The sequence below is a fragment of the Methylorubrum pseudosasae genome, from assembly GCF_029504475.1.
In the GTDB taxonomy this organism is placed as follows: Bacteria; Pseudomonadota; Alphaproteobacteria; order Rhizobiales; family Beijerinckiaceae; genus Methylobacterium; species Methylobacterium extorquens.
The window spans coordinates 1,080,527-1,137,486 of sequence record NZ_JAQGDU010000002.1 but is presented as its reverse complement, the minus strand read 5'-3'; the positions used below and the strand labels follow the sequence as shown (position 1 = coordinate 1,137,486).

47 protein-coding genes, 1 tRNA gene and 4 pseudogenes (2 of these 52 running past the window's edge) are annotated in these 56,960 nt (G+C 69.6%); 27 read left to right on the top strand and 25 right to left on the bottom strand.

Annotated features, from left to right (window positions below; genetic code table 11):
• The 3 genes and pseudogenes from putA to M2437_RS06175 all read right to left on the bottom strand — a co-directional run.
• Positions 1 to 2,067: pseudogene (putA, locus tag M2437_RS06185) on the bottom strand (bifunctional proline dehydrogenase/L-glutamate gamma-semialdehyde dehydrogenase PutA); it reaches 1,042 nt to the left of the window's first position.
• Positions 2,068 to 2,154: 87 nt separating this feature from the next.
• Positions 2,155 to 5,682, bottom strand: a complete 3,528-nt coding sequence (locus M2437_RS06180) for an AsmA family protein (RefSeq protein WP_253386834.1) — start codon at positions 5,680 to 5,682, stop codon at positions 2,155 to 2,157.
• Positions 5,683 to 5,842: 160 nt separating this feature from the next.
• Positions 5,843 to 6,082 carry a hypothetical protein gene (locus M2437_RS06175; RefSeq protein ID WP_253386833.1) on the bottom strand — a complete coding sequence of 80 codons (240 nt, stop codon included), beginning with the start codon at positions 6,080 to 6,082 and terminating at the stop codon, positions 5,843 to 5,845.
• Between the two features lie 115 nt (positions 6,083 to 6,197).
• On the opposite strand from M2437_RS06175, the gene M2437_RS06170 reads away from it, so the two are divergent.
• Positions 6,198 to 8,585, top strand: coding sequence for an ATP-dependent helicase (locus M2437_RS06170; RefSeq protein ID WP_076641390.1), 2,388 nt, complete (start codon positions 6,198 to 6,200; stop codon positions 8,583 to 8,585).
• Between the two features lie 396 nt (positions 8,586 to 8,981).
• Positions 8,982 to 9,698: a PhoH family protein gene (locus M2437_RS06165; RefSeq protein WP_003603768.1), complete on the top strand. Its 717-nt coding sequence runs from the start codon at positions 8,982 to 8,984 to the stop codon at positions 9,696 to 9,698.
• A 69-nt stretch (positions 9,699 to 9,767) separates the two neighbouring features.
• On the opposite strand, the gene aqpZ is transcribed toward M2437_RS06165, so the two are convergent.
• From aqpZ to M2437_RS06145, 4 genes and pseudogenes are all read right to left on the bottom strand, one after another.
• Entirely contained in the window at positions 9,768 to 10,508 is a 741-nt protein-coding gene (aqpZ, locus tag M2437_RS06160; RefSeq protein ID WP_253386832.1) for an aquaporin Z, read from the bottom strand.
• A gap of 371 nt (positions 10,509 to 10,879) precedes the next feature.
• On the bottom strand, positions 10,880 to 11,773 hold the full coding sequence (locus M2437_RS06155) for a 3'-5' exonuclease (protein WP_253386831.1): 894 nt from the start codon (positions 11,771 to 11,773) through the stop codon (positions 10,880 to 10,882).
• 50 nt (positions 11,774 to 11,823) lie between these two features.
• The gene (locus tag M2437_RS06150; protein ID WP_253386830.1) at positions 11,824 to 14,787 is read right to left on the bottom strand and encodes a bifunctional [glutamine synthetase] adenylyltransferase/[glutamine synthetase]-adenylyl-L-tyrosine phosphorylase; all 2,964 of its coding nucleotides are present in this window, start codon (positions 14,785 to 14,787) and stop codon (positions 11,824 to 11,826) included.
• A 106-nt stretch (positions 14,788 to 14,893) separates the two neighbouring features.
• A pseudogene (locus M2437_RS06145) lies at positions 14,894 to 15,572 on the bottom strand (DUF2161 domain-containing phosphodiesterase).
• A gap of 434 nt (positions 15,573 to 16,006) precedes the next feature.
• Here M2437_RS06145 and M2437_RS06140 point away from each other — a divergent pair.
• Positions 16,007 to 16,222, top strand: a complete 216-nt coding sequence (locus M2437_RS06140; protein ID WP_012605502.1) for a hypothetical protein — start codon at positions 16,007 to 16,009, stop codon at positions 16,220 to 16,222.
• Positions 16,223 to 16,229: 7 nt separating this feature from the next.
• Here M2437_RS06140 and M2437_RS06135 read toward each other — a convergent pair whose 3' ends face one another.
• From M2437_RS06135 to M2437_RS06105, 7 genes are all read right to left on the bottom strand, one after another.
• A complete protein-coding gene (locus M2437_RS06135; protein WP_253386828.1) occupies positions 16,230 to 17,660 on the bottom strand; it encodes a sensor histidine kinase in 1,431 nt (476 codons plus the stop codon).
• Positions 17,657 to 18,355: a response regulator transcription factor gene (locus M2437_RS06130; RefSeq protein ID WP_056202200.1), complete on the bottom strand. Its 699-nt coding sequence runs from the start codon at positions 18,353 to 18,355 to the stop codon at positions 17,657 to 17,659. Before M2437_RS06130 ends, M2437_RS06135 begins: the two co-directional genes overlap by 4 nt.
• A gap of 26 nt (positions 18,356 to 18,381) precedes the next feature.
• Positions 18,382 to 18,891, bottom strand: coding sequence for an OsmC family protein (locus tag M2437_RS06125; protein ID WP_003600767.1), 510 nt, complete (start codon positions 18,889 to 18,891; stop codon positions 18,382 to 18,384).
• 75 nt (positions 18,892 to 18,966) lie between these two features.
• Complete coding sequence (locus M2437_RS06120; RefSeq protein ID WP_253386827.1) at positions 18,967 to 19,746, bottom strand: ABC transporter ATP-binding protein; 780 nt, start codon at positions 19,744 to 19,746, stop codon at positions 18,967 to 18,969.
• A gap of 7 nt (positions 19,747 to 19,753) precedes the next feature.
• Positions 19,754 to 20,593, bottom strand: coding sequence for an ABC transporter permease (locus tag M2437_RS06115; RefSeq protein ID WP_012779024.1), 840 nt, complete (start codon positions 20,591 to 20,593; stop codon positions 19,754 to 19,756).
• Between the two features lie 60 nt (positions 20,594 to 20,653).
• Positions 20,654 to 21,286 (bottom strand): LysE family translocator, encoded by a 633-nt coding sequence (locus M2437_RS06110; protein ID WP_253386826.1) that lies wholly within the window; start codon positions 21,284 to 21,286, stop codon positions 20,654 to 20,656.
• Between the two features lie 8 nt (positions 21,287 to 21,294).
• Positions 21,295 to 22,269: an aliphatic sulfonate ABC transporter substrate-binding protein gene (locus tag M2437_RS06105; RefSeq protein ID WP_253386825.1), complete on the bottom strand. Its 975-nt coding sequence runs from the start codon at positions 22,267 to 22,269 to the stop codon at positions 21,295 to 21,297.
• Between the two features lie 159 nt (positions 22,270 to 22,428).
• On the opposite strand from M2437_RS06105, the pseudogene M2437_RS06100 reads away from it, so the two are divergent.
• Positions 22,429 to 25,216, top strand: a pseudogene (locus tag M2437_RS06100) ([protein-PII] uridylyltransferase).
• A 91-nt stretch (positions 25,217 to 25,307) separates the two neighbouring features.
• Positions 25,308 to 25,916, top strand: coding sequence for a nucleotide exchange factor GrpE (gene grpE, locus M2437_RS06095; protein WP_003600761.1), 609 nt, complete (start codon positions 25,308 to 25,310; stop codon positions 25,914 to 25,916).
• Positions 25,917 to 25,983: 67 nt separating this feature from the next.
• Here the strand turns inward: grpE and M2437_RS06090 are convergent, their stop codons facing one another.
• Together M2437_RS06090 and M2437_RS06085 are read right to left on the bottom strand one after the other, a co-directional pair.
• Positions 25,984 to 26,841: a prephenate dehydratase gene (locus tag M2437_RS06090; protein ID WP_253386823.1), complete on the bottom strand. Its 858-nt coding sequence runs from the start codon at positions 26,839 to 26,841 to the stop codon at positions 25,984 to 25,986.
• Between the two features lie 16 nt (positions 26,842 to 26,857).
• Complete coding sequence (locus tag M2437_RS06085; RefSeq protein ID WP_253386822.1) at positions 26,858 to 27,601, bottom strand: 3-deoxy-manno-octulosonate cytidylyltransferase; 744 nt, start codon at positions 27,599 to 27,601, stop codon at positions 26,858 to 26,860.
• Positions 27,602 to 27,908: 307 nt separating this feature from the next.
• Here M2437_RS06085 and M2437_RS06080 point away from each other — a divergent pair, with 307 nt between their 5' ends.
• The 14 genes from M2437_RS06080 to M2437_RS06015 all read left to right on the top strand — a co-directional run bounded on the left by M2437_RS06080 (position 27,909) and on the right by M2437_RS06015 (position 41,370).
• Positions 27,909 to 28,796, top strand: a complete 888-nt coding sequence (locus M2437_RS06080; protein WP_253386821.1) for a c-type cytochrome — start codon at positions 27,909 to 27,911, stop codon at positions 28,794 to 28,796.
• Positions 28,797 to 28,968: 172 nt separating this feature from the next.
• Positions 28,969 to 30,882, top strand: a complete 1,914-nt coding sequence (locus tag M2437_RS06075; protein WP_253386820.1) for an extracellular solute-binding protein — start codon at positions 28,969 to 28,971, stop codon at positions 30,880 to 30,882.
• The gene (locus M2437_RS06070) at positions 30,879 to 32,753 is read left to right on the top strand and encodes an extracellular solute-binding protein (RefSeq protein WP_253386819.1); all 1,875 of its coding nucleotides are present in this window, start codon (positions 30,879 to 30,881) and stop codon (positions 32,751 to 32,753) included. Before M2437_RS06075 ends, M2437_RS06070 begins: the two co-directional genes overlap by 4 nt.
• Positions 32,754 to 32,762: 9 nt before the next feature.
• The gene (locus tag M2437_RS06065) at positions 32,763 to 33,860 is read left to right on the top strand and encodes a microcin C ABC transporter permease YejB (protein ID WP_003600749.1); all 1,098 of its coding nucleotides are present in this window, start codon (positions 32,763 to 32,765) and stop codon (positions 33,858 to 33,860) included.
• 68 nt (positions 33,861 to 33,928) lie between these two features.
• Positions 33,929 to 34,432, top strand: coding sequence for a GNAT family N-acetyltransferase (locus M2437_RS06060; RefSeq protein WP_253386818.1), 504 nt, complete (start codon positions 33,929 to 33,931; stop codon positions 34,430 to 34,432).
• 113 nt (positions 34,433 to 34,545) lie between these two features.
• On the top strand, positions 34,546 to 36,093 hold the full coding sequence (locus tag M2437_RS06055; protein ID WP_253386817.1) for a class I adenylate-forming enzyme family protein: 1,548 nt from the start codon (positions 34,546 to 34,548) through the stop codon (positions 36,091 to 36,093).
• A 60-nt stretch (positions 36,094 to 36,153) separates the two neighbouring features.
• Complete coding sequence (locus M2437_RS06050) at positions 36,154 to 36,936, top strand: glycosyltransferase family 2 protein (protein ID WP_012252149.1); 783 nt, start codon at positions 36,154 to 36,156, stop codon at positions 36,934 to 36,936.
• A 35-nt stretch (positions 36,937 to 36,971) separates the two neighbouring features.
• A tRNA-Ser gene (locus tag M2437_RS06045) sits at positions 36,972 to 37,064 on the top strand.
• Positions 37,065 to 37,549: 485 nt separating this feature from the next.
• Positions 37,550 to 39,010: a helix-turn-helix transcriptional regulator gene (locus M2437_RS06040; protein WP_253386816.1), complete on the top strand. Its 1,461-nt coding sequence runs from the start codon at positions 37,550 to 37,552 to the stop codon at positions 39,008 to 39,010.
• Between the two features lie 95 nt (positions 39,011 to 39,105).
• Positions 39,106 to 39,261, top strand: coding sequence for a CsbD family protein (locus tag M2437_RS06035; protein ID WP_253386815.1), 156 nt, complete (start codon positions 39,106 to 39,108; stop codon positions 39,259 to 39,261).
• 58 nt (positions 39,262 to 39,319) lie between these two features.
• Entirely contained in the window at positions 39,320 to 39,661 is a 342-nt protein-coding gene (locus M2437_RS06030) for a CsbD family protein (RefSeq protein WP_012605518.1), read from the top strand.
• A gap of 44 nt (positions 39,662 to 39,705) precedes the next feature.
• Positions 39,706 to 40,617, top strand: coding sequence for a PhnA-like protein (locus M2437_RS06025; RefSeq protein WP_253386814.1), 912 nt, complete (start codon positions 39,706 to 39,708; stop codon positions 40,615 to 40,617).
• A gap of 90 nt (positions 40,618 to 40,707) precedes the next feature.
• Complete coding sequence (locus M2437_RS06020) at positions 40,708 to 40,911, top strand: CsbD family protein (protein WP_012605520.1); 204 nt, start codon at positions 40,708 to 40,710, stop codon at positions 40,909 to 40,911.
• A 75-nt stretch (positions 40,912 to 40,986) separates the two neighbouring features.
• Complete coding sequence (locus M2437_RS06015) at positions 40,987 to 41,370, top strand: CsbD family protein (protein ID WP_253386813.1); 384 nt, start codon at positions 40,987 to 40,989, stop codon at positions 41,368 to 41,370.
• 220 nt (positions 41,371 to 41,590) lie between these two features.
• On the opposite strand, the gene M2437_RS06010 is transcribed toward M2437_RS06015, so the two are convergent.
• Genes M2437_RS06010 through apaG form a run of 3 tightly spaced genes read right to left on the bottom strand, consistent with a single transcriptional unit; the run spans position 41,591 to position 44,086 of the window.
• Complete coding sequence (locus M2437_RS06010; RefSeq protein WP_253386812.1) at positions 41,591 to 42,511, bottom strand: bestrophin family protein; 921 nt, start codon at positions 42,509 to 42,511, stop codon at positions 41,591 to 41,593.
• Between the two features lie 10 nt (positions 42,512 to 42,521).
• The gene (gene argE / locus M2437_RS06005; protein ID WP_253386811.1) at positions 42,522 to 43,697 is read right to left on the bottom strand and encodes an acetylornithine deacetylase; all 1,176 of its coding nucleotides are present in this window, start codon (positions 43,695 to 43,697) and stop codon (positions 42,522 to 42,524) included.
• Complete coding sequence (gene apaG, locus M2437_RS06000) at positions 43,694 to 44,086, bottom strand: Co2+/Mg2+ efflux facilitator ApaG/CorD (protein WP_003601773.1); 393 nt, start codon at positions 44,084 to 44,086, stop codon at positions 43,694 to 43,696. Before apaG ends, argE begins: the two co-directional genes overlap by 4 nt.
• Positions 44,087 to 44,253: 167 nt before the next feature.
• Between apaG and M2437_RS05995 the strand changes: the two genes are divergently transcribed.
• The gene (locus M2437_RS05995) at positions 44,254 to 44,703 is read left to right on the top strand and encodes a hypothetical protein (RefSeq protein WP_253386810.1); all 450 of its coding nucleotides are present in this window, start codon (positions 44,254 to 44,256) and stop codon (positions 44,701 to 44,703) included.
• A complete protein-coding gene (locus M2437_RS05990; RefSeq protein ID WP_253386809.1) occupies positions 44,700 to 45,818 on the top strand; it encodes a 2'-deoxycytidine 5'-triphosphate deaminase in 1,119 nt (372 codons plus the stop codon). The genes M2437_RS05995 and M2437_RS05990 overlap by 4 nt, the downstream gene beginning before the upstream one ends.
• Before the next feature lie 46 nt (positions 45,819 to 45,864).
• On the opposite strand, the gene M2437_RS05985 is transcribed toward M2437_RS05990, so the two are convergent.
• Positions 45,865 to 46,752, bottom strand: a complete 888-nt coding sequence (locus tag M2437_RS05985; protein ID WP_041358381.1) for a formate/nitrite transporter family protein — start codon at positions 46,750 to 46,752, stop codon at positions 45,865 to 45,867.
• A 111-nt stretch (positions 46,753 to 46,863) separates the two neighbouring features.
• A complete protein-coding gene (locus M2437_RS05980) occupies positions 46,864 to 47,601 on the bottom strand; it encodes a competence/damage-inducible protein A (RefSeq protein WP_253386808.1) in 738 nt (245 codons plus the stop codon).
• Between the two features lie 83 nt (positions 47,602 to 47,684).
• On the opposite strand from M2437_RS05980, the gene sfsA reads away from it, so the two are divergent.
• Positions 47,685 to 48,431 (top strand): DNA/RNA nuclease SfsA, encoded by a 747-nt coding sequence (gene sfsA / locus M2437_RS05975; protein WP_253386807.1) that lies wholly within the window; start codon positions 47,685 to 47,687, stop codon positions 48,429 to 48,431.
• On the opposite strand, the gene M2437_RS05970 is transcribed toward sfsA, so the two are convergent.
• On the bottom strand, positions 48,388 to 49,233 hold the full coding sequence (locus tag M2437_RS05970) for an FkbM family methyltransferase (protein ID WP_253389590.1): 846 nt from the start codon (positions 49,231 to 49,233) through the stop codon (positions 48,388 to 48,390). The two genes, sfsA and M2437_RS05970, sit on opposite strands and share 44 nt — an antisense overlap.
• Before the next feature lie 139 nt (positions 49,234 to 49,372).
• On the opposite strand from M2437_RS05970, the gene M2437_RS05965 reads away from it, so the two are divergent.
• Positions 49,373 to 50,149 (top strand): alpha/beta fold hydrolase, encoded by a 777-nt coding sequence (locus M2437_RS05965; protein WP_253386806.1) that lies wholly within the window; start codon positions 49,373 to 49,375, stop codon positions 50,147 to 50,149.
• 138 nt (positions 50,150 to 50,287) lie between these two features.
• Positions 50,288 to 50,752, top strand: coding sequence for a hypothetical protein (locus M2437_RS05960; RefSeq protein WP_253386805.1), 465 nt, complete (start codon positions 50,288 to 50,290; stop codon positions 50,750 to 50,752).
• 24 nt (positions 50,753 to 50,776) lie between these two features.
• Here M2437_RS05960 and M2437_RS05955 read toward each other — a convergent pair.
• From M2437_RS05955 to M2437_RS05945, 3 genes and pseudogenes are all read right to left on the bottom strand, one after another.
• Positions 50,777 to 51,557: pseudogene (locus tag M2437_RS05955) on the bottom strand (ABC transporter permease).
• Entirely contained in the window at positions 51,554 to 52,480 is a 927-nt protein-coding gene (locus tag M2437_RS05950; RefSeq protein ID WP_253386804.1) for an ABC transporter ATP-binding protein, read from the bottom strand. The pseudogene M2437_RS05955 and the gene M2437_RS05950 overlap by 4 nt, the downstream one beginning before the upstream one ends.
• A 320-nt stretch (positions 52,481 to 52,800) precedes the next feature.
• Positions 52,801 to 54,798: a 4Fe-4S binding protein gene (locus M2437_RS05945; RefSeq protein ID WP_253389589.1), complete on the bottom strand. Its 1,998-nt coding sequence runs from the start codon at positions 54,796 to 54,798 to the stop codon at positions 52,801 to 52,803.
• Between the two features lie 182 nt (positions 54,799 to 54,980).
• Between M2437_RS05945 and M2437_RS05940 the strand changes: the two genes are divergently transcribed.
• The 3 genes in view from M2437_RS05940 to M2437_RS05930 are tightly spaced (each overlapping or abutting the next) and all read left to right on the top strand, a layout consistent with a single transcriptional unit that may run on beyond the window.
• Positions 54,981 to 55,739 (top strand): biotin/lipoate--protein ligase family protein, encoded by a 759-nt coding sequence (locus tag M2437_RS05940; RefSeq protein ID WP_253386803.1) that lies wholly within the window; start codon positions 54,981 to 54,983, stop codon positions 55,737 to 55,739.
• The gene (locus M2437_RS05935; RefSeq protein WP_012605533.1) at positions 55,736 to 56,302 is read left to right on the top strand and encodes a DUF6505 family protein; all 567 of its coding nucleotides are present in this window, start codon (positions 55,736 to 55,738) and stop codon (positions 56,300 to 56,302) included. Before M2437_RS05940 ends, M2437_RS05935 begins: the two co-directional genes overlap by 4 nt.
• On the top strand, positions 56,299 to 56,960 hold the 5' portion of the coding sequence (locus M2437_RS05930) for a DUF6352 family protein (protein ID WP_253386802.1). The gene runs 349 nt beyond the window's last position; 662 of the gene's 1,011 nt are visible here — the first part of the coding sequence; the start codon lies at positions 56,299 to 56,301; its stop codon lies off the right edge, out of view. The genes M2437_RS05935 and M2437_RS05930 overlap by 4 nt, the downstream gene beginning before the upstream one ends.

Below are 56,960 nucleotides of genomic sequence, written 5' to 3'. Positions count from 1 at the left end.
GGCGACGAACACGCCCCGGCCGACGAGGCGCAGGCTGTTGGCCTCGCCCGCCGGGCCGGGCAGGTCCTGCGGTTCGCAGAACAGATCCCGGCCCTGCGCCGCGTAGTAGCGCAGGAAGTCGATCGCCTCGCGCCACTCCGCCACGGCGTCGTCGAGGGTCTTGCCGGCCTCGGCTTGCAGCAGGTGCAGCAGCCGGCCCTTCTCCCGCACGAAGGCGTCGGCCGCCCGTTCCAGGCAGGCGGCACGCTCGCGGGCGGGGGTCGCGGCCCAGGCGGGGAAGCCGCGCGCAGCCGCCTCCATGGCGAGCGCGGCCGTAGCGGGGTCCGCCCCGATGACGCTTCCGAGGGCTGCGCCGTCGATGGGGCTGTTCACCGGGCGGGCGCGGCCGGTCTGGACGGCGCCGTCGATGATCGGCGCGGCCGCGGCGGGGCCGGCGGCCCGCGCGACGGCATCAGTCCACCGTCGCAGCGCCGCGCCGTCGCCGAAGGCGAGCCCCGGAGAATTGCGGCGCTCAGGTCCGAACAGGTCGCGGGGCAGCGGGATCTTGGGGTGCCGGGCCTGCGAAGGCGCCTCCACCAGGGCCTGAGGCCGGGCCAGCAGTTCGGCCGCCGGCACCGAGGGATCGGCGGCGCGGGCCACGAACGAGGAGTTCGCCCCGTTCTCCAGCAGCCGGCGGACGAGATAGGCGAGCAGCTCGCGGTGGCCGCCAACGGGCGCGTAGACCCGCTGGCCGACGCCCGGCGCCCGCTCGGTGAGCCGCTGGTAGAGCGCCTCGCCCATGCCGTGCAGGCGCTGGAACTCGAAGCCGGCCTCCTCGTCCGCGGGACGATCGAGCAGCCCGGCCAGACCGAGCACGCTCGCCACGGTCTGCGCGTTGTGGGTGGCGAATTGCGGGTAGAGGCGCGGGCGCAGCGCCAGCAGCCGCCGGGCGGCAGCCAGATAGTTCAGGTCCGTCATCGCCTTGCGGGTGAAGACGGGGTAGTCGGCCGTCCCTTGCGTCTGGGCGAGCTTCACCTCCGTGTCCCAGTAGGCGCCCTTGACGAGACGCACCATCAGCCGCCGGTCGTGCCGCTCGGCGAGTTCTGCGACGTAATCGATCACGGGAAGGCAGCGCTTCGAATAGGCCTGGATCGCGAGGCCGAATCCGTCCCAGCCGGCCAAAGCCGGATCGGCCAGCACGGCCTCGAACACGTCGAGGGAGAGTTCGAGCCGCTCTGCCTCCTCGGCGTCGAGGGTGAAGTTGAGGTCATGCGCGCGGGCGTCGCGGGCGAGGTCGCGCACCACCGGCACCAGTTCGGCCATCACCCGCGCCCCTTGCGTCGGGGTGTAGCGCGGATGCAGCGCCGACAGCTTCACCGAGATGCCCGGCCGGGCCGGAAGCGGCGCGTTGCCGGCTTCCCGCCCGATCCGGGCGATGGCGCGGGCATAGGCTTGGCGGTAGCTCTCGGCGTCGTCCGCCGTGCGGGCGCCCTCGCCGAGCATATCGAAGGAGAAGCGGGAACGGCGGGCAGTGCCCGAGCCGGCCCGCTTGAGCGCCGCGCCGATCTCCTCGGCCAACACGAATTGCCCGCCCATCACCCGCATCGCCCGGTGGGCCGCCGCGCGCACGGCCGGGCGTCCGAGGCGGCGGACCATGCTGCCCAGCGTCGCCTCGGGCGTGTCCTGCGGGCCGACGAGGCGGGCGCCGAGACCGAGCGCCCAGGAGGCGGCATGGGCAAGGCCGCTTTCCGAACGCACCGCGTGATGGACGAAATCGCCCTCGCGCAGCTTGTCGGCGATCAGCCGGTCGGCGGTGGCCGCATCGGGCACACGCAGCAGCGCCTCGGCGAGACTCATGAGGGCGAGACCCTCGCGGGTCGTCAGCGCATATTCCCGCAGCAGCGCCTCGACGGCGCCGTGGCCGGCATCCGCGCGGATCGCGCCGATCAGGTCGGATGCGAGCCGATCGACCGCCGCCTCCGTGGCCGCCGGCAGGGGCGCCTCACGCAGCAGCGCCTCCGCCAAAGCGGCATCATCCGGGGCGTAGGCGGCCTGAAAGCGCGGAGCAGACATCGGGCCATCGGTCATATGAAAGAGTAGCACTCTCTCTGTCGTCCGACAGGCCGATTCCGTCACTCACGAAATCGGCGGTCCGTGATCGCCCTGCGCCGGCTGTTACGGCTTCGCGCTCGGCGGGCTGATGTCAAGCGGCTGCGTCGCCGGGGCGGGTGCCGGTTCAGCTTCAATCCGGGCCCGGCGGGTGGCCTCCTCCGCCTCGCGCTGACGGGCTTGCCGCGCCGCCTCCTCGGCGGCCTGCTGCGCTTTGAGCCGGGCCTGTCGGGCCGCCTCCTCGGCCGCAAGGCGGGCGCGGTCCATCTCGATGCGGGCGCGGCGGCGCTGGCGCTCGCTCTGGTCGGCGTCGAACAGCTCGATCTTCTCGAGCTCGCGCTGGAGCACGAGGGCGGCGAGGCCGGTGGTCAGAGGCGCCGCGTCGAGCCGCCGCTCGGGCGCGCTCAGCGGACCGCCGAACCCGAGCTGGATCGAGGGCGCCGCCCCGGTCCAGCCCTTCGGCCCGGCCGCCGCCGTCAGGGCGCCGCGGGCGTCGAGCGTGCGGTTGCGCAGATCGACCTGGAGCGTGCCGTTCCAGCGCGCCGGGCCGAGATCGATGCCGAACGGCGCCGTGCGCAGGGTGCCAGCGGAGAGGGTGAAGGCGGCCGAAACCGGTCCCTTGGCCCGGAGCGGACCAGCGGAGAGCTCTTCCGACACGAGCGCCTGGAGCCGACCCTCGCGCAAGGGGTCGTCTTCGGCCAGCGCCTTCCCGAGCGCCCGGTCCAGGGCGCCCGCATCGGCGCCGGGGAGCACGAGGTCGGTGAGCCGGATCTCGCCATTGCCCGAGAATTCGTTCGCCAGGGCGGTGAGGCTCACGCCCGTGGCGCCGAACCGCAGGGAGGCCGAAAGTCGGCCCGTGACCGGTCCCGCCCCGATCAGGCCAGTGAGATCGGCGCCCTCGACGCTGCCTTCGCCCGACACTGCAGCAGCACCCGCCGGCCGGGCCAGGGTGATGCTGCCACCGAGCCGCCCTCCGGCGAGACCGGCCGAGAGATCGCGCAGGCTCAGCGCGTCGCCCTCACGCACCAGCGTCAGGCTCGCATTGTCGCCAACGAGTCCCCGGCCGAGATCGAGCTGGCCGATCGTGAGGCCGAGGCTGACCTGCGGCTGCGCCGGCAGCGGGGCGAAGCGCCCGCTGGTGTCGGTGGGCAACACCGTCGCCGCAAACAGTGCCGGCAGGGACAGGCGGGCGAGCGTCGCGGTACCGGCGAGCGCGCCGTCCGGGGCGCGGTCGAGGGCGGCGGTGAGGTCGGTTCCCGCCACCTGCCCCGTGACATCGGCGTGCAGCGCGGCATTCCGGCGCGACAGGGCCAGGGTGAGCGACGCGGGCAACGGCCCGGCCGCCGGGGCGGCACCGCCGGCGAGGATCAGGAAAGGAGCAAGGTCGGGGGCCGCCAGCCGCAGCGTGCCACCGGCCGGAGGGCGGTCGAGGGCGTCGAGCAGGATCGGGTGCGGCGTCGAAACCGTGAGGCCGGCCAGATCACCCTCGATGCCGAGCGCGAGCGGCGACGTGCTCTGCTGACCGGCCTCGGCGGCGGGCCGGGCGCCGGTCAGCCGCAGGCGCCCGGGCTGACGCAGGGCGGCGATGTCGTCGCGGCCGAACCAGCGGCCGGTCTTCTGGGTCGTCAGCGTGGCGTCGAGGCGGTCGATCCGGCCGGAGCGAGTCAGGAGGGCGAGGTCGAGATCGCCTTCGCCCGCTTTTCCTTTCGCGGATGCGCGCAAGGCGTCCGCCTCGCCCGATTCACGTTCCAGGGTCAGATCGAGCGCCAGCCCGCTCTGGCGGACACTCTGCGGCACGAAACGGGCCTCGGGCAGGAAGCCGCGTTCGAGCAGGGCCAGCAGCGGCGCCGCCTTGCCGGCCGTCACCCGGCCCTCGATCCGGCCCGACCCATCAGGCGCGATCCGTCCGGCGAGCTGGGCGCTCGCGCCCGCGAGGTTGGCGATGTCGAGCGTATCGACGACGAGGCTGGCGCCGTCCGATTGCAGGCTCACCGCGATGGTGCCGTTGCCGGAATGGGCGCCGGCGGGTCCGTAGCGCACGTCGCGCGCCTTCAGCGTCAGGCCGAGATCGTGCCGGTGAAGGCCCGACATCAGCTCACCGAGCGGGGGCAACTCGGCGATGTCGATGCCGGTGGCCGAGAGCTGCGCGTCGAGCCGACCGCGCCCGTTCGCATCGGCCCGCAGGTAGCGGGCATTGCCGGTGACGCGGGCTTCACCCAGGGCGAGTCGCAGGTTGCGCAGGGAGAGGTCGGTGCCGGCCGCCGAGAGGTCCGTGCCGATCTCGAAAGCGCGCCCGTCGAGAATCGCCGTGACACTCTCCTCGGCGCCGATGCGGCCGAGATAGCGCCCCAGTGCCTCCGAGTTGCGTGTCGCGACGTCGATATGCCCGGTGAAACGCGGCGAGCCCGACAGCTCGGCCTCGCCGGTCGCCGCGACGGTCGCGGCCCCCGGCGCCCTGCCCTCGAAGCGGCGCAGCACGAGCCCGCCGGTGCGATCGAAGGTGCCGCGAAACCCGACATCGGCCCAATCATCGAGGCCGAGCGCGACGCTCTCGGCGGAGAGATCGAGATCGAGCAGCAGCGGCGGCGTCAGGGCGCCCGATGTCAGCCCCTGCGCCAGCAGCCCGCGGGCACCGCCGGAGAGCAGCAGCCCGTCGAAGTCGAGGCGGCGGGTCCGTAGCGTCAGGCCGAGCCGGGCCTCGCGCAGGTCGAGGCGGCCATTGCCCGACAAGCGGGCGGCCTTGCCGCCGGGGTCGAGTTCGAGCTCGACGGTCTTGGCCTGCACCAGGGGACCGCGCGACGCGAACTTCGCCGCCAGGGTGAGCGGCAGGACGGCGCCTGCCGGCTGTACCGGCGGCCCGACGGTAAGCCGCGCGGTGCCCTCCGCTTCCGGCACGAGGCCGCGGCGCACCCGATCCGCATCCGCTGCATCCTCGGGCTTGAGGGTGATGCGGGCGTCGAGTTCCAGGCGGGGCATGGTGTCGCCGCCGCCGGTCAGCTTCAGCGAGAGACTGCCGTCGCTGCCGGCCACGCTGGTGGCGAGGTGGAACGGGCTTCCCTTCGTCGTCCCCTCCGCCAGCCAGGGCCCGGCCAGCGCCGGCGCCCTGAGGCGCAGGTTCTCGGCCGCGAACTGCTCCTGCGGCGCCTCGCCCGTCCGCACGGTAGCGACTGTGAGGCGCCGGATGCGCAGGTCGTCGATGACGATGTCGCGGCGCAGCGTCTGCGGTTCGCGCGGCAGCAGCAGCGCCTCGTCGGAAACCGGTAGGGTGAGCCCGGCGCGCTCGACCGAAGTCTGGACGAAGCGGACCTCGCCCTTGAGCAGGGGGGCCAGCGCGATCTCCGCATCGACCGCCTGCGCGTCGAGGGCCGGCCCGTCCTCGGCGCCGAGCCGGAGGCGCGCGAGGCGAAGATGCGGAGAGGGCAGCAGGCGCAGGTCGATGGCACCCTCGCTGCGAGCACCGGCTCCGAGGGAGTCGCTCAACGTGCGGTCGATCAGCGCGCGATGAGCCGACCAGTCGATGAACGGCGGCACCGCAAGGGCCGCCACGAGAACCAGCACGACGGCGCCCGCGAGCGCGGTCAGGGAATCACGCACCGTTATCGCTTCCGCCTGGCCTGCGGACCGCAGGACTTCGTTCGCGTGTCACACGCGTTCGAACGGCCGATGCCTTTTGAACGGCGCGAAACCCGCGTTCCTGCGGCCATAGCACAGGCCGCGGCCGGCCCGCACCTCACGCTCAAGCTTTCGCCTAGTGTCAGCGGCGGATGCCGAAGGACGGCCCGGCCGGCGGCGGAACGTTGAGCGGCGCCCGCTGGATCTGGTTGCGGATGGCACTGTTCTCCAAAGTCTGGCGCTGTTCGAAGTTGCGGTTCTGGTTCTGGTACTCGAACGACTGGTTCTGCCGGCTCGTGGCGCCGCGATTGCCAGGGCTCTGCGCCCAAGCGGGCGTCAGGGCGGTGAGCAGGGTGAGGAGGGCGAGAGACGGGGCGCGCATGGCCTCGCATCCTTCATCGATGACGGGTTCGGGTTTCCCGAGTGACGCGTAAGGGGGGCCGCCGGTTCCGGATCAGGTCTCGACGGCGTTCGCCTTTTGGTCCAGGGATGCGCGCATGATGCAAGAGCCCAACGACGCGCACGGCGCGTTCCGGCCGCGCCCGTCCGACGACGAAGCGCCGTCGGCCCCGACCTCCATCGCCGCCCGCGCCATGGCTGCCCTGCGACCCGAGGGCGCGTCCTACCTCTCCGGCCTCAACCCGGAGCAGCGCCGCGCCGTGGAGGCGACGGAGGGCCCTGTGCTCGTGCTGGCGGGCGCGGGCACCGGCAAGACGCGGGTTCTGACGACGCGCATCGCCCACCTCATCGCCACCGGCAAGGCGCGGCCCTACGACATCCTGTCGGTGACCTTCACCAACAAGGCCGCCCGCGAGATGAAGCACCGCATCGGCGGGCTGATCGGGCCGGCGGGCGAGGGCATGCCCTGGCTCGGCACCTTCCACGCCATCGGCACCAAGATCCTGCGTCGCCACGCCGAACTCGTCGGGCTCAAATCCGATTTCACGATTCTCGGCACCGACGACCAGCTCCGCCTGATGAAGCAGGTCATCAGTGACCAGAACATCGACGAGAAGCGTTGGCCGGCGCGCTCGCTGGCCCACACCATCGACGGCTGGAAGAACCGGGGCTTGAGCCCCGAACAGGTGCCGCCGGGCGAGGCGCAGTCCTTCGCCTTCGGCAAGGGCGGGCAGCTCTACGCGGCGTATCAGGCCCGGCTCGCAACGCTCAACGCGGTCGATTTCGGCGATCTCCTGCTGCTCTGCCTCAAGCTGTGGCGCGAGAATCCGGACATCCTGGCCAATTACCAGGACCGCTTCCGCTACATCCTCGTGGACGAGTACCAGGACACCAACGTCGCCCAGTATCTCTGGTTGAGGCTTCTCGCCCAGGCGCGGAAAAACGTCGCCTGCGTCGGCGACGACGACCAGTCGATCTACGGCTGGCGCGGCGCCGAGGTCGACAACATCCTGCGCTTCGAACACGACTTCCCCGGCGCCACCGTGGTGCGGCTGGAACGCAATTACCGCTCGACCGGCCACATCCTCGCCGCCGCCTCCGGGCTCATCGCCAAGAACGAGGGCCGCCTCGGCAAGACCCTGCGGACCGAGGACGAGGCGGGCGAGCCCGTCACGGTCACGGGTTCGTGGGATTCCGAGGAGGAGGCGCGTCAGGTCGCCGAATCGATCGAGTCGCTCCAGCGCAGGGGGCACGCGCTCTCGGAGATCGCGGTGCTGGTACGGATCTCGGCGCAGATGCGCGAGATCGAGGACCGGTTCGTTCAGGTCGGCCTGCCCTATCGCGTCATCGGCGGCCCGCGGTTCTACGAGCGCGCCGAAATCCGCGACGCGCTGGCCTATCTGCGCGTCACGATGAACGGCGCCGACGATCTCGCGTTTGAGCGCATCTTCAACACGCCCAAGCGCGGCCTCGGCGACGCGACCCTCCAGACCCTGCACGCCTTCGCCCGCGCCGACCGGATTCCGCTGCTCGCCGCGGCGCGCAAGCTGATCGAGACCGACGAGCTGAAGCCGCGGGCCCGCTCGATGCTGCGCGGTCTGGTCGAGAGCTTTACGCGCTGGGTGCGGCTAGTGGAGACCAAGCCGCATCCGGAGGTGGCGCAGACCATCCTGGAGGAATCTGGCTACACCGAGATGTGGCAGAAGGACCGTTCGGCCGACGCCGCCGGGCGGCTCGAAAACCTCAAGGAATTCGTCCGCTCGATGGAGGAATTCCCCGACATGGCCGCCTTCCTCGAACACGTATCCCTGGTGATGGAAGCGTCGGAGGCGGAAGGGGCCGACCGCGTCTCGCTGATGACGCTGCACGCCGCCAAGGGGCTCGAATTCGACACCGTGTTCCTGCCGGGCTGGGAGGACGGCCTTTTCCCGAACCAGCGCGCCATCGACGAGAGCGGGCGGGCGGGCCTGGAGGAGGAGCGGCGTCTCGCCCATGTCGGGCTCACCCGCGCCCGCAAGCGCGCCAAGCTGTCCTTCGCCGTCAACCGGCGCATCCACGGGCTTTGGTCCTCGACCATCCCCTCGCGCTTCATCGACGAGTTGCCGCCGCAGGCCGTGGACGTGGTCGAGGCGCCCGCGCATTTCTCGGCCGGCGCCTCCCGCTTCGACCGCAACCCGACGCCGTTCGGCTCGTCCTACGGCACGCCGGGCTGGCAGCGGGCCCAGGCCAACACCTCGGGCGGGTTCGGAGGGGGACTGAACGGGGGACAGGGCCGGGGCGGCCGCGCGAGCGGCCCGCGGGAGATCGAGGGCGAGCTGGTCGCCAAATCCACGGGCGCGCCCTCCACCTTCGAGCACGGCCAACGGGTCTTCCACACCAAGTTCGGCCCCGGCACCGTAGCCGGCATCGACGGCAACAAGCTCACCGTTGACTTCGATAAGGCCGGCCGGAAAATGGTGCTCGACAGCTTCCTCCAACCCGGTTGAAGCGTCCCGCCGGCGGCGATCCGCCGGCTGCGCCGCCGCCCGAGGAGGGCGACGCCCGCGATGGCCCAGGCAGGGATCGTCCCGATCCGCAGGCAGCGCCGCGAGGCGCATAGGTCAACGCTTCTTGGGTCATCGCTTCTTCGCAAAGCCGTCACGCCGCCGTCGCCCCCGCCTGCAACCCTTGCGGCGTGGGCGAAGCGTTGCCTGAAAGCCGCTCTCCACAGCCTTCATGTTGCGCCGTGGAACCGACTCATAGGGTTTGGCTTTGCTCTTGCGTACAGTTGAACGAAGATCGGCAATGTCTTCGCCGAATCGAAGGAGAGTCGCGGAAGTCGAGACGGGTTGAAAAAGCGAGTTTGCGAGAGTCACGCACGAGTCAAGGTGGAGTATCGATCCATGAAGAGACGACGCGCACGGCTTGAACTGGTTGAGGACCGACCGATCCGGATGCATCGCACCCGCTTCGACGAGGAACGTAACCCCGCACCGATCCAACCACTGACCGATCGACAAGGTCAGTACCTCGACGCCCTCGCGTCATCTTCGCAAGTCATCGTCTTAGGACCGGCCGGCACCGGAAAGACTTTCATCGCCGGCACCCGCGCCGCCGATCTTCTCCGCCAGCGCCGGATTTCGAAGGTCGTCATCACCCGCCCCAACGTGCCGTCCGGCCGTTCGCTCGGGTTCTTCCCCGGCACCCTCGAAGAGAAGATCGCGCCCTGGGTCGCGCCGCTCACCGAAACCATGAAAGAGCGCATGGGTGCGGCCGCCTTCGACATCGCAGTGAAAGCCGGCGACATCGAAGTGGTGCCGTTCGAAGTGATGCGCGGACGCACCTTCAAGAACTGCCTCGTGATCCTCGACGAGGCGCAGAACACCACCACCGCCGAGATCAAGATGTTCCTGACCCGCATCGGCGACGATTGCCAGGTCATCATCAACGGCGATGTGTCTCAGACCGACCTGCGCGAGACCTCGGGGCTTCGCACCGTCATCCACCTCGTGAAGAGCCGGATGATGACGATCCCGATCGTGGAGTTCACCCTCGACGACATCGTCCGCTCCGGCATCTGCGCGGAATGGGTCAGGGCGTTCGAGGAAGAGAAGCTCTAGTAAACACGGTGGCCTGACGGTGAATGATGACGGGGCAGGGATTGCCTCGTCATCATTAGCGAGCCGCCGTCAGATCTCGGCGCCCCTCTCGAGCACCGTTGTCTCGACCATGTCGGCGGGTTCGTAGAGCCAGCGTCCGACAACGCCGGCCGCGATCGCTCCAGCGATCGGCGCGAGCCAGAACAGCCAGAGCTGCGCGATGTATTCCGGCCCTGCAAACAGGGCCGGCCCCGTGCTGCGCGCCGGGTTGACCGATGTGTTGGTCACGGGAATCGAGATCAGGTGGATGAGCACGAGGGCAAACCCGATGGGGATGCCGGCAAAGCCCGCCGCCGCGCCCTTCGACGTCGTGCCGACGATGATGAACAGGAAGATGAACGTCGTCAGGACTTCGGTGATCAGGCACGCGGCAAGACCGTACTTGCCGGGGCTGAGTTCGCCATAGCCGTTCGCGGCGAACCCGTTCGGCACCCAGCCGGCTTTGCCGGAGGCGATGGCGTAGAGGGCGAAGGCCGCCACCGTTGCACCGATGACCTGGGCGATGACGTAGGGCAGGACGTGCCGGCTCGCGCAGCGTCCGGCCGACCACAATCCGAGCGTCACCGCCGGATTGAAATGGCCGCCCGAGATGTGGCCGACGGCGTAGGCCATCGTCAGCACGGTGAAGCCGAAGGCGAAGGCGACGCCGAGGAAGCCGATCCCGAGTTCGGGAAAGGCCGCGGAGAGGACGGCGGCACCGCAGCCGCCGAAGGTCAACCAGAAGGTACCGAAGAATTCGGCGGTCGTCCGACGCATCGTATCGTGATCCATGGCGACACCTCTTGCTGAGAGGGTCGCGCGGCGCGCACTCATCGATCGTGTCGAAGGTTCAATCGGCGCACCGCGAGACCGAGGTCGTCTGCGTCGGCACCCGCCGGGACGCATCGGGCGAGGATTTCACGCGCCGATTGCGCCGACAATGATCGGCGTCATAGGTTGAGCGGCACGAAAAAGTCGTACCACCTCCGTGTCCGCCGCGTCCTCACGGGCGATTCTGCGCTCTCACGGCTTCGATAAGGAGGAGGGTCGCTTGCTTCGGGAGTGGCGTCCCCGCCAACGTCCACAGCGTGCCGCCTCCGCTCGGGAGAGGAGGCACGAACGGCAGCATGATGCCGCTCAACGAGCCACGCAAAGCCGTCATTTCAGGCAGCGGCGACGCCCTTGATCCGCAGCGGTCCGACGCTCTTGCCGTCAAGCAATTGGCGCAGCCGCTCGACATCGTCGAAATTGTTCGACGTCAGCTCGGTGATATCGCCCTCGACGAGCGCATCGACATGGCGGCAGCGGCGGCGATGGGTGCCCGCCGGACAGGAGCAGCGCAGATACGGCCCGTCCGTCCGTTCCTCAAATTCGAGCGAGTAGCGGTTGCCGGTGCTGCCGCGCATGGCGAAGCGCAGGGCGTTCGTGGGCCGCAGATCGACAATGCCCGAGGCGCGCAGCGCCTTCGCCGAGGTCGAGCGGGTCATGTCCCGGCGCGGCGTGGTGAGAGCACGGATCGGAGTGAGGCCGAGGCCGCGGGCGAGGTCGGCGATGTCGGCCGCACCCGTCTCGCGCAGGGCCGCGAGCGCGATCTCGGCGCAGGCAAAGGCATCCTCGCCCGCATCGTGGTGCTCGAAGCGGATGCCGAGGCGGCCCGCCACCTTGGCGAGGCCGTGGCCGGCGGGATCGGGAAAGACGCGCCGGGCGATCTGGAGGGTGCAATGGCCGGCCATATCCGGCACCGGCTCGCCCCAGGCGGCCAGCGAGGCGGCCAGCACGCCCATGTCGAAGCCGGCATTGTGCGCGAGCATCAACCCGCCCGACAGGTCGGGCAGGAACTCGGCGATGACTTCGGGAAAGGTCGGCGCATCACGCACGTCCGCCGGCAGGATGCCGTGGACGCGGATATTGCCGGGCGAGAACCGCAACTGCGGCGGGCGGATCAGCCGGGATTCGCGCCGCACCACGCGGCCCCCTTCGATCCAGGCAAGCCCGACCGCGCAGGCGCTGTCGCGCCGCTCGTTGGCGGTCTCGAAATCGATCGCGACGACCTTCATGGGATTGAGATTAAGGGGTCACGGACTCATCCCGCAAGGCGCGGACGGCTTTAACCGCCGCTCGGCCGCCCGAGCCGGCGGTCGAAAATCGTCCGCACCGTCCGCCGTTCCTCGTCGAGCCGGGCACTGAGCGCCTTGGCATCGGGCAGGTTGGCGGCGCGGGCGAGGCGGGCGAGCGCCACGTCGGAGGCCTGGGTCGGGTCGCCCTCGACCATAAGGCGCTGCCACTGATGCACGTCGTCGAGGAGCCGGTAGGCGTCGGCCAGTGGCTCCGCCTCGTCCGCTGCGATGATCCCGCCTTCGGCGGCGCGGGAAAACACCTCGGGCGCATCGAGGCCGATCAGATCGGGATGGGTGTGGGCATGGCCGAGGACCAGGGCCTGCGCCAGGAAATCGAGGTCGAGCAGGCCGCCGGGGCTGAGCTTGAGGTCGAGGGGGCCGTGATCACCCTTCTCGTTCTCGACCGTGGCGCGCATGCTTCGCACGGAGCGGTTCACCGTGTCGGCGCCACGCGGCTGCATCAGCGCGTCACGGATCGTCGCTTTCGCCTCCTCGGCGAGGCTTTCGTCACCGGCAATCACACGGGCGCGGGTCAGCGCCATGTGCTCCCAGAGTTCCGCCTCTTCGCGCTGGTAGGCGCGGAAACTGCGGAACTGCGCCGCCGCCGCACCCTGGCCCCCGCCGGGACGCAAGCGCAGGTCCACCTCGTAGAGCAGGCCGCGGCGGGTCGGGGCGGTGAGCGCCGCGACGAGACGCTGGGTCAGCCGGTTATAGGCCACCGCCGCGTCGAGGGGTTTGGGGCCGGTGCTGGTGCGGTTCTCCGGGTCGAAATCGTAGAGCACCACGAGGTCCAGGTCCGACTCTGCGGTGAGTTGGTGCGAGCCGAGGCGGCCATAGCCGAGCACGACGATGCGGCCGTTCGGAATCGGGCCGTGATCGGCGAAGAAGGTTTTCGAGACGGCGTCCAGCGCGGTCGCCACCGCGGCGTCGGCGATCGCCGAGAAGGCGCAGCCGGCTGCCTGCGGCGTGAGAATGCCGGAGAGGAGCCGCGCCCCGGTGAGGAAACGGAGCTGCCGGGCCGCGTCGCGGCTGCGGTCGAGAAACACCTCGTGGCTGTCGGGCCGGCCGAGAAGGGCGCGGTAATGCGCGGCGATGGCTCCGGCATCGACCGACGGGTCGCCGAAATCGGGATCGATCACCGCGTCGAGCACGTGCGGCGAGAAGGCGACGGTGCCCGCCAAGCGCGGGGCGCTGCCGAGCAGGTCGGCAAAGAGCAGCCGCAGGCGCTCGTGCTCGCGCAGGATGGTCAGCAGTTCCACCGCCGCCGGCATCCGGCCGAAGGCGCGGTCGAGATTGGCCAGGGCCGCGTCCGGATCGGGCGTGCCCGAGAGCGCCTTGAGCAGGGCCGGAACCAGTTCGGTCAGCACCTCGCGGGCGCGGGGGCTGCGCACCGCTGCCCGCCGCCCGAAATGCCAGCCGCGCACGGTGTCGGTGACGCGCTCGGGATCGCGGAAGCCGAGGCTGCGCAGGGTGGCCAGCGTCGCCGGATCGTCGGCCGCGCCGCTGAAGACGAGGTCGCCCACCTCGGAGGAGAGATCGGGCCCGGCCTCGAACAGCAAGGCGTAATGCGCCTGCACCCGGCGGGCATGGGCGAGCAGGGCCGCCTCGAAACCGGCGAGGTCGGTAAAGCCCGCGAACCGGGCGAAATTCTCGAGTTCGGTCCGGTCGGTCGGCAGGCGCTGGGTCTGCTCGTCGCGGACCATCTGCAGGCGGTGCTCGACCGTGCGCAGGAAGGCGTAGGCCGCGCCGAGTTCATCGCGCGCCTCCGCGGAGATCCAGCCGTCCTCGTGCAGCTTGGCCAGCATCGGCACGGTGGAGCGCCCGCGCAGCATCGGGCGCCGGCCGCCGAAGACGAGTTGCTGGGTCTGGACGAAGAACTCGATCTCGCGGATGCCGCCGCGTCCGAGCTTGATGTCGTGGCCGGCCACCGCCAGCGCCTCGTGCCCGCGCACGGCGTGGATCTGCCGCTTCATCGCGTGCACGTCGGCAATCGCCGCGAAATCGAAATACTTGCGCCAGACGAAGGGGGTGAGGTCGGCCAGGAACCGCTCGCCCGCCGGGATGTCGCCGGCAATGGCACGGGCCTTGATGAAGGCCGCCCGCTCCCAGTTCTGGCCCGTGGTCTCGTAATAGACGTAGGCCGAGGCGAGGCTCATCGCGGTCGGCGTCGAACCGGGATCGGGCCGCAGGCGGTAATCGACCCGGTGGACGTAGCCGTCGCGGGTGCGCTCCTGCAGCAGCTTCGAGACGCCCTGCGCCAGTTTGGTGAAGAACGGCGTCGGCTCCAGCCCCGGCTTCAGCGGCACGGTCTCGGGATCGAAAAACACGATCACATCGATATCGCTCGAGTAGTTCAGCTCGCGCCCGCCGAGCTTGCCTAAGCCGAGCACGACGAGGCCCGAGCCGGCCTGCGGCTCACCCGCATCCTTCGGCAGGAAGCGGCCGGCGGCGGCCGCTTGCAGCAGCATCGCATCAACGGCCGCCGACACCGAGGCGTCGGCGAAATCGGAGAGCGCGGCGGTCACCCGCTCCAGCGGCCAGAGACCGCCGATATCGGCGAGCGCGACGAGGAGCGCGTGCTCGGCCCGGTTCCGCCGCAGGGTCTTGCCGACCGCATCGAGGTCGGGCGCGGCGCCCTCCCCTGCCCGGCCGGCGGCCCGCTGCGCGGCAATGATGCGGGCATCGGCCGCTTCCGGCGCCTCTTCGAACAGGCGGACGAGACGGGCGGGATCGCGCGAGGCGAGCGACCACAGGAAGGTCGAGTGGTCGGCAAGCGCCGCGAGGAGGTCGCGGGCCGGGCCCTCGCGCAGTGCGTTGGGAAGCGCGTCGGCGATCTCGTCGAGGCGCGCCTGCGCCGCCTCGGGGTTCGAGAGCGGCGGGGCCTGCCCCAGCCGCGCGATCAGGGGCACCGTGCCGTCGTCGCGGGCAATCTGCCCGTCGTGTCGCCTGCCCATGCCGTCCCTTCTTCGATTCGAAGCGTCCGCATCGCCGTCGCGCCGCGGCCCTGCCCATCAAACGCGCAAATCGGGTTCTGCCAAGGGCATTTCGGGAGGGCGCGCGTCAGGGCGGCGTCGAAGGCCATCGCCCGATCGCCTCGTGCCCGACCGGCGTCAGCGCGTAAACGCCGTGGCCGGTGCGCTCGAACCAGCCGTTAGACGTTGCGGCGGAGGATGGCGGCAGCCGTCGGGACGGTGCTCGTCAGGTCGCGCGGGCGCAAAGGCCCGGGCGCCAGGGCGCGGGCGCAGAGGAGGGCCTGCTGGCGATAGGCGGTCATCACCGGCGCGCGCGAACCGCCGCCGGCCACGGGGTCGCCCTGTCGGCGGCGATGCTCGTTCAGAAGGCGCGAGCGCCGCTTGGGGTCGCGCCGGGGCATCGGCGCTCCAGGGCCGAGAAGGACATGGACGCCGTCGTCGGCACCGACGCCGAGAAGGCCGAAGCCGAGGCGCCGGCACAGGTTGCGGAAGCGCGCATCGGCCTCCCGCCCCTTGCCGCGCACCGACAGGCGCGCCGCCAGCCACACCTCGTCGCAGGCGCCGGCGCGGTCCACGGCCTGCAGCACGAGTTCCAGGTTGAAGCTCTGCTTCAGCTCGCACACCACCAGCACCGGCGGCTCGCCCTCGCGCACGCCCAGGAGGTCGCAGCCGCCGATCTCGCCTTTGACGGCAAAGCCGAGGGTTTCGAGGAAGCCCTTCACCGGCGCGTAGAGCGCCGTTTCCGGCAGGCGGGCGGACGCGCTCATGGCTGCGGCGACCGGCAAGCGCGGGAGGCCGTGCGGATGGGGCGGAGTGGATGGATCATCGGGCGACACGCGCGAGGCAGATACCACCCGAAGCGCGCGACCTCCACCGCGCGACGCGTCTTCCCGCTCCCCCTCAGGCCGGGTCGCGCCGCGCCGAGCCCGGCCAGCGCCGCCTCGATGGTCAGGGCGAACCGGTCGAAGCGATGGCCCTGGAAGCCGCTCTGACGATCGCGCGAACGAAGACAGCGTGTCGGAGCCGTCCCTCGGCCCCGGCGCCCTGCCTCGAGGGAATTTTTCCGCGACCCGGCCATCCTGTCATGAATGGCTCGGGAGCAGGAACACGCTTTCTTCGGTTGATCCCAGCTGGGCCGGAGCGGCATCCTCTCGCGGTACTTCCGGCGGACGACACGGCGACCGAGGACGAAAGCGAATCGATGAGCAGCACCACCCTCGTTCCCTTCGCCGAAGCCGCCGTCTTCACGCTTGGCTGCGCCCTGATCGCGAGCCGCCGGTTCGAACCGCAGCGGGTCGGAGCGGTGCTGGGGCTCGCCACCGTCACGCTCTCGGTCCTGCTGGTGGTCCTGGCGCTCCCCGGCAGCCCGCTGGCGACGCTCGCCGACCCCGACGGCGTTCGCAATTTCCTGAACTGAGTTCGCTTCAGGCCGCGCCGGCCGGCAGGCTCAGGGTGACGGAGAGCCCGGGAGCATTGTCGGCAAGGTCGAGGCGTCCGCCGTGCAGCCGGGCGACGGCGGCGACGAGGCTGAGGCCCAGGCCGAAGCCGGGGCGTGTGCGGGCGGCATCGAGGCGCACGAAGCGGTCGAGCACCCGCTCGCGCTCGGCTTCCGGAATGCCGGGGCCGCGATCCGCCACCCGGAGTTGAACGACGCCGTCGGCGCGCCCGGCGCTGACCGTGATCTCCTGTGGGCCGGACGCCGAGGAGCGGGCACCGTACTTGATGGCGTTGTCGAGGAGGTTGGCGATCGCCTGCCCGACCAACTCGCGGTTGCCATCGAGAATCAGATCCGGCTCGATCTCGACGGTCAGGCTCAGGCCCCTGTCCTCGGCCAGCGGCTCGTAGAGTTCGGCCACCTCCCGCGCCACCGCCCCGGCATCGAAGCGGCTCACGCTCTCGGGCGCGTTGCCGGCCTCCAGGCGGGCGATGGTGAGGAGCGCGTTGAACACCCGGATCAGCCCGTCGCTATCCTCGATCACACCTTCCATCGCCGTGCGCAGGGCCTCCGGCGTCTCGGCTGTGCGCAGGGCCTCGTCGGCGCGGTTGCGCAATCGGGTCAGCGGCGTCTTGAGGTCGTGGGCGATGTTGTCGGAGACTTCCCGCATGCCGCGCATCAGCTCGCCGATGCGCTCCAGCATCAGGTTGAGGTTCTGGGCGAGGCGGTCCAGCTCGTCCCCGGTGCCGCCGACCCGCAGGCGACCGTCGAGATCGCCCGCCATGATCGTGCGGGTGGTCTCGGTCATGTCGTCGACGCGCTTCAGCACGCGGCTCGCCACGAACCAGCCGCCGAGCACGCCGAGCAGCACGACGAGAGCGAGCGAGGAGCCGAAGGTGTTGCCGATCGCCGCGCGCAGGTGGTCGCGCTCCTCGGTGTCGCGGCCGACGACGAGGCGGAAGCCCCCGGCGAGATTGAAGACCCGCATAATCGCACGATGCTCGCTCGGGCCGGAATCGGAGCCGCGCCCGTAATAGCTCTCGTATTGGCCGGACCGGGCGAGGATGTCGGCCGGCAGCCGGCTCACGTTGCCGACGATGTGCTCGCCCGCGGGCGTGGTCACGAGATAGAGCGAGGCGCCGGGCTCCTTGGCGCGCCGTTCCACCACGGCGATGAGGCGGCGCAGCCCGCCTGCCGTGTATTGCTCGGACAGCCCGTTGATCTCGGCATCGATGGTCGAGAGGATCTGGTCATCGAGCACCCGCCGCGCGTTCCAGGCGACGTAGCCGAGCCCGAGCGAAGCCAGCACCGCGAACAGCACGAGATAGGCGAGCGACAGCTTGAACGCGGTCGTGCGGAAGATCTTTCCGAGGCGCGCGAGGAGGCCGTCCGGCGGCGGCGATGCGGCGGTCGGGCTCACGAGGCTTGCGGCTCGTCCGCACGGATGACGTAGCCCGCGCCGCGCACCGTGTGGATCATCGGATGCTCGAAGCCGCGGTCGATCTTCGCGCGCAGCCGCGAGACGTGGACGTCGATGACGTTGGTCTGCGGATCGAAATGGTAGTCCCAGACATGCTCCAGCAGCATCGTCCGGGTCACGACCTGCCCGGCATGGCGCATGAGGTATTCGAGCAGCCGGAACTCGCGGGGTTGGAGCACAATCTCGCGGCCCGCCCGCGTCACCCGGTGCGAGAGCCGGTCGAGTTCGAGGTCGCCGACCCGGTAGGCGGTGGCCTCGCTCTGGCCGGTCGCGGCCGTGCGACGGCGGGCCAGCACCTCGGTGCGGGCCAGAAGCTCGGAAAAGGCGTAGGGTTTCGGGAGATAGTCGTCGCCCCCGGCTCGCAGACCCTTCACCCGGTCGTCCACCTGGCCCAGCGCCGAGAGGATGAGGACCGGCGTGGCGATCTCCTGCTCGCGCAGGGAGCGCACGAGCGAAAGCCCGTCGAGCTTCGGCAACATGCGATCGACGATCAGCACGTCGTAATCGCCCTCACGGGCGAGCGCATAGCCGTCGAGGCCGTCGCCCGCATGGTCCACCGCGTGCCCGGCTTCCCGGAACGCTTTGACCAGATAGGCGGCGGCCTCGCGGTCGTCCTCGATGATGAGCAGGCGCATGACGCCTGTCAGATACGCTTCGCCGCTCAGGAGCGCGAGGCGTTCACCGACAATTCCGGCTTGTGGTTGAGGGTCTGGAACACGACGCAGTAGCGCTCGGTCAGCTTCAGGAGCTGGTCGAGCTTCTCCTGGGGAGCGTCGGTGTCCAGGTCGAACTTCAGGCGGATCGAGCGGAAGCCCACCGGCGCCTCCTTGTCGACGCCGAGCGTGCCGCGGAAGTCGAGGTCGCCCTCGGCGCTGACCGTGCCGGCCTTGAGCGGGATTTCGAGCGCGGTCGCCACTGCCTTCACCGTCACGCCCGCGCAGGCGACGAGCGCTTCGAGCAGCATGTCGCCGGAGCAGAGTTCGGCGCCCGAACCGCCGGTGGCGGGGTGCAGGCCGGCCACGGCCAGCGCGCGACCGGTCTCGACCTTGCAGGCGATGCTGGTGTCGTCCAGCGAGCCCTTCGCCTTGAGGGTGATGACGGCGGAATCCGGCGTCTCGCGGTACTTGTTCTTGAGCGGTGCCTGGAGAGCGCGCAGGGCGTCGGCGTCCATGGATTTCCTCGGGTTTTCTTGGTGGCGCGTTTTTTGGTGTCGAGGATTTAGCGGCTTTCGCGGGTCCGCGACACCTCAGAACGAGCTGCCGCCGGCGAGTTCCGGTGCACGAGAGGCGTCGCGCGGGCGAAGCGAATGATCGAGGGCGGCAAGGATGTTGCGGGTCGCCGCCTCGCTCGTCGGCGCCGCCGGGTCGCGCGGCCGGCGCATCGGCAGGGCCACCGTGTCGTCGAGGCGACCGGGGCGCGGGCGCATGACGATGGCGCGGTCGGCGAGCGCCACCGCTTCCGCGACGTCGTGGGTGACGATCAGCACCGTCGGCCGCACTTCCTCCCACAGGGCGAGGAGATGGCGGTGAAGATCCTTGCGAGTGAAGGCATCGAGCGCCGAGAACGGCTCGTCGAGAAGCAGCACCCGCGGGTTGGCCACGAACGCCCGGGCGATCGAGACGCGCTGCTGCTGCCCGCCCGACAGTTCGCGGGGCCAGCGCCCGGCCTGTTCGGCAAGGCCGACCCGCTCCAGGGCGTGGGCGATGCGCTCCCGCCGCTCGCGCCTCGGCAGGTGATCGATGCCGAAGCCGACATTCTCGGCGACCGTCAGCCAGGGCAGCAGGCGCGGTTCCTGGAACACGAGGCCGACGCCGGGATGGGGCCCGGTGATCGGTTCACCGTCGAGGGCGATGTGGCCCGCGCTCGGCCGGTCGAGCCCGGCGATGAGGCGCAGCAGCGTGGTCTTCCCGCAGCCCGAGCCGCCGATCAGAGCGACGATCTCGGCATTGGGCACCTGAAGGTCGATGCCCTCCAGCGCGCGGGTGCCGTCGGCGTAGGTCTTGGACAGGCTCTGGATGCTCAGCATGGCGGCCTCACAGGGTCTCCCGCGCCGTATCCTGCCAGCGCACCAGCGGGCTGGTCAGGGCGACGAGCCCGGCATCGGCGGCCTTACCGACCACGGCGAAGCTGATGATCGCGGCCAGGATCTGGTCGGGCTTGCTGAATTGCTGGCCGTCGAGAAGCAGGTAGCCGAGCCCCTCGGAGGCGCCCATCAGTTCGGCGGCGACCACGAACAGGAAGCCGAGGCCAAGCCCGGTGCGGAGCGCCGTCAGGGTGGCCGGCAGCACGGCCGGCAGGAGGATGCGCCGGGCGAGCGCAACCTTCGAGAGGCGGAAGATGCGGCCGACCTCCACCAGCTTGCGATCGACCGAGGCGATGGCACCGGCCACGCCGATGTAGACGGGAAAGAACACCCCGACCGCGATCAGGGCGACCTTCGGCGTCTCGAGAATGCCGAACCACAGGATGAACAGCGGCACCCAGGCGAGCGAGGGGACGGCGCGCAGGGCCTGAAGGCTCGGATCGACCAGCCAGCGCAGGGTCGGCAGCGTCGCGGTGAGCGCGCCCGCGAGGATGCCGGCGCCGGCCCCGAAGGCGAAGCCGAGGCCGACGCGGATCAGGGTCGCCTCGACATGGGTCCAGAGTTCGCCCGAGGCCGCGAGCGTCCAGAGCGCGGCCGCGACCCGGCTCGGCGGCGGGAGCAGGCGCCCGGAGGCGAGCCCGGCCGCGACGGCCGCCTCCCAGCCGAGCGCCAGGACGAGCGGCAGCAGCAGACCGAGCGCCAGGCGCGCCCCGCCCCCCAGAAGAGCAGAGCGACGCGCGGGAACCGCTTTCGGCTCCGTGTCGTCGGAGAGAACGGTGGTGACGCTCATGCGAGGGTGCCGCGCCGGATTTGCATCGTGTTCTCGAAAATACTCGTCCGGGTCGGCCGTTCAGCGCCGCGCATCGGTCGCCGCGCGCAGCGCGAGCCCCGCCAACACCGTCCCCATGAACCAGCGTTGCGCGAGGAGCCAGAGGGGCCGCCCCTTCAGGAACGCAGCGACGGACCCGGCGGACAGAACGATCACCGCGTTCACCGTGAGACTCACCGCGATCTGGAGGAGGCCGAGCGCAAGGGATTGCGTCAGCACCCCGCCCGCCGCCGGATCGATGAATTGCGGCAGCAACGACAGGTACATCACCGCGATCTTGGGGTTCAGCACGCTCGTCAGGGAGCCCATGGTGACGAGCCGCCCCGCTCCGTCGGGCGGCAGCGGGCGGGTGTCGAAGGGCGAGCGTCCGCCGGGCCGAACGGCCTGCCACGCGAGGAAGAAGAGATATGCCGCCCCGGCCAAGCGCAGGGCATCGTAGGCGAAGGGCACCGCCACGAGGAGGGCGGTGATGCCGAAGGCCGCGCAGAGCAAGTAGACGACGAAGCCCGCCGCGACACCCGTCAGCGACACCAACCCGGCCGCTCGTCCCTGCACGACGGTGCGTGAGACGAGGTAGGCCATGTTCGGGCCGGGCGTCAGCACCATCCCGAGGCAGACCAGGGCAAAGGCGGCGAGGTGCGCGGCGTCCGGCATCGGCAGGCTCAGCGGGTCGGGGCCGGGTTGAACTGCGGATCGATCAGACCGTCCACCGCCGCCGCTACGTCGGTGGACGCCGGGATGACGCCCGCCTGCTGCAGGGCAAGGCCGGCGGCGCGGATGCTCTCGGCCTGGGCCGAACCGACGGCGGGCTGGCTCAGGTCCGTGCGCTCGATCTGCTTGGCGATGACCGCCTCGGGCAGCTTGGTGGCCGAGACGAGCGCGCTCTTCAGGGCGTCCGGGTTGGCGAGCGCGTAGGCGCGGGCCTGTTCGTAGGCGGCAATGACCACCTTCACGAGATCGGGATGCGCCTTGGCGAAATCCTCGCGCACGTCGAGCACGCCCCAGGTGTTGGCGGCGGCATCGCGGTGGAACAGCACGTCGCCGCTCTCGATCTCGGCGGCGGCCATCATCGGATCGAGCCCGGCCCAGGCATCAACGTCGCCGCGGTCGAGCGCCGTGCGGCCGTCGGCGTGCTGGAGCAGGACGAGCTTGGCGTCCTTCTCGGTGAGCCCGGCACCCTGGAGGGCGCGGATCAGGAAGATGTGGGGATCGGTGCCGCGCGTGACGGCGATGCGCTTGCCCTTGAGGTCGGCGGGTTTGCCGATCCCGGTCTCCTTGCGGGTGACGAGCGCGGTCCATTCCGGCCGGGAATAGGCGTAGACGACCTTGATCGGGTTGCCGTTGATGCGCGCCAGGAGTGCGGCTGCCCCGGCCGAGGAGCCGAAATCGATGGCGCCGCCGTTCAGGAATTCGAGCGCCTTGTTGGAGCCGAGCGACTGGACCCAGCGCACCTTGATGCCGCGGGCCTTCAGCGCCTCTTCCAGAAAGCCCTTCTCCTTCAGAACCAGGCTGACCGGATTGTAGGTCGCCCAGTCGAGCCGGATCTCGGAGACGTCGGCAGCCCGCAGGTTCGAACCCGTCGCGAGGAGGCCGAACAATCCGGCGAAGGCGGAGAGGACGGTGCGGCGTCGAATCATGCGGCTGTCTCCCATGTCGGCCCGGCTTATTGCCGGATCCACCTGATGGCTAGAACAGTCACGTTCGTTTCGTCAAACGAAAAATCCGCGAAACAGAACGGCTGAGTTGCCTGCAACCGGCCGATGCCGCCGCCGGCTTTACATGCTAACGGGACGGCCATGTTCGACCCCGTTCCCGTCCTGGAAAAGATCGTCGCCTCCCTCGACCGCGACGCCCGCGAGCCGACCAAGCTGCGGGGGCTCCTTGTGCCCGAGCTGCGCAAGGTGATCGAGACCGGTCACGCGGACGCCGAACGGCTTCTCCTCAAGGAACGCGACGGCCTTGCCTGCGCGCAGCGTCTGAGCCGCCTCACCGATGCGGTGGTGCGGGCGATCTACGACGCCGTGGTCTGGCGCCTCTATCCCAACGACAACCCGTCCACAGGCGAGCACCTCGCGATCGTCGCGACCGGCGGCTACGGCCGAGGTACGATGGCGCCGGGCTCGGACATCGATCTGCTGTTCCTGCTGCCCTACAAGCAGACCGCATGGTCCGAGAGCGTCGTCGAGGCGATGCTCTACGTGCTGTGGGACCTCAAGCTGAAGGTCGGCCACGCGACGCGCTCCGTCGAGGAATGCCTGCGCGAGGGCCGCGCCGACATGACGATCCGCACCGCTTTGCTGGAATCCCGCTTCCTGTTCGGCTCGCGCTCGCTGTTCGAGGAGATGGTCACCCGCATTCGACACGGAACTGGTGATCGGGTCGGCCTCGGAATTCGTGGACGCCAAGCTGCGCGAACGCGATGCCCGCGTCGCCAAGGCAGGCGCCTCGCGCTACCTCGTCGAACCCAACGTCAAGGACGGCAAGGGCGGCTTGCGCGATCTCAACACCCTGTTCTGGATCGCGAAATACACCTACCGCGTGCGCAATCAGGCCGAGCTGGTCCATGCCGGGCTGTTCACGCCGGACGAGTACCGCCTGTTCGAGCGCTGCGAGGAATTCCTGTGGCGGGTGCGCTGCCACATCCACTTCGTGACCGGGCGGCCGGAGGAGCGGCTGTCGTTCGGGCTGCAGCCCAAGATCGCCGAGCGGCTCGGCTTCGGCTCCCGCGGCGGCCTCTCGGGCGTCGAGCGCTTCATGAAGGCGTATTTCCTCATCGCCAAGGACGTCGGCGACCTCACCGCCATCGTCTGCGCCGAGTTGGAGGCACGCCACGCCAAGCGCACGCCGGTGCTCGACCGCTGGATCGGCCGCTTCCGCGACCGCTTCCGCGCGACCTCGATCGAGGCGGAGGATTTCTGGATCGACAACGGCCGGGTCAACATCCGCGGCGAGGACGCGTTCGAGCGCGATCCGGTCAACCTGATCCGTCTGTTCTGGCTCGCCGACCGGCACAACCTCCCGATCCATCCGGACGCGGCGCGGCTGGCCAACCGCTCGCTCAAGCTCATCACCCACGCGGTGCGCATCGACCCCGAGGCCAACCGGCTGTTCCTCGACATCCTCACCTCGAAGAACGCTCCGGAGACGATCCTGCGATCGATGAACGAGGCGGGCGTGCTCGGCCGGTTCATCCCGGAATTCGGCCGCATCGTCGCGATGATGCAGTTCAACATGTACCACCACTACACGGTGGACGAGCATCTGCTGCGCTCGCTCGGCGTGCTCGCCGCGATCGATTCGGGCCGGGTGCGCGACGAGCATCCGCTCGCTTCTCGGCTCATCGATACGATCCACAACCGCCGCGCCCTCTATGTCGCGATCCTGCTCCACGACATCGCCAAGGGCCGGCCGGAGGACCACTCGATCGCGGGTGCGGCCATCGCCCGCAAGCTCGGGCCGCGCTTCGGTCTGAGCCAGGCGGAGACCGAGACGGTCTCGTGGCTGGTCGAGCACCACCTGCTGATGTCGATGACGGCGCAGAGCCGCGACCTCTCCGACCGCAGGACGATCGAGAAGTTCGCGAGCGAGGTGCAGAGCCTGGAGCGGCTGAAGCTGCTCGCGATCCTCACCGTCGCCGACATCAAGGCGGTCGGCCCCGGCGTGTGGACGGCCTGGAAGGGCACGCTGCTGCGCACCCTCTACGACGAGACCGAAGTCGTCCTGTCCGGCGGCCATTCGGAGATCGCCCGCACCGACCGGGTGCGGCTGATCCAGATGGCCCTGCGCGAGCAGCTCTCGGACTGGAACTCCGAGCTGTTCGACGGCTACGCTGCGCGCCACAACCAAGCCTACTGGCTCAAGGTGGATTCGACGCGCCACTTCAAGAACGCCCGCTTCCTGCGCACGGTGATGGAAGAGGGCCGCACCAGTGCCACGACCTACGAGACCGATCCGGTGCGCGGCGTGACCGAGTTGACAGTCTATTCCCCCGATCATCCCCGGCTACTCGCCATCATCACCGGCGCCTGCGCGACGATGGGCGGCAATATCGTCGATGCGCAAATCTTCACGACCACCGACGGCTTCGCCCTCGATTCGATCTTCATCTCCCGCGCCTTCGAGCGGGACGAGGACGAGCTGCGCCGGGCCGGCCGCATCGCCACCGCGATCGAGCGGGCGCTGAAGGGCGAGATCAAGATCGCCGAACTCGTCGCCGACAAGCACCCGAAGCAGCCGCCCAAGACCTTCCTCGTGCCGCCGGACGTGTCGATCGACAACGCCCTGTCGAGCCGCGAGACCGTGGTGGAGATCACCGGCCTCGACCGGCCGGGCCTGCTCTACGAGCTGACGACGGGGCTCAACCGCCTGAGCCTCAACATCACCTCGGCGCATGTGGCGACCTTCGGCGAGCGGGCGGTGGACGTGTTCTACGTGACCGACCTCACCGGCACCCGCGTGGTGCAGCCCGACCGACTCGCGATGATCCGCGCCGCGGTGATGGAGGTGTTCGCCAGCGACGTCGCCGCCCTCCGGGCGGAAGGGCTCGACGCCCTCGTCGATTCGCCGCCGCCGCGGGAACTCTGACCCGTCCCTGGCACGGTGCGCTTGATTTCGGGGTTTGCCCGAATGATATCAGCCCCATCCCGGAACCCTTCGAGACCTGATCGATCGCACGATGATGGCTGACGACATGGAGAAGCACGAGCGGCACGACGGCGCGGAGGCGGAGGTTCCGCCGCAATCCGGTGCCTCGCAAGCGGGCGCGGATGCGGAAGGGCTCGCGGCCGCGATCGCCGAGCGCGACGAGTTCAAGGATCGCCTGCTGCGCACGCTGGCCGAGATGGAGAACCTGCGCCGGCGCACCGAGCGCGAGGTTGCGGATGCCCGCACCTACGCGGTGACGAACTTCGCCCGCGACATGCTCAACACCGCCGACAACATCCGCCGCGCGCTCGATAGCGTGCCGGAGGAGGCCCGCGCGGGTGCCGAGGGCCCCTTCAAGGGTCTCATCGAGGGCATCGACCTGACGGAGCGGGATCTCACCAAGACGCTCGAGCGCCACGGCGTGAAGGTGGTCGATCCCAAGGGCCAGCGCTTCGACCCGAACCGCCACCAGGCGATGTTCGAGGTGCCCAACACCGAGGTTCCCAACGGCACCGTCGTCCAGGTAGTGCAGACCGGCTACGTCATCGGCGACCGGACCCTGCGCCCGGCTCTGGTCGGCGTCTCCAAGGGCGGCCCGAAGCCCGAGGCCAACAAGGACAAGTCCGCCGACGCGGCCTAACGCTTTTCCTTCCGTCGAAGAAAAAAGGCCGGCACCCCTGTGCCGGCCTTTTTCGTATGCGCCTTGGCTATTCCGCCGCCTGCCGCGTCGTCTCGCGGAACGGGTGGGCCGGATAGGTGCCGATGATGCGCAGCTCCTTCGAGAAGTAACGCAACTCTTCGAGGGCCCGGCGCAGGCCGTCATCCTCGGGGTGGCCATCGACCTCGGCGTAGAACTGGGTCGCGGTGAACTGGCCCTCGACCATGTAGCTCTCGAGCTTCGACATGTTGACGCCGTTGGTCGCGAACCCGCCGAGCGCCTTGTAGAGCGCCGCCGGGATGTTGCGGACCCGGAAGATGAAGCTCGTCACCGTCGAGTCGTTGCCCGGCTCGCACTCGGCGGGCTCCGGCGAGAACACGACGAAGCGCGTAGTGTTGTGCGCCTCGTCCTCGACATCGCGCACCAGAATGTCGAGGCCGTAGACCTCAGCCGCCATGGCCGGGGCGAGCGCGGCGCGGCTGGGGTCGTGCGCCTCGGCCACCTCGCGGGCGGCGCCGGCCGTGTCGCCGGCCACCACCGCCTTGAGGCCGAGCCGCCGGATGATCCGGCGGCACTGGCCGAGCGCGTGGATGTGGCTGTGCACGCTCGTCAGTTGCTCCGTGCCCACGCCCGGCAGGGCCATGAGCTGGAAGTGGATCGGCAGGAAGTGCTCGGCGATGATGTGCAGCCGCGAGGTCGGGATCAGGTGGTGGATGTCGGCGACCCGGCCGGCGATCGAGTTCTCGATCGGGATCATCGCGAGGTTCGCCTTGCCCTCGTTCACCGCGGCGAAGGCGTCCTCGAAGGTAGCGCAGGGCAGAGCGGTCCAGCCGGGATAGGCCTGCGAGCAGATGATGTGCGAGTTGGCCCCGGGCTCGCCCTGGTAGGCAATGGTGCGGTCGGTCATCGGTGCTTCGGCAGGCTCAGTTCAGGCGGCGGATGGCGAGCAGCGTGCGGGCGCGCTCAAGATCGGCGGGGGTATCGACACCGAGCGGCAGGTCGTCGACGATCATCGCGTCGATGCGCATGCCGGCCTCCAGCGCGCGCAGCTGCTCCAGCTTCTCGCGTTGCTCCAGTTCGCCTTGCGGCAAGGCGACGAAGCGCGCGAGCGCCTTCCGACGATAGGCATAGAGGCCGATATGGTGGAACAGCGGCCCGTCGCCCCAGGGGGCACGGGCGCGGGTGAAGGCGAGCGCGCGCAGACGGTTGGGTCCCACCGTGTGGCCGATGATCTTGACCACGTTCGGATCGTCCATCTCCTCGGGCCGGTGGATCACCGCGCAAAGGGTGGCGACGTCGACCTGCGGGTCGGCGAGCGGCATCACCGAAGCGGCGATGATCGCCGGGTCGATGGTCGGCAGGTCGCCCTGGACGTTGACGACGACGTCGTGATTGCCGTCGGGATCGACGATCTCCAGCGCTTCCGCGAGACGGTCGGAGCCGGAGGGGTGGTCGGGCCGGGTCATCACCGCCAGCCCGCCCTGCGCCTCGATCACCCCGGCGACCGCATCGGTGTCGGTGGCGACCACGACGGGACCGATGCCCGCCTCCACGGCACGGCGCCAGACATGCACGATCATCGGCACGCCTGCGATGTCGGCGAGCGGCTTCGACGGCAGCCGGGTCGCGGCGAGGCGGGCCGGAATCAGGATCAGGGGATCGGACATGGCCTCGGGCGGGTCGGACGAGCTTAAGCGGAAGGGGTTTTAGGCACGCGGGAGCGCTCTAGCAGCGGCGGCCCGGCTTGTCATGATCGGGCGTTCAGCCCTCACAGTGCGGCAGAGCTGCAACGAAAATGCCCGCTCGCTCGAAGCGTATGACGAATAACGGTGTGCGACAGCGCGCAGCGCGCATGGCCCATTGTCAAGATCGGGCCCGACCGGGTAATCACCCTTGAAATCCTCCAAAGTCCGGCGTCTGCCCGTCGGGCCCTCATCCGCCGGGTCCTGATCCCGCGCGCCGGAGCTGTCGAGCATGGATTCCTTCGAGCTGAACAAGGTTGCGGGCGCGGTCCTGGGTGCCCTCCTGTTCGCGGTTGGGTCGGGCTTCGTGGCGGAGCTGATCTATCACCCGAAGCCCGCCGGAAGCGCTGGCTATCCCCTGCCGGAGCCGGAGGCGAAGAGCGGCGGCGCGGCGGCGGAAGCCCCGAAGGCCGAGCCCATCGCCGTGCGGCTCGCCAGCGCCGATGCCGAGAAGGGCAAGGGCGGCACCAAGGCCTGCCAGGCCTGCCACAGCTTCGAGAAGGGCGGCCCGAACAAGGTCGGCCCCGATCTCTGGGAGATCGTGGAGCGCGAGAAGGCGCATGCCGCCGGCTTCGATTACTCCGCCGCGCTCAAGGAGAAGGGCGGCACCTGGACCTACGAGGATCTCGACCACTTTCTCGAAAGCCCGAAGGGCTACGTGAAGGGCACGAAGATGGCGTTTGCCGGCATCGGCTCGCCGACGGATCGTGCCAACGTCATCGCCTATCTGCGCACGCTCGCCGACAGCCCGAAGCCGCTGCCGGCCGCCGAGAAGAAGGCTGAAACGGCGCCGGCGGCCGACAAGAAGGCCGATACCGAGAAGCCGGCCGAGGAGAAGAAGCCGGCCGGGACCAAGCCGGTGGAGAGCGCGACGGGCGACAAGAGCAAGACGCCCGAGACCAACGCGCCGCAGGGCAACACCCAATCGGGTGACGGCAAGGACACCGCCCGCCCGGTCCCGGCGCCGCAGGTCCAGCCCCAGCGCAACGAAGTCGCTCCGACGCAGGCGCCCGAGGCCAAGCCCTCGGGGGACATCCCGACCAAGGCGGATCCGGGCTCCGAGTCCACGCCGGCCACCGAGCCGCCGGCCAAGCCCGACCCCGACGCACCCAAGCCGTAAGGCGAAGCGGCGTACGAGTTTCCGAGAAGGCCGGGCCCCTGAAGCCCGGCCTTTTTCATGTCCGGGCACGTAGCTGCGCCGGCTGCGCGCTCGCGGCGGGTGGCGCCAACTCCGGGCTCGTCCTAGAACCACGCCCAACTGACCTCTCACGGGATCGGGAGACCGCGCCAACGTGACGGAAAACGCCGTAATTGCCCGCCGCAGCTTCCTTGCCGGAGCACTCGTCCTCCTGGGACTGCGAGGCCCCGTCTCCGCTCAGGAGCCCGCCGAATCCGCCTCGAAGGTCTCGGCGCAGGAGGCACCCGGCAATTGGCGCCACGCGCTGACCCTGCTCGGCGAGCCGAAATACGGCCCGGACTTCCAGCATTTCGACTATGCCGACCCGAAGGCGCCGGTCGGCGGCCTGGTGCGGCTCGGGTCGCAGGGCGGCTTCGACAACCTCAACTTTATCGTCAACGGCCTGAAGGGCGATCTCGAAGGCGGGATCACCCAGATCTACGACACGCTGATGGAGGATTCCGGCGACGAGCCGTTCTCCTCCTACGGCCTCCTCGCCGAGGCCGTGCGGATCGCCGAGGACGGCCAATCGGTGACCTATCGCCTGCGGCCGAACGCGCGCTGGCACGACGGTAAGCCGGTCACCGTCGAGGACGTGATCTGGTCCTTCGACACGCTGAAGGCCAACAGCCCGTTCTATGCCGCCTACTACCACACCGTGGCCAAGGCCGAGCCGGGGGCCGAGCGCGAGGTCGTCTTCCGCTTCAGCGAGGCCGGCAACCGCGAACTGCCCCAGGTGCTGGGCCAGATGCAGGTGCTGCCCAAGCACTGGTGGACCGGCACCGACAAGAACGGCAAGCCGCGCAGCCCTACCGAGACGACGCTGGAGATCCCGCTGGGTTCGGGCCCCTATCGGCTGACCAAGATCGATGCCGGCCGCTCGGCCGTCTACGAGCGCGTGGCCGATTACTGGGGCAAGGATCTGCCGGTGAACCGCGGCCGCAATAATTTCGGCACGGTCCGCTTCGAGTACTTTCGCGATGGCTCCGTGCTGCTGGAGGCGCTGAAGGGCGACCTCTACGATTTCCGCACCGAGAACATCGCCCGCAACTGGGCCACCGCCTACGACGACTTCCCGGCGGTGAAGGAAGGGCGCCTCATCAAGGAGGAATTTCCCGGCCGCGGCACCGGCATCATGCAGGCCTTCGTGTTCAACCTGCGCCGGGACAAGTTCAAGGATGAGCGCGTGCGCCGCGCCTTCAACCTCGCCCTGAACTTCGAGGAGATGAACCGGCAGCTCTTCTACGGCCTCTACAGCCGGATCGATTCCTACTTCTACGGCTCGGACCTCGCCTCGTCAGGCCTGCCCGACGGGATGGAGAAGGTGATCCTGGAGAGCGTGAAGGACAAGCTGCCGGGCAGCGTCTTCACCGAGACCTACACCAACCCCGTCAACGACACGCCCGAAGCCGCGCGGGCCAACCTGCGCAAGGCGGTCGGCCTGCTGCGCGAAGCCGGCTACGAGCTGAAGGGCGGCAAGATGGTCGCCAAGGCGACCGGCGAGCCGTTGACCGTGGAATTCCTCGAATTCCAGAACGTGTTCGAGCGGGTGATCCTGCCCTACGCCGCGCAGCTCAAGCTGATCGGCATCGAGTCCTCGATCCGGGTGATCGATCAGGCGCAGTACCAGAATCGCCTGCGCAGCTTCGACTTCGACATCACGACCTCGAACTGGCCGGAATCGCTCTCGCCCGGCAATGAGCAGCGCGAGTTCTGGGGCTCGGCCGCCGCCGACAAGCCGGGCTCGCGCAACATCGCCGGAATCAAGGATGCGGGCATCGACGCGCTGATCGAGAAGGTGATCTTCGCGCAGGACCGCGAGACGCTGGTCGCCGCCACGCACGCCCTCGACCGGGCGCTGCTCGCCCACAACTTCGTGGTGCCGCAATGGTCCTCGGCCGCGACGCGGACGCTGCGTTGGAACCGCTTCGGCCGCCCTGCGGTGCTTCCGAAATACGGCTCTTCCGGCTTCCCGACGACGTGGTGGTACGACGAGGCGCTCGCCGCCAAGACGGGGGCCCCGCGATGAGCGCGGGCGCGACCCGCCGGAGCGTCGTCCTCGGCACGGGCGTACTGGCGCTTGCGGGCGCCCTGCCCCGTTCGGCCCGCGCCGAGGATGTCCGCAAGGCTCATGGCGGGATTCATGGCCTTTCGAGCTTCGGCGAGCTGAAATACGCGCCCGACTTCCCGAATTTCGATTACGTGAACCCGATGGCGCCGCGCGGCGGGCGCTTCTCGACAACTCTGGTCCAGACCTTCGGCAATCAGGCGTTCGACACCTTCGACACGCTCAATCCCTACGTCTTCCGCGGCAACGGCGCGGCCGGGATCAACCTCACCTTCGACAGCCTGATGGTGCGCGCGCTCGACGAGCCGGACGCGCTCTACGGCCTCGTCGCCCGCTCGGTCGAGATCAGCCCCGACGGCCTGACCTACCGCTTCGCCCTGCGTCCCCAGGCGCATTTCCACGACGGCTCGCCCCTGACGGCGCGGGACGCGGCTTTCTCCCTCACCATCCTCAAGGAGAAGGGGCACCCGACGATCGCGCAGGTGATCCGCGACGTCGCCGAGGCGACGGCGGAGAGCGACGAGACCCTGGTCGTCCGCTTCGCCCCCGGCCGCAGCCGCGACCTGCCGCTGATCGTCGCCGGACTGCCGATCTTCTCGGCCAAGTTCTTCGAGGGCCGCGACTTCGAGGCCCAGACTCTCAAGCCGCTGCTCGGCTCCGGCCCCTATCAGGTCGGACGGATCGATATCGGCCGCTTCATCGAACTGGAGCGCGTGACCGATTACTGGGCCGCGGATCTTCCGGTGATGGTCGGGCAGAACAACTTCGACCAGCTCCGCTACGAGTATTTTCGCGACCGGCAGGTCGCCTTCGAAGCGTTCAAGGGCGGCGCCTACACCTACCGCCAGGAATTCACCTCGCGGATCTGGGCGACGGGCTACGATTTTCCCGCCGCACGCGAGGGCCGCGTCAAGCGCGAGACCCTGCCCGATACCTCGCCCGCCAACATTCAGGGCTGGTTCTTCAACACCCGCCGCGAGGTGTTCAAGGATCCGCGCGTGCGCGAGGCGATCGGCCTGTGCTTCGACTTCCCCTGGACCAACCGCACGGCGATGTTCGGCTCCTACGAGCGCACCGTCTCGTTCTTCCAGAAGACCGACCTGATGGCGACGGGCAAGCCCTCCGCGGAGGAGCTGGCCCTCCTCGAACCCTTCAGCGGGCAGGTGCCGGCCGAGGTGTTCGGCGAGGCCTGGACGCCGCCGGTTCCGGACGGTTCGGGCCAGGACCGGGCGCTGCTCGCCCGCGCCGTGGCCCTGCTCAAGGAGGCGGGCTGCACCCGCGAGGGCGGCTCGCTCCAGCTGCCGAGCGGCAAGCCGATCGAGTTCGAATTCCTCGATTCGGATTCCGTCTGGGAGCCGATCGTCCAGCCCTTCATCCGTAATCTCGGGCTGATCGGCATCAAGGCGCGCCAGCGGGCGGTCGATGCCGCGCAGTATCAGGCGCGGGTGCGCGACTTCGACTTCGACATCACCTCCCGCGCCGCCTCGGGCGACGCGACGCCGGGCCCGGAACTGCGCGAGGCCTATGGCTCCCGCGCGGCGGCGATCCCCGGCTCCAACAACCTCGCCGGCATCACCGATCCGGTGATCGACGCGCTGCTCGACCGCGTTGCCAACGCGGATTCGCGCGCGAGCCTCACGGTAGCCTGCCGCGCCCTCGACCGGGTGATGCGGGCCGGCCGCTACTGGATCCCGATGTGGTACTCGCCCGAGTACCGCCTCGCCCTGTGGGACATGTACGGCCGCCCGGCGAAGCTGCCGACCTACGGGCTCGGCGTGCCGGGTCTGTGGTGGTACGACGAGGCCAAGGCGCGCCGGATCGGCCGGGGCTGAGGATCTTCCATGCTCGCCTACATCCTGCGCCGCATCGCGCTGATGATCCCAACGATCTTCGGGATCATGCTCATCACCTTCGCGATCATCCAGTTCGCCCCCGGCGGCCCGGTGGAGCGGGTGCTAGCCCAGCTCCAGGGCCAGCAGGAAGGCTCGCTCTCGCGCATCACCGGCGGCCAGGGCGATCTCGGCGGCGGGGCGGCCCGCGGCGGCGGCGAGGCTTCGAAGTATCGCGGCGCGCAGGGTCTCGACCCGGCCTTCATCAAGAAGCTCGAAGCGCAGTTCGGCTTCGACAAGCCCGCCTATGAGCGCTTCGGCAAGATGCTGTGGGACTACCTCCGCTTCGATTTCGGCCGCAGCTATTTTCGCGACGTTTCGGTGCTCGACCTGATCAAGGAGAAGCTCCCGGTCTCGATCTCGCTTGGCCTGTGGATGACGCTGATCTCCTACGCGATCTCGATCCCCCTCGGCATCCGCAAGGCGGTCGCCGACGGTTCGCGCTTCGACGTCTGGACCTCGGCGGTCGTCATCGTCGGCTACGCGATCCCGAGCTTCCTGTTCGGCATCCTGCTCGTGATCCTGTTCGCGGGCGGCTCGTTCCTGCAGATCTTCCCGCTGCGCGGCCTCACCTCCGAGAATTTCGAGTCCCTGAGCCTCTGGGGCAAAGCCCTGGACTACGCCTGGCACCTCGTGCTGCCGCTCTCCGCCCTGGTGCTCGGCGCCTTCGCCACCTCGACGCTGCTGACCAAGAACTCGTTCCTCGATGAGATCCGCAAGCAATACGTGGTCACCGCCCGCATGAAGGGCGTGAGCGAGCGGCGCGTCCTCTACGGCCACGTCTTCCGCAACGCGATGCTCATCGTGATCGCCGGCTTTCCCGGCGCCTTCATCACCGCCTTCTTCACCGGCTCGCTGCTAATCGAGACGATCTTCTCGCTCGACGGGCTTGGGCTTCTGTCGTTCAGCTCCATCGTCGGCCGCGACTATCCGGTGGTGTTCGCCACGCTCTACATCTTCTCCCTGCTCGGTCTGGCCGTGAATCTCCTCTCCGACCTCACCTATACGTGGATTGATCCGCGCATCGATTTCTCCGCGCGCGGCGCCTGACGCACGCCTCTGTTTGCCGACTGCGCAGACGGCTGCTATCGGCGCGCATTCGCCGCCGGACGCCGCCCGTGACCGCCCTCCCCCTCGTCATCCGACCCGAGCACCCGGACGACGCCGCGGCGATCGAGCGGCTGCACGCCCGCGCCTTCGGCCCCGGCCGCTTCGCCCGCACCGCCTACCGCCTGCGCGAGGGCGTTGCGCCCCTGCCCGATCTCTGCCTGACGGCGCTGGTCGGCACCTATCTCGTCGGCTCGGTGCGGATCGGCCCGGCCGAGGCGCAGGGCGGATCGCTCCTCGTGCTCGGGCCGCTCACCGTTGATCCGAGCTTTTCCGATCGCGGCATCGGCACGAGCCTGATGCAAGCAAGCCTCGACGCCGCCCGCGCCGCCGGGCACGGCCTCGTCGTCCTCGTCGGCGACGCGCCCTATTACCGCCGCTTCGGCTTTGTGCCCGTGTCCGCCGGCCGGCTGACCCTGCCGGGCCCGGTCGATCCCGCGCGCTTTCTCTGGCTTGAACTCAGGGACGGGGCGAGCGCCGGCCTCTCCGGCGCAATCCAGCCGCGGCGCATATAGCCAGCTTCGTGCGCCTGCCTCGGCGCAGCGTTCCACGGTCGGGGCAGCGCTTGACCGTGAGAGATCGGGATCGGACACCGGGGCAAACGCCGAGATAACGGGAAACGCCCGCCGTGCCGACCACCCACGACCGCCAGCCGCCGCCCCGCTTCAACGCGGCCCGCTACTGCCTTGCCGAGAACGCCCGGCTGCGCGGCGACAAGACGGCGCTCGTCATGGTGGGCGACGGCGGCACCGTCAGCCGCCTCACCTATGCGCAGGCGGACCGGGCGGTGCGCGGCATCGCGGCGGGGCTGCTCGGCCTCGGGCTGAAGGCCGGCGACCGGGTGATGATCCGCATGGGCAACGAGGCCGACTACGTGCTGGTCTATTTCGGTGCGCTCGCCGCGGGGCTCGTCGCCCTGCCATCCTCGCCGCAACTGACGGCCGATGAAGCCAGCTTCCTGATGGAGAATGCCGGCGTCGCCGCCGTAGTGACCGGTCAAGGCTTTTCGGATTCCAGCGGGGCTGCCGGCTGCATCCACCTCGACTCCGAGGCAATCGCGGCGATGAAGGCCGGCGAGCCGCTCGCCGACTACGCCGACACCGCCGCCGACGATCCGGCCACCCTCGTCTACACCTCCGGCACCACGAGCCGTCCGAAGGGCGTGCTCCACGCCCACCGCGCCATCTGGGGCCGCCGGCCGATGCACGCGCATTGGCTCGGCCTCACCGAATCCGACGTGATGCTGCATGCCGGCACCATGAACTGGACCTACACGCTCGGTGTCGGCATCACCGACCCCTGGGCCTGCGGCGCCACGACGGTGCTCTATAACGGCCCGCGCGACCGCGGGATCTGGCCCCGCCTGATCGCCGAGCAGGGCGCGACGATCTTCGCGGCGGTGCCGAGCGTCTACCGTCAGATCCTGAAATACGCCGACCTCGCAGAGCACGATCTCTCCCGTCTGCGCCACGGCGTCACCGCGGGCGAGGCCCTGTCGGCCGACCTTCTCGACGCCTGGACAAAGGCCACGGGCAAGCCGCTCTACGAAGCGCTCGGCATGAGCGAGATCTCGACCTATGTGTCGAGCGGCCCGACCATCCCCGTTCGCCCCGGCTCGCCCGGCCGGCCGCAACCGGGGCGCCGCGTCGCGATCCTGCCCGCTGCGATCCTGCCCGTCGAGCGCCCGCCCGAACCACTGCCGCCGGGGCAGACCGGCCTGCTGGCGATCCACCGCTCCGACCCCGGCCTGATGCTCGGCTACTGGCAGCGGCCGGAGGAAGAGGCGGCGGTGATGCGGGGTGAATGGTTTGCCGGCGGCGACCTCGCGAGCTTCGATGCGGACGGCTATCTCTGGTTCCACGGCCGCAACGACGACCTGATGAACGCCATGGGCTACCGCGTCTCGCCCGTCGAGGTGGAAGGCGTGCTGGCGGGCCATCCCGACATCGCCGAGGTCGGCGTGACGGAGCTTGCCGTGCGCGTTGACCTCCGGGTCATTGCCGCCTTCGTGGTTCTGCGCCCCGGCGCCGAGCCCGACGCGGAGGGACTGATGGCGTGGTGCGGCGAACGTCTGGCGGCCTACAAGGCACCGCGCGCGGTCCGCTTCGTCGAGGCGCTGCCCCGCACCGCCAACGGCAAGGTTCAACGCAAGCGGCTGGCACAGGCCGCCGGATAGCCGCGCTTGTTCGCGCCAAATCGCGCCGGTACAGCGAAGGCCCCGCGCGCTTCGAGACCCATGGCCCCGCTCCCGATCTCCGTCTTCATCATCGTCAAGAACGAGGCCGACCGCCTCGGTGCGACCCTCGCGGCGGTGCGCGCCTTGGCCGACGACATCGTGGTGGTCGATTCCGGCTCGACCGACGGCACCCAGGCGCTTGCCGCCTCACTCGGCGCCCGAGTGATCCACAACGACTGGCCGGGCTACGGCCGGCAGAAGCGCTTTGCGGAAGAGCAGTGCCGCCACGACTGGGTGCTCAACCTCGACGCCGACGAGGTGGTGCCGCCCGACCTCGCCGAGCAGATCCGCGCCGTCTTCGCCCAGGGCGAGCCGGCGCACGCCGCATGGTCCATCGCCATCGCCGAGGTTTTCCCGGGCGAGACACGCCCCCACCCCTGGGCCTACGTGCTGACCCCCGTGCGGCTCTACCGGCGCGACTTGAGCACCTACTCCACCTCACCGGTCCACGACCGGGTCGTGCTCGGCCCCGGCGTCACCACGGGGCGGATCAAAGGGCGCATCCACCATTTCTCGGTGCGCTCGCTGGGCGACCAACTCGCCAAGCTCAACCGCTATTCCGACCAGCAGGCCGACGACCTCGACGCCCGCGGCGTCACGATCCCGGCCTGGCGCCTCTACGTCGAGCTGCCGGGCAATTTCCTGAAAGCCTATTTCGGCCGCCGCCACTTCGTGCGCGGCGCCTACGGCTTCCTCACGGCGATGAACTACGCGATCTCGCGCCATCTGCGCGTGGCCAAGCATTACGAGCGCCGTGTCACAACCCCGCGCCGACCGGGTTGACCCGCCCCGCCGGAGCTTCTACAGCCAAGCGCAGTGGAGACGTGGCCGAGAGGCTGAAGGCACTCGTTTGCTAAATGAGCATACCCCTAATAAGGGTATCGAGGGTTCGAATCCCTCCGTCTCCGCCACCTGCTTCTCGACCTCATAAGCCGTTGAGATCACTGAACTCCGGCGAGCGTTGAAATCAACTTCCTGACCGACTTTCAGCCTATCCAGTGGTGCAGAAGCTTCGGCTATGCGGCGCGATCGTAACCACCGCCTCGCGGATACGCGGGGTGGTGCGAGGGCGTGCTTGCCTGATCTCGCAATGAACGATGAGGGCCCCGCCCATCGTCGTGTCGCCCCGTCAAACCCGTGACGTTGTTGCCGAGATCGGCCGTGGTCGCGGCACACGGTCAGTGCGCTCGGACTGCCCTCGGACGAACGCTTCGTCGCCGGTGCTGACGGCTTCAAAGTCGCGATGCCAGACGTCGGACTGAGTGAGGCGTCCGATCCCCTGATATCAGCGGCATGATCCCGAATTACTAAATCCGTTCCGGAACCGCCTTGCGCGCAATTCGTTTGAGCACAGCTGTCGGCTTGGCAGCTTGGCGCGAGAGGGAGCGACGCGGGCGTGACGGCGGATGTCGACAGGCATGAGCTTCGGCAAATCATCGCCGGCCTGAGCGAGGGTGTGATCCTGGTCGAGCCCGACCAGACCATCGCCTACGCCAACGAGGCCGCGCTTGCCATGCACGGCGTCGAGACCCTCGACGGACTCGGCGCGACCGTCGATGCCTACCGCGAGCGCTTTGCCCTGCGCTACCGCAACAATCGCGCGCCCGAGCAGTATCCGATCGAGCGGGTGGTCGCAGGCGAGCGTTTCCACGACGTCGTCGTCGAGGTGCGGCGGCCCGAGGCGCCGGACGTCTACTTCGTCCATTCGCTGCGCAGCTTGGTCGCCACCGACCGCGACGGCAAGCCGAGCTGCCTCGCCCTCATCCTCAAGGACGTGTCGGACCAGTTCGAGGCCGAGGAGCGCTTCGAGAAGACCTTCAACGCCAACCCGGCGCCCGCCATCATCACCCGGCTGTCCGACCTGCGCCACGTCAAGGTGAACGCGGGCTTCCTGGAGATGACGGGCTATGTCCGTGATGCCGTCATCGGCCGCAGCGTCTACGAGGTCGATGTGCTGGCCGGCGCCCGCAACCGCGACCTCGCCGTGTCGCGCCTGAACGAGGGCGGCACCATCCCGCAGATGGAAGCTTGCCTCAACCTGCCGGATGGCGGTTCGCGTTTCGTCATCGTCGCGGGCCAGCCCATCGAGATGGGCGAAGAGCCCTGCATGCTGTTCACGTTCGCCGACCTCGAACTGCGCCGGAAGGCGGAGACCGCACTCCGGCAGAGCGAGGAGCGCTTCGCCACGGCATTCCGGTTGACCCCGGTGCCGACGCTGCTGGCGCGCCTGGACGGCTTCACCGTGACCAGCATCAACGACGCGTTCACCCGCGTCTTCGGCTACGGCGAGGATAGCGTGGTTGGACGCTCACCCTCCGAGACCGGGCTGTGGGTGGCCGATGCAGCCCGCGAGCGGTTCGAGGAGGCGGTCGGGCGCACCGGTTTCGTCCCTGGGCAGGAGGTCTGCCTGCGCCACCAGGACGGGTCGGAACTCGACTGCCTCGCCTCCGCCGAGCGCGTCGAGATCGGCGAAGAAACCTTCGCTCTGCTCGTCCTGCAGGACATCACTGAGCGCAAGCGCGGCGAACGCGAGCTGTTCGAGGCCATCGAGGCGGTGATGGCCGACACCTCGTGGTTCAGCCGCGGGCTCATCGAGAAGCTGGCCAACCTGCGCCAGCCCGGCGGCCACGAGGGCGACGGAGCCAGCCCGATCCTCACCGTGCGCGAGCGCCAGATCCTGAACCTGATCTGCACCGGCCTCGATGACGACGCCATCGCCAAGCGGCTCAACCTCTCCCGCAACACCGTCCGGAACCACGGCGCCGCGCTCTACCGCAAGCTCGGCGTCCACAAACGGGCGGAGGCCGTGATCTGGGGACGCGAGAACGGATTTCCGCTTCCGCCCGCCGGTACATAAAAACCGCTCTACTGGTAATTTGATACTATTGATTGGCGCGCGCGAGCGGACATCTCAAGCCGGCCGGGTTTTTCCCAGTCACTCGCGAGGTGCTCATGACCGACCGCGTGAAATCGACGTCCGCCACCGAAGCCAAGGGTTCGGTGAAAGAGGCCATCGGCAAGCTGACGGGTGATGCCGGCGTCGAGGCCGAGGGCAAGGCTCAGAAGCGCCAAGTGCAGCCGTCGAAGGCCGCACCGCGCAGCAAATGACCCGAAGGTCATCCGGCACATCGATGTGCCGGCCCTTCAAGAACACGAGGAGAATGACATGGTCGATACGGACAGGATCACGGGCGCCGCCAAGGAGTTCGGCGGCAAGGTTCAGGGCGCGGTCGGCGACCTGACCGGCTCGAAAAACGATTCCGTCGAGGGCCGCTTCCGCGAAGCGCAAGGCACCGCCGAGAACCTTTACGGCCAGGCCAAGGACGCTGTCCGGCACGCCGCAGACGAGGTCTCCGACTACGCCGAGGACGCCTACGACCGGAGCCGCCGCACCCTGCGCGAGGGATCCCGCGATGTCGGCGGATACGTCTCCGAGGCGCCGGGCACCTCGCTTCTCATTGCCGCCGCGGTCGGCTTCGGCCTGGGCCTTCTCGTCAGCCGGCTCTGACACCTCCCTTCTTTTTCGACTTCTCTGACCACCGGAGTAACTGCGTGACCACGACGACAAGCCTATCCCCCGTCGCTGCCGGCGACACGCGGGCCGTACTGCTCAACGAGGTGTCCTGGGGCGCCATCTTCGCCGGCGCCGTGACCGCCCTCGTGACCCAGGTCGTCCTGAACCTCGTCGGGGTGGGCGTCGGCTTGGCCTCCGTCGGCACCAATGCCGCCGACATTCCTGACGCCTCGACCTTCTCGCTCGGTGCGGGGCTGTGGTTCGTGGTCTCCGGCATCGTCGCCTCGCTGGCCGGCGGTGTCATCGCTGGCCGCCTCTCCGGCAAGCCGCTGCCCGGCGTGGCCGCCCTGCACGGCCTCGTCGCCTGGGCGGTGACCACGCTGGTGGTTCTGTACCTCATCACCTCGGCCGCGAGCGGCCTCGTCGGCGGCACGCTCGGCACGGTTTCGGGCGCGCTCGGCGGCGCCGGCAACCTCGTCGGCGGCACGGTGCAGACCGCGGCCCAGGCCGCGGCCCCCTCGCTGTCGAAGATCGCCAACCCGCTCGACGGCATCGAGCGGACGGTTCGCGAGCAGGCCGCCGGCCAGGACCCGCAGGCCGCCCGTGATGCGGCTGTCGCAGCGGTCCGTGCCGTCCTGTCGGGCGACCCGGCCCAGAAGGAGCAGGCCAAGAGCCGCGCCGCCGACGCGCTCGCCAAGGCGCAGGGCATCGCGCCCGACCAGGCCAAGGCGCAGATCGACGGATACGAGAAGCAGTACGAGCAGGCCGTCGCCACGGCCAAGCAGAAGGCCGAAGCCGCCGCCGTCGCCGCCAAGTCCGCCGCCACCCAGGGCGCCTTCTACGCGGCCCTGGCGCTGATCCTCGGCGCCCTCGCCGCCTTCTTCGGCGGACGTCTCGGCGCCCCGAAGCCCGCGACGCTCGTCGGCACCTACGACGCCCGCCGCGCCTGATCACCCTTCCCTTGGCTCCCGCCGCCAGCGGCGGGAGCCTCCACGACCGGCGCTGCCGGTGAGCCTGACCACCTAAAAGGAGAGCATCCGATGAGCAGCACGACCGACAAGATCAAGGGCCTGGCCAACGAGGCGGCCGGCAACGTCAAGCAGGGCATCGGCAACGTCACCGGTAACGACAAGCTCGTGGCCGAGGGCAAGGCCCAAGAGCTGAAAGGCGAGGCTCAGAAGACGGTCGGCGACGTCAAGGACGGTGCCAAGAACCTCGCCGACAAGGTCACCGGCAAGCACTGATCCCTGCGCGGGGCCGGCCGGGCCGGCCCCGTCCCCCTCCCCTTTGCCCTTCCCAATCGTCATTCGGAGAGAGCCATGAACCGCGATCAGTTCCGCGGCGCGTCCCGTCACATCAAGGGCCGTGCCCAGACCGCCCTCGGCGGCGTCACGGGTGACCCGGTCCGCCAAGTGCGCGGTGCCGCGAACCAAGTGGCCGGCGGGGCGCAATACGCCTATGGCAGCGCCCGCGACCGCATCGAAGATCTCGCCCGCGACGGCGAACACCTCGCCCATTCCGCACGCGAACGGGCCGACGACCTGATCCAGGACGGGCGCCGTTACGCCGGCGAAGCCCGCCGCCGCGGCCGGGATTACGGTCGCCGCGCCGTCCGCTACGCCGATTCCAACCGCACTTCGACCCTGCTCGGCATCGCCGCGGCCGCCTTCACGCTGGGCTGGCTCGCGCGCCTGTCGCGCTGAGCGCCGCAATTCGGGAGACAACCATGATCCGCAAGCTTCTTACTGCCCTCGTCCTGCCGAGGGTCATCGCCTTCATCAGCCGCCGGCTCACCGGCCGGTCGACGACTCCGACGCGTCACAGGCGCTGAGCCTCAGGAACGGGCATCGACGTCGATGCGGAACCCTAGTTGGGTCAAGCTCGTCCGTGCTGCGACCTTGGCCGCGCTTCAGGAACGCGCGGCTATCGCAGCATGAACCGGTCGGCCTTCGGTGCCTCGCGGCCGGTCTCGCCGAGCGCATCGAGAATCGCGGCGTCGGCCGTGTGCAGCAGGGTGTCGAGGGGCAGGTCGTTGGCGTCGGTGCCGAACGGCTCTTCCAACTCGTCGCCGAGCGCGTCGAGGCCGAAGAACGCGTAGGCCACGAGCGCGGCGATGATCGGGGTGGACCAGCCGAGCGAGCCGGCGAGACCGAACGGAAGCAGCAGGCAGTAGAGCCAGGCGGTCCGGTAAAGCAGCAGCGTGTAGGCGAAGGGCAGCGGCGTGCCGTGAATGCGCTCGCAGGTCGCCTGGATCGCGGAGAGGCTGGCGATCTTGTGCTCCAGGCTCACGAACAGCACGTCGCTCAGCGCGCCGGCCTTCGCCGCGCCTGCGAGATCCCGCGTCAGCCCCGTCAGCGCCGCATCGGCCCCGCTCGGCCTCTGCCCGAGGGTCGCAACTTCCTCCGAAGGCAGCCAGGGGGCGAGCGCCTCGGTCTCGTCGAGCCCGCGCAGGCGCGCGTGCAGGGCATGGGCGAAGCCGGCTCCCCGGCGCAGGCAGCGGTGGCGCAGGGCCTCGTGTTCGGGCTCCGGCAGCAGCGCCGGCAGCAGCCGCGCGAGGCCGCGCAACTCGACGATCAGGCTGCCCCAGGCCCGCCGCGCCTCCCACCAGCGGTCGTAGCAGGCGCCGTTGCGGAAGCTCAGGAAGATCGAGAGCGCGAGCCCGACCAGGGTGAAGGGGCCGATCCCGGCCGTGACCGGAAACCAGGCCGCGTGCCGCTGCTCGATCGCCACCACGAGGAAGGAGAGCGCGGCGATGACGATGACCTGCGGCGCGACCTTCGGCAGGATCGAGCCGCGCATGGCGAACAGGATCGTCAGCAGGCTGGGGCGGGGACGGACGATCATGTCACGGGTCTCAGCCGGCGCAGGCCGCGACCAGCCGGCGCATGAAGGCCTCGCCGCGGGCGAGTTCGTCGAGGGTGATGAACTCGTCGGGCTGATGCGCCTGATCGATCGAGCCCGGCCCGCACACCACGGTGGGGATGCCGGCCCGTTGGAAGCGTCCGGCCTCGGTGGCGTAGGGCACGGTAATCGTCGCATTGCGGCCGGCGAGCCGCAGGGCCAGTTGCTCGGCCTCCGAGCCCGGATCGGGCGCGAGCCCCGGCACGGAGACCTCCTCGACCGTCGCGATGTGCCCGAACTCGCCGTAGCGGTTGAGGCGTTCGCGGGTCACGCGCTCGCAGGCGGCAGCGAAGAGAGCGGGGATCTCGGCCATGTCGAGGTCGGGCAGGCCGCGGAACTCCCACAGGAAGGTGCAGAGCTTCGGCAGGATGTTGCGGGCGGTGCCGCCCTCGATCACGCCGACATGGACGGTGGTGTTCGGCGGGTCGAACCGGCCGGAGGCGTCGCCGCGGACGACCATCGCGTCGGCGATGCGGTTCAGTTCGGCGATGAGGTCGGCCGCCGCCATCACAGCGTTGGCGCCGAGCCCGGGCTTGGCCGAATGCGCCGCGTGGCCGTGCACGGTGGTGTTGTAGGTCACGACGCTCTTGTGTGCGTCGGCCACCTGCATCTCCGTCGGCTCACCGACGATCACGGCGCCCGGCCGCGGCAGGTCGGCGCCGAAGCGGGCGATGGTGTCGGCGACGCCGAGGCAGGTGGTCTCCTCGTCGTAGGAGAGCAGAATGTGGATCGGCCGAGTCAGCCCGGCCTCCAGCGCCGTCGGTACCATGGCGAGCGCCAGGGCGTCGAATCCCTTCATGTCGACGGCGCCGCGTCCGTAGGCGCGTCCGTCGGCAACGCGCAGGCGGAACGGATCGGAGGTCCAGGCCTGACCCGTTACCGGCACGACGTCGGTATGGCCCGAGAGCACGACGCCGCCATCCGTCACCGGCCCGAGGGTGGCGAACAGGGCAGCCTTGTCACCCTCCGCGTTCGGCACCCGGAGATGGGGCACGCCCCAGCTGTCGAGATACTCGGCCACGAAGTCGATCAGCGCGAGGTTCGACTTCGAACTCTCGGTGTCGAACGCGACGAGCCGCTCCAGAAGCTCAAGCGGCGTGAGGCGGGTGCCGCCGGCCGGCGCCGTCAATGGACGACGCGGCGCAGATGAGGCGAGTCCAGCGAGAAGGCCGGAATCTCCGCCTCGAAGCTCTCGCCGCCAATCGTGGACATCGTGTAGCTGCCGGCCATCAGGCCGTCCGGCGTGGTGAGCGGGCAGCCGCTGGTGTAGCTGAACGACTCGCCCGGCTCGAGAACCGGCTGCTTGCCGACGACGCCCGCGCCGCGCACCTCCTGGCAGGCGCCGCGTCCGTCGATGATCCGCCAGTGGCGCGAGCGGAGTTGCACCTGTTCGCTGCCGTTGTTCACGATCTCGACCGTGTAGGCAAAGAAGTAGCGGCTCTCGCCCGGCGAGGACTCCTCCTCGACGAAACGGGGCTCCACCGTCACCATGATGCCGCGCGTCTCGGCCTTGTACATCGCGTGAAAGCATCTCCGTGGACGGCACGCAGGCCGCATCGCGACATCTGCGACGCGCCGTGGTACGTGGCGCCAGAAACCTCGTCAATCACGGTATCCTACGGTGAGCGGAGGCCGGAGACCACGTGCCGAACGCTTCGCACCGGGGAGAATTCGAGGGAGCCATGATGGCTACGCGGCCCGGCCGACCGCCCTTGGCGGCTGGGCCGGCTCTCGGCTCCGTCCTGACGCTCGCTCTCGCCCTCGCCTTCGCGTGGTGGGACCCGGCTCAGAACCGGTGGCCGGCTCTCGCGCTCGTGTTGGCGCTCGGCCTCGATACCGCCGCGCGGATCGCGGCTCGGGCCGTCCGGCAGCGGACGGGCGTGGAGACCGAGATCCGCGGCCTGCCCTCGCCGATGCTGGCGCTCGGCAAGGCGATGGGGATCGGAGCGCTCGTGGTGGCGGGCGTGTCATACCTGCGGCCCGATCTGTTTCCACTGCTCGCAAGCGCGCTCGCCGGTCTCGTGGCGATGGGCGCCTGCGCCCGGCTCGCGCTGGCACGGATGGTCGTCGCCATCGAGGCGGCGGAGCGCGCGGCGGCCGAGGCCAAACGCAAAGGCGAGGGGACGGGACGATGAGCGGAGACGTGCCGGCAGCATCCGGTATCCTGCCGGCGCAGGCCATCACGGCGCTGACGCAAGCCGGGGCGATCCGCCCCGCGACCAGCTATGCCGCCGACCAGATCCAGCCCGCCAGCCTCGACTTGCGGCTCGGCCGCCGCGCCTACCGGGTGCGCACGAGCTTCCTGCCCGGCAGCGGGCGTTCGGTCGCGACCTGTGTCGAGGCCTTCGCGCTGCACGAGATCGACCTGACGCAGGGCGCCGTGCTGGAGACGGGCTGCGTCTACATCGCCGAATTGCAGGAAACCCTGGCGCTCCCCCCCGATCTCAGCGCCAGCGCCAACCCCAAAAGCTCGACCGGGCGCATCGACGTGTTCACCCGCGTCATCACCGACCGCGCCAGCGCCTTCGACCAGATCGAGGCAGGCTATGCCGGCCAGCTCTACGCCGAGATCTCACCGCGAACCTTCCCGGTGCGGGTAAGAACCGGCTCGCGCCTGTCGCAGATCCGTTTCCGCCAGGGCGACCCGCGGCTGCGGGAGACGGAACTGGCCGCGCTCCACGCCAGCGACCCGCTGATCGATGCCGCAACCCCCTCGCTTCAGGGCGGCGTGCCAGTCTCGGTCGATCTCGCGGGCTTCGAGGGGCTGATCGGCTACCGGGCCAAGCGCCATACCGGTCTGATCGACTTGGACCGGCCGCGCGGTCACCGAACCCGCGACTTCTGGGAACCGCTGCCGGCCGATGGCAGCCGCACGCTGATCCTCGATCCCGGCCAGTTCTACATCCTGGCCTCGAAGGAGGCGGTGCGGGTGCCGGCCGACTATGCGGCCGAAATGGTGCCGTTCGATCCGCTCGTCGGCGAGTTCCGCGTCCACTATGCCGGCTTCTTCGATCCGGGGTTTGGCCTCAGCGAAGCGGGCGGCGCCGGCGCCCGCGCGGTGCTGGAGGTTCGCTCGCGCGACGTGCCGTTCCTCTTGGAAGACGGCCAGATCGTCGGCCGCCTCGTCTACGAGCGCATGCTGGAGCGGCCCGCGACCCTCTACGGCGCGGGCGCCGGTTCGAACTATCAGGCGCAAGGCCTGAAGCTCTCGAAGCATTTCGCCAGCGAGCCGGAGCCGCCCGCGGCCTGATCGATCCGCCGCTGCCGGGGCATCAAGCGGTGGCGCCCCTGCACGCTCAGGCGCCGACGCGATTGTGATCCTCGATCTCGGGCGCCACCTGCCCGAAATTGAGCACCGAGACGAGCGTCACGCCGCCGACGATGTTGCCGAGCAGCGTCGGGACGAAGAACCCGGTGAGGTACTTCGAAAAATCGATCTCGCCGATGGCGACGAGGTAATAGGCATCGACCGAGCCGGCGACGATGTGGGCGAGCCCGCACATCGAGACCAGCCACGTCATCAGGATGATGATGAAGGGCGCCGCCGAGCCCGAGGCCGGCAGGATCCACACCATCAGGGCGATCAGCCAGCCTGCGAACACCGCCTTGATCACCGTGGTCCAGAACGGGTCCTCGATGGTGTGGCGGCTGATCTCGGCAAAAGCCTCCCGCACCTCCGGCTTGAACGCATCGGTATGGGCCAGCACCGAGGCGATGGCGATCGTCGCCAGGATGTTGGCGACGAGCACGATGCCCCAGAGCCGCACGACCCGCAGCAACGCGCCGAAGGTCCTCTCGGTGAGGAGCGGCAGGATCGGCGTGACCGTGTTCTCGGTGAAGAGCTGCTGGCGCCCGAGCACGACGATGAGGAAGCCGATCGAATAGCCCGCGCTGGTGACGAGTTCGGCCCAGGGTGCGTGCGGCAGATGCCCCTTGAGCACGCCCGGCACGATCAGCGAGAAGCCCATGGTCAGCCCGGCGGCGAACCCCGAGAGCGAGAGGGCCAACCAGGTGCGGCGCATCTCCTCCTCGCCTTCCCGCCGGATGATCTCGTGCAGGATCAGCGCGTCCGGGCGGTGGGCCTTCTCGACCTGGGCGTTGTCCTTCTCGCGGGTATGGGCGCCGTGGGTCTTCGCTTCACCCTGGTCGTCCGGGTCTCCGTGCGTACGGGATTCCTGGGACATGCGGCCCTCGGCGGTCGTCTCGTCGCAGCCCAACGTATGGCAGCGCTTGCACGCTCCCAGCGCGCAGAGATTTATTTCATCAGATCCGGCACGGAGCTGGAAGTGGAATGCCTAAGGCCGAAGCCCGGCCAGCAAGGCCTCCACGGCCGCCCGCGCCGCCGCCACCGCGTTCGCGTCCCGGCCGCGCACGACGATGCGATTGCGAAACCCCTCCGGCGTCATCGACGGATAGGAGCCGATCGAGACATCGCCATGTGCGGCGGCGATGCCGGAGAGGCCGCCGGCGAAGTTGCCCTCGGGGATCGCACCCGCCTCGATCGTCTCGGACATCACCGGCGCGTTGCCCGTCAGCGTCGGGCGAATCTCGTCGAGCATCGCCGCCATGATCTGCGGCACGCCGGCCATGACGAAGACGTTGCCGAGCCGGAAGCCCGGAGCCTTCGACACGGGGTTGGCGATCAGGTCGGCCCCGTCGGGAATGCGGGCCATGCGCAGGCGCGCCGCGTTGAGATCCTCCAGCCGGTGCCGCTCCAACAGCATGGCGCGAGCCCGCGGATCGACGTCGATGCCGACGCCGAAGGCCTCCGCCACGCTGTCGGCGGTGATGTCGTCGTGGGTCGGGCCGATGCCGCCGGAGGTGAAGACGTAGGTGTAGCGCGCCCGCAGCGCGTTCACCGCGGCGACGATCTCGTCTTTCACATCCGGCACGATGCGCACCTCGCGCAGGTCCACGCCGATCTCGGTCAGCACCTCGGCGATGGTGCCGATGTTCTTGTCCTTAGTGCGGCCCGAAAGGATCTCGTCGCCGATGACGAGGATGGCGGCGGTGACGTCTGAACTCTGGGGCATGCGGCCTCGGGGGCGATGATCGGGGTGGAAGCTAGGGCGCGGATGCGCGAAAGCGAAAGCCCCTCGTTCCGCCCCGGTCCGCGATGCGTTTCCCCACTCCCCTGATCGAAGGGCGCCTCGTGCGGCGCTACAAGCGCTTCCTCGCCGATGTGACGCTGGCCGACGGGACGATGGTGACGGCACATTGCGCCAACCCCGGCGCGATGCTGGGGCTCAACACGGACGGGTTTCGCGTACTGCTCTCGCCCTCGACCAACCCATCGCGAAAGCTCGGGTACTCGTGGGAGCTAGTGGAGGCGGAGCTGCCCGGCGGCCCGCAATGGGTCGGCATCAACACGGCCCGGCCCAATGCCCTCGTCGCCGAGGCGTTTCGCGAGAATAAGCTCGCGCCGCTGATCGGCTACGAGACGCTCCGGCCGGAGGTCGCCTACGGCAAGGCGAGCCGGGTCGATTTCCTGGCGAGCGGCGGCGGCCGGCCGCCCTGCCATGTTGAGGTGAAGAACTGCCACCTCATGCGCCACGCTGGCCTCGCGGAATTTCCCGATTGCAAGGCCGCCCGCTCGGCCCGCCACATGGAGGAGTTGGCCGGCGTCGTCACCGCGGGCGGACGGGCGATGCTGATCGTGGTGATCCAGATGCGGGCAGGCGCCTTCGACGTCGCGCGCGACATCGACCCGGTCTTCGATCGCGCGCTTCGCATGGCGCTGGAAGTGGGCGTTGAGGCCTACGCCTATACCTGCGCGGTCGGGCCGGAGGGCGTCGCCATCGACACGCCCGTCCCGATCCTCACGCCGGGTGCGACGGTTCAACCCGCTCGAACATCAGGTTGAGCCGCGTGCGGGCGATTTGGCGGTAGCCGTACTTGTTCAGCAGGTTCGGCAGGTCGATTTGCCACTGGTCGGCGCCGTTCTCGATGACGAGCACCGACGGGAGCAGGGAGGCCGGCGCATCGCGCAGGAACGGCTCGAGGATCAGATCCTCGGCGCCCTCGACATCGAGCTTGATCGCGTCGATGCGCTCGATCCCTTCAGAACGGCACAGCTCCACCAGCGTCACCGCCGGCACGCGCACCGTCGCGTTCTTGTGGGTGCCGACGATCTTCACGCTCGATTCGCCGCGGTTGCGCGGATCGATGAACAGGGTCAGTTCGCCGGACTTGTCGGCCACCGCGCAGGCGATGGCCTTCACCGTGCCGAACGGGTTCTGGCCGATATTGAAGGTCAGCCGGTCGAACACGTCGGGCTGCGGCTCCACCGCGAGGATGCGCGCGCGCCGGCCGGTGAAGCCCGCCACGAACAGGGCGTAGGCGCCGATATTGGCGCCGATATCGAGGAACACCGCATCGTCGCGCAGGCGCTCCTTGAGGAAGGCCCGCTCCTGCGGATCGAAGAACTGCGGGGTGAAGAGCACCTTCTTCTCGCAGTTGTTGTTGTAGGGATGCAGCCGCATCCGCGCGCCGTAGCGCTCGACGTCGAGCGGCCGGCCGCGCATCATCGAGATGGCGAGGCGGCGCAGGAACATCGCCATCCGCCGCGCACGCCAGGAATGCTCGGGGAGCTTCTGCGTGCGCTCCGCGATCCGCGCAACGAGGCCGCTGGGGGCGTAGGTGCCGTAGGGCGAGGTGTCCGTCATCGTGCCGGGGTGATGCCAGCCCGGCGCAGCCGCGGCAAGTCGGGCGCCATCGAGCGCGACGCGCCAAACGCCGTCCGTTGTCGCACGAAGCACCATCGCCGCCTTTGACAACGGCGCCGCCGCACCCGAAGACATCGGGATGCAGAGCTTCGACTCCGACGGCGTGCAGATCGCCTATATCGACGTACCGCCCAAGGAAGGTGCCTCCGGCGGCAGCGGCGATCCGATCCTCCTGATCCACGGCTTCGCCTCGAACCACGCGGTGAACTGGGTCAATACGCTCTGGGTCCGCACCCTGACCGAGGCCGGCTACCGGGTCATCGCCCACGACAACCGCGGCCATGGGCAGAGCGAGAAGCTCTACGATCCCGCATCCTACACCTCCGACCAGATGGCCGGCGACGCGGTGCGGCTGCTGCGCCATCTCGGCATCGAGCGGGCGGACGTGATGGGCTATTCCATGGGCGCACGCATCGCCGCGCATATGGCGCTCGACTATCCGGCGGAGGTCCGCTCGCTGCTGATCGGCGGCCTCGGCTTCAACCTCGTGGACGGGCGCGGCCTGCCGCAGGGCATTGCCGAGGCGCTGGAAGCGCCCGCCGGCGCGCCCGCGCCGAACCCGACGGCCGCCTCCTTCCGCACCTTCGCCGAGCAGACCAAGAGCGATCTTAAGGCGCTGGCCGCCTGCATCCGCGCCTCGCGCCAGACCCTGTCGCGGGCCGAACTCGCGGCGATCGAGACCCCGACCCTGGTCTCGGTCGGCACGCTCGACACGGTGGCAGGCTCGGGCCCGGAACTGGCGAAGCTGCTGCCGAACGCCCGCGCCCTCGATCTGCCGAACCGCGACCACTCGACGGCGGTCGGCGACCGGCTGCACCGCAAGGGCGTACTGGAATTCCTGGAGCAGCGTCCGTAGCAGCGCGCCTCACGGGGCAGAGCCTATCCCGCCGGCTCCCAAGCCAGTCCGAACGGCCTATTGGTGGTAGATCGTTTGACGGACTGCGCCCGGAGCCCGATCCGCCCCTAAGCTGCGGCCATTCTTCGGGAATGGGTCATGCCGGGTCGGACTTCGCAGACAGCCGCGGACGGCGTTCTCCGCTCGGTGGTGGCGGATGCGCTCGCCAACGCCCTGATCGTCCTGGCCATCCTCCTGCTGGTGTTCGGCGGCGCGGCGCTCGCGCGGCCGAAACTCACCTATGCCGCCGGCAAGGTCGTCGGCTTGAGCAACCTCTCGACCGATGAAGGCTGCCTTCCGGCCACGCTGGTGGGCCGGGTCGTGAAGCGGGCGTTCGGCCGAGACGGGCTCTATCTCGAGTCGGTCATCGTCGAGGAGAAAACCGGCCAGCGGAGCTTCATCAACGTCGAGGACGGCTATCGCAATCTCGACGCCGCCACCAACGGCGCGGTCAAGCACTCCCTCGAAACCCTGCTGAACGTGGGCAAGAGCGTTTCGCTCCGCGTTCTCGGATGCGGGGCGGCGGCACGGACGCTGACGCTCGACGCCGTGCGCCCGCTCTGAACGGATCGCCACCCCTGTCCGAATTCAGCTCTTCAGCCGGTACCCCGTGCGGAAGATGTAGGTCACGAGCCCGAGGCAGAGGGCGAGGAACGCCAGCGTCGCGGCGATGCTGACCCCGACCGCCACGTCGCCCTTGCCGAAGAAGGCCCAGCGGAAGCCGCTGACGAGGTAGACGACCGGATTGAACAGGGTCACCGCGCGCCAGAACGGGGGCAGCATGTCGATGGAGTAGAAGCTGCCGCCGAGGAATGTCAGCGGCGTGACGATGAGGAGCGGCACCAGTTGCAGCTTCTCGAACCCGTCCGCCCACAGGCCGATCACGAAGCCGAACAGGCTGAAGGTCAGCGCCGTGAGCAGCAGGAAAAACACCATCCAGAACGGGTGCTCGATGTGCAGCGGTACGAACAGCGAGGCCGTGCCGAGGATGATGAGGCCGATGATGATCGACTTCGTCGCCGCCGCGCCGACATAGCCGAGCACCACCTCGAACGGCGAGATCGGCGCCGAGAGCAGTTCGTAGATCGTGCCGGCAAAGCGCGGGAAATAGATGCCGAAGGCCGCATTCGAGACGCTCTGCGTCAGCAGCGAGAGCATGATGAGCCCCGGAACGATGAAGGCGCCGTAGGGAACCCCATCGACCGTCTGCATCCGCGAGCCGATGGCGGCGCCGAACACCACGAAATAGAGCGAGGTGGAGATCACCGGCGCGACGATGCTCTGCAAGGCGGTGCGCCCAGAACCGGGCCATCTCGAAACGGTAGATGGCGAGGACCGCCGGGACGTTCAGCATGGATACGCCCATCATGCGCGCTCGCGGACGAGATCGACGAAGATGTCTTCGAGCGAACTCTGGCTTGTATCGAGATCGGTGAAGGCGATGCCGGCATCCGCCAGCTCGCGGAGCAGGCCGGTGATGCCGGTGCGCTCGCGCCGCGTGTCGTAGGTGTAGACGAGGCTGCGCCCGTCCTCGCCGAGGTGGAGGTCGTGGCGGGCGAGGTTCTCGGGCAGGGTCGTGAGCGGCGCGCGCAGGTGCAGGATGAGCTGCTTCTTGCCGAGCTTGCGCATCAGCTCGACCTTGTCCTCGACGAGGATGATCTCCCCCTTGCGGATCACGCCCACCCGGTCGGCCATCTCCTCGGCCTCCTCGATGTAGTGGGTGGTGAGGATCACCGTGACGCCCTGCTCGCGCAGGCGGCGCACGAGGCGCCACATGTCCTGGCGCAGCTCCACGTCGACACCCGCCGTCGGCTCGTCGAGGAACAGCACCTGCGGCTCGTGCGCGAGCGCCTTGGCGATGAGGACCCGGCGCTTCATGCCGCCGGAGAGCTGCATGATGCGGCTCTCGCGCTTGTCGTAGAGGGAGAGGTCCTTGAGCACCCGCTCGATATGGGCGGGATTCTTCGGGAGACCGAACAGGCCGCGGCTGAAGCTCACCGTGTCCCACACCTTCTCGAAGGCGTCGGTGGTGAGTTCCTGCGGCACCAGCCCGATCATCCGGCGCGCGGCGCGGTATTCGCTGAGGATGTCGTGGCCGCCGACACGGATCTCGCCCGTGCTCGGCGTGACGATGCCGCAGACGATGTTGATGAGGGTGGATTTACCGGCGCCGTTGGGCCCCAGCAGCGCGAAAATCTCGCCTTTGGCGATGTCGAGGTTGACGTCGCGCAGGGCGTGCAACCCCGAAGCGTAGACCTTCGACAGGTTCGCGATCGAAACGATCGGGGGCATCGGGGCTCGGGGCTGACGAATGGGCGGCGCGCTATAGCACGGCGATCGGGGCCGCGAACCCCGCGATCGCCGGTTACATTTCCCGCCGTTTCCCCGTCCTCAGCGCGCGAACCGCGGAACCAGCCAGCACTCCAGGGTTTGACGAATTGTTCTCCTGCGACAAAAGACCCCCTATCCGACCTGCCCTCGACGCGATGGCGGGTCGTTTTTTGTGACTGAAGCGCATTCCGACGAAGTGGCCCCGGTTCGTCGAAAGAATGCGCGTCAAAACGAGAAACGAGAGCCGTATTTGGCCTGATGCAATCAGGTCGGAGACGGCTCTAGCCCGGCAGCCGGCCGGCGGCCTCCCGCTCGCGCAGGTAGTCCTCGGTGGTGCGCGTCTTGGCCGGCGGCACGGCGTGCGGGTCGAAACCCTGGGTCAGCGCCGCCTCGACGCGGCAATCGTCGCACATCATCAGTGAGCGGATGCGCTGCTCGCCGGCCTCCCCTGAGAACATCCAGTGCCGCTCGCGCAGCTTGCCGATCACCCGCTCGATGGTGGCGCGGGTGCCGAACGGCTTGGCGCAGGTGATGCAGCAGAACGGCTCCTCCTCCTTCACGATCCGGCGGGGCTCGGCCCAAGCCTCGAAGTCGATCTGCGGCTTCAGGCTGATCACGTCCTCCGGGCAGGTGGCCGCACACAGGCCGCACTGCACGCACAGGCTCTCCTCGAACGCCAAAAGCGGCCGATCGGTGCTGTCCGACAGTGCGTGGGTCGGGCAGGCGCCGACGCAGGAGAGACAGAGCGTACAGTCCTCCGTGCGAAACTGGAGCCCGCCGAACGGTGCCCCGGCCGCCAACGGCACGGCGGCCACCGGCGTCGGGGCCGCGGCATGCATCTCGCGGAAGGCGATGCGCAGCATCTCGCGCTTGCCGCCGACGGGCACGAAGCCGGCCGGCGCCGTGGTCGCCCGGCCGGGAACGTCCGAGCGGAGCGCCGCGCCGAGCGCATCGGGGTCGTCGGTCTCGATCAGGGCGACGGTCGGCGCCTCCGTGCCGGTGCCGTAGCCCAGGGCGTCGGCGAGCGTCCGGCCCAGCGCGACGGTGCGGTGCAGACTGTCGAGGTCGTGCTTCGGGCGCTCACGCACGAGCACCCGCGCCCCGGCCGCACCATAGGCGAACAGGGCGGCCAGAACCTCGGGACCGAACTGCGTCACCTCGTTGACCCGCACCGGCAGGACGTGGGCCGGAAGGCCCTCGCCGTAGCGGCCGAGCGCGTCGATCAGCGGCTCGCCATGGTCGCCGTCGTGGAACAGCACCACCGCGTCCGCACCGCCGGCTGCCCGGTAGGCGCGCATCAGGCTGCGCAGGCGGCGCATCAACGCGTCGGCCGGCGGCAGGGCGTAGTTGGCCGCTCCCGTGGGGCAGACGGCGGCGCAACTGCCGCAGCCGGCGCAGACATAGGGGTCGATCGCTACCGTATCGCCCGCCGGCGCGATGGCCCCGGTCGGGCAGACGTCGAGGCAGCGGGTGCAGCCGGTGATGCGCGAGCGGGAATGGGCGCAGAGCTCGCCGCGGAAATCGATGAAGCGCGTCTTGTCGAACTCGCCGACGAGGTGGGACGCCGCCATCACCGCGCGCTCGACCGCCGCCGGGTCGCGCGGGTCGGCGCGCAGGTAGCCGCTGCGGAGTTCGTGCGCGGGGAAGAGCGGAGTGCCGCCGGTCAGATCGAGGATCAGGTCGCAGGTCGAAACCGCCCCGTCGCGCCCCGAACCGAACACGAGGTGGGTGCGCGAGGACGGCGCCGGCAGGGCGTAGTCGTCAATGCGCAGGTCGAACGCGCCGAGATGGCCCGTCGCCCCGCGCACCGTGCCGCGGATCACCGGGAACTCGTTGCGATGGAGCGGCGCGACCTCGCCCGGCCGGCTGAGCAGCACGGTGACGTCGAGATGTTCGGCCAAGCGCCGCCCGGCCTCGATGGCGGCCTCGTCGCGCCCGTAGATTAGGGCGACGCCGCGGCTCTCCAGCGGCACCGTGCCGGCGACGGGGACCGCCTCCGCGGCCGCAGCCAGCAGCGCCGCCATCTTCGGACCGGCCCGTTCGGCCTGCGACGACCATCCGGCGGTCTCGCGGATCTTGGCGAAGGTGACGCGCTCCTCCGCCTCCATCTCGGCGGCGATCTCTTCAAAGAGCGGCGCCTGGAGCGTGCAGGAGACCGTGACGGGCGAGCCTGTCGCGAGAGCCTCGCGGTAACGGTCGAGTTCCCGACCGCATAGCTGGTCGGCGGTGCGCACGCGGGTGCCGCAACCCTTTTCCAGGGCCGCGACATCGAGCGGCATCGTCTTCTCGCAGGAACAGGCGAACACGAGACGATCGGACACGATTAAACCTGAGACGATTGGGAGCGCGAGGCCCTTCGCGCGGAAGCCTGCCTTCCTTATAATCGTATCATTCTAAAACGACGAACGGACATGCGGGCGCAGGTACTCTTCCCGGGACCGTGCCCCGCCCGAGACCGCCTATGACCTTCCCCCTCGATATCGGATCGCCGGGTTTGCGCCTCGCGCCGCTCGTCCTGCCGCCGGCCTTCACCGGTCTTGTCGCGGCGGGCTCCGCGGCCGGGCTGGCCTGCCGGATGGCCGAAAGCGGCGAGGCGGATGCCGCCACCCTCCTCATGGAAGAGCGCGACGACGTCATCGCCTTCGCGGTGGTGCTGGCGCCGACCGAACCGCTGGCCACGGCGCGGCGTGCCGTCTTCATCGGGATGCAGGCGCTCGCCGACGCGGTCGGCGCCTTCGGTCCGCCGGAAATCCCGGTGACGTTCCACTGGCCCGATACGCTGAGCTTCAACGGCGCCCGTCTCGGCGGCGGCGCGCTGCACTGGCCCGAGGACTGCGATGAGTCCGAAACGCCGGACTGGCTCGTCTTCTCGGCGATGCTGCTCGCCTCGAAGCGGGATGCGGGCGATCCCGGCCTCACGCCCGACTCGACCTCCCTGGAGGAAGAGGGGTTCCCGAACGACCTGCGCGAACCCCTGGTCGAGAGCTTCGCCCGCCATCTCACCAAGGCGTTCGAGATCTGGGACGAGGACGGCGCCGCGCGCTCGACGGGCCGCTATCTCACCCGCCTCGCGCTGCCGCCGGGCGTGCGGGCGACGATCGACCCGAGCGGCGATGCCCAGCTCGTCCATGCCGACGGCCGCAGCGAAACGCTTCCGCTGCGTCCGGCGCTGGCCGCCCCCTCCTGGCGCGACCCGGTCTCCGGCACGGTGCGGCTGTGAGTGCGGGCAAGCTGCCGCGGACCCTGCGGCTCGATCCCTCCGATACCTTCGTCTTCGCGCGGGCCGCCGAGGCCGGCGAATGGGCGGTGACGGGCTCGTTCCTGTTTTTCGATGCCGACCTCTCGGCGCTTGCCGGCAAGGAGCGGGCGGCGTTCCGCTCCGGTTTTGTCGGCGTGCGCTCGCTCGGCTTCTCGACCCTCGTCGTCGTCAGCGAGGCGAGCGAGGCCGAGCGCGAGGCGGCGATCGAGGATCTCGCCCGCCACATCCACGAGCGCTTCGGCGCGCCGGATCGCGAGGCAGCCCGCGCCGCCGCGCGCGAGGAGATCGAGGTCGCGGCCTCGCTGTGCAATTTGCCGGTCGGCAGCGTCGTGGCCATGCACCGAAGCGCGCAGGACGGGGAAATCGCGGAGGAATTCCGCACCCTGCACCAGCGCGCACCGGGCGCGGACCCGATGCACGGGCGCGCCTTCCACTTCGTCGAGACCGACGAGGACGGGCCCGACGAACAGGCCGACCTCGTGGGACTTTTGAGCGACGCCTCCGCGGGGGCCGAGAGAGCATGACCGAGTTCTGGGTATCGAGCGGCCATCACCTGACGCAGCGCACGGAAGGGGGCGGCCTCGCCGTCACCGACGAGCTGATCCTCGCCTATCTCGCGCGCCCCGAACTGGTGCCGCCGGAGGAGGCCTGCGCCGCCGAACGCGCGCTGCACGCCAGCCTTCTGAGCGATCCGCGCCGGCCGGTCTCGAGCGGCGAACTCCAACAAATCGCGGACGCGGATGCGCGGGAGAACTGGGAGGTGATGCTTGCCTTCCGCGAGCGGCTGCTCACGGCCCGCTCGGTCGAGGCGGCCTATCTCGCGCTCGTGCGCGGCGGGTTGCAGGGCGTGCCAGGGCTGTTCCTGACCCAACTCGTGCATCTAATTCTCCGCAATGCGCTCGACGGCTGCGAAGACCCGTTCGTGCTGCGCGCCGCCGAGTTGTTCTTCCGCTCCCAGCGCGCCAGCCCGCACGAGGGTGCGGTGCTGCTCGCCGATGCCGAGGTGATCGAGGCGCGGGAGGGCGGCGCGCCGCTCTCGCCGCTGGTCACGATGCTCGGCAAGGAGGCGGCGAGCGAACTCGACGTGCTCAACGAGGAGAACGCCTGGACCTATTGGAGCCGATCGGACGCCTTCACCATGGCGCTGAACCTCGGCACCAGCGGCCGAAGCCGGGAGGGGCT

Excerpts from the sequence above, each read along its gene's own strand:
- M2437_RS06175 (WP_253386833.1), bottom strand. The coding sequence starts at position 6,082 with ATGCGCGCCCCGTCTCTCGCCCTCCTCACCCTGCTCACCGCCCTGACG.
- M2437_RS06170 (WP_076641390.1), top strand. The coding sequence starts at position 6,198 with ATGATGCAAGAGCCCAACGACGCGCACGGCGCGTTCCGGCCGCGCCCG.
- M2437_RS06165 (WP_003603768.1), top strand. The coding sequence starts at position 8,982 with ATGAAGAGACGACGCGCACGGCTTGAACTGGTTGAGGACCGACCGATC.
- aqpZ (WP_253386832.1), bottom strand. The coding sequence starts at position 10,508 with ATGGATCACGATACGATGCGTCGGACGACCGCCGAATTCTTCGGTACC.
- M2437_RS06155 (WP_253386831.1), bottom strand. The coding sequence starts at position 11,773 with ATGAAGGTCGTCGCGATCGATTTCGAGACCGCCAACGAGCGGCGCGAC.
- M2437_RS06150 (WP_253386830.1), bottom strand. The coding sequence starts at position 14,787 with ATGGGCAGGCGACACGACGGGCAGATTGCCCGCGACGACGGCACGGTG.
- M2437_RS06140 (WP_012605502.1), top strand. The coding sequence starts at position 16,007 with ATGAGCAGCACCACCCTCGTTCCCTTCGCCGAAGCCGCCGTCTTCACG.
- M2437_RS06130 (WP_056202200.1), bottom strand. The coding sequence starts at position 18,355 with ATGCGCCTGCTCATCATCGAGGACGACCGCGAGGCCGCCGCCTATCTG.
- M2437_RS06125 (WP_003600767.1), bottom strand. The coding sequence starts at position 18,891 with ATGGACGCCGACGCCCTGCGCGCTCTCCAGGCACCGCTCAAGAACAAG.
- M2437_RS06120 (WP_253386827.1), bottom strand. The coding sequence starts at position 19,746 with ATGCTGAGCATCCAGAGCCTGTCCAAGACCTACGCCGACGGCACCCGC.
- M2437_RS06115 (WP_012779024.1), bottom strand. The coding sequence starts at position 20,593 with ATGAGCGTCACCACCGTTCTCTCCGACGACACGGAGCCGAAAGCGGTT.
- M2437_RS06110 (WP_253386826.1), bottom strand. The coding sequence starts at position 21,286 with ATGCCGGACGCCGCGCACCTCGCCGCCTTTGCCCTGGTCTGCCTCGGG.
- M2437_RS06105 (WP_253386825.1), bottom strand. The coding sequence starts at position 22,269 with ATGATTCGACGCCGCACCGTCCTCTCCGCCTTCGCCGGATTGTTCGGC.
- grpE (WP_003600761.1), top strand. The coding sequence starts at position 25,308 with ATGATGGCTGACGACATGGAGAAGCACGAGCGGCACGACGGCGCGGAG.
- M2437_RS06090 (WP_253386823.1), bottom strand. The coding sequence starts at position 26,841 with ATGACCGACCGCACCATTGCCTACCAGGGCGAGCCCGGGGCCAACTCG.
- M2437_RS06085 (WP_253386822.1), bottom strand. The coding sequence starts at position 27,601 with ATGTCCGATCCCCTGATCCTGATTCCGGCCCGCCTCGCCGCGACCCGG.
- M2437_RS06080 (WP_253386821.1), top strand. The coding sequence starts at position 27,909 with ATGGATTCCTTCGAGCTGAACAAGGTTGCGGGCGCGGTCCTGGGTGCC.
- M2437_RS06070 (WP_253386819.1), top strand. The coding sequence starts at position 30,879 with ATGAGCGCGGGCGCGACCCGCCGGAGCGTCGTCCTCGGCACGGGCGTA.
- M2437_RS06065 (WP_003600749.1), top strand. The coding sequence starts at position 32,763 with ATGCTCGCCTACATCCTGCGCCGCATCGCGCTGATGATCCCAACGATC.
- M2437_RS06050 (WP_012252149.1), top strand. The coding sequence starts at position 36,154 with ATGGCCCCGCTCCCGATCTCCGTCTTCATCATCGTCAAGAACGAGGCC.
- M2437_RS06035 (WP_253386815.1), top strand. The coding sequence starts at position 39,106 with ATGACCGACCGCGTGAAATCGACGTCCGCCACCGAAGCCAAGGGTTCG.
- M2437_RS06030 (WP_012605518.1), top strand. The coding sequence starts at position 39,320 with ATGGTCGATACGGACAGGATCACGGGCGCCGCCAAGGAGTTCGGCGGC.
- M2437_RS06020 (WP_012605520.1), top strand. The coding sequence starts at position 40,708 with ATGAGCAGCACGACCGACAAGATCAAGGGCCTGGCCAACGAGGCGGCC.
- M2437_RS06015 (WP_253386813.1), top strand. The coding sequence starts at position 40,987 with ATGAACCGCGATCAGTTCCGCGGCGCGTCCCGTCACATCAAGGGCCGT.
- M2437_RS06010 (WP_253386812.1), bottom strand. The coding sequence starts at position 42,511 with ATGATCGTCCGTCCCCGCCCCAGCCTGCTGACGATCCTGTTCGCCATG.
- apaG (WP_003601773.1), bottom strand. The coding sequence starts at position 44,086 with ATGTACAAGGCCGAGACGCGCGGCATCATGGTGACGGTGGAGCCCCGT.
- M2437_RS05995 (WP_253386810.1), top strand. The coding sequence starts at position 44,254 with ATGGCTACGCGGCCCGGCCGACCGCCCTTGGCGGCTGGGCCGGCTCTC.
- M2437_RS05990 (WP_253386809.1), top strand. The coding sequence starts at position 44,700 with ATGAGCGGAGACGTGCCGGCAGCATCCGGTATCCTGCCGGCGCAGGCC.
- M2437_RS05985 (WP_041358381.1), bottom strand. The coding sequence starts at position 46,752 with ATGTCCCAGGAATCCCGTACGCACGGAGACCCGGACGACCAGGGTGAA.
- M2437_RS05980 (WP_253386808.1), bottom strand. The coding sequence starts at position 47,601 with ATGCCCCAGAGTTCAGACGTCACCGCCGCCATCCTCGTCATCGGCGAC.
- sfsA (WP_253386807.1), top strand. The coding sequence starts at position 47,685 with ATGCGTTTCCCCACTCCCCTGATCGAAGGGCGCCTCGTGCGGCGCTAC.
- M2437_RS05970 (WP_253389590.1), bottom strand. The coding sequence starts at position 49,233 with ATGACGGACACCTCGCCCTACGGCACCTACGCCCCCAGCGGCCTCGTT.
- M2437_RS05965 (WP_253386806.1), top strand. The coding sequence starts at position 49,373 with ATGCAGAGCTTCGACTCCGACGGCGTGCAGATCGCCTATATCGACGTA.
- M2437_RS05960 (WP_253386805.1), top strand. The coding sequence starts at position 50,288 with ATGCCGGGTCGGACTTCGCAGACAGCCGCGGACGGCGTTCTCCGCTCG.
- M2437_RS05950 (WP_253386804.1), bottom strand. The coding sequence starts at position 52,480 with ATGCCCCCGATCGTTTCGATCGCGAACCTGTCGAAGGTCTACGCTTCG.
- M2437_RS05945 (WP_253389589.1), bottom strand. The coding sequence starts at position 54,798 with ATGCCGCTCGATGTCGCGGCCCTGGAAAAGGGTTGCGGCACCCGCGTG.
- M2437_RS05940 (WP_253386803.1), top strand. The coding sequence starts at position 54,981 with ATGACCTTCCCCCTCGATATCGGATCGCCGGGTTTGCGCCTCGCGCCG.